Genomic DNA, 56736 nt, shown 5'->3' on the forward strand with positions numbered 1-56736 from the left:
CGGCCGCGACCTTTTCGGCGACGTTTGCCAAGTCGGCGAACACCGCCTCGCGCATGCCGTCGTCGAAGGTGCGGATGGTGCCCACCAGCTCCACCCGGTCGGGAATGATGTTGAAGCGCACGCCGCCGTGGATTGCGCCGAAGCTCAGCACCACCGGCTGCCGGGAGATGTCCTGGCGGCGGCTGACGACGGTCTGCGCGGTGCCGATGATGTCGGCCGCGGCCACGATCGGATCCACGCCGCCCCAGGGCCGCGAGCCGTGCGTCTGCCGGCCTTGGACCACGATGTTGAAGCGGTCGGAGGCGGCCATCGTCGGCCCGCTGCGCACGCCGAGCTGGCCGGCGTTGAGGGTCGAGAACACGTGCAGGCCGAATACCGCGTCGGGCCTGAAGTCCTTGAAGATGCCCTGCGCCAGCATCTCCTCCGCGCCGCCCTCCTCGCCGTCCGGCGGGCCTTCCTCGGCCGGCTGGAAAATGAAGAGGACCTCCCCCGGAAGCTCGTCGCGCATCGCCACCAGGGCCTCGGCCACGCCCATCAGCACGCTGGTGTGGGCGTCGTGGCCGCAGGCGTGCATCACGCCCACGTCCTGGCCGTTGAAGGTCGTCGTCGCCGTGGACGCGAACGGCAGGCCGCTGGCCTCGGTCACCGGCAGCGCGTCCATGTCGGCGCGCAGCGCGATTCGCGGGCCGGGCCTGCCGCCCTTGAGCACCGCGGTGACGCCGGTGGTGGCGATGCCGGTCCGCGGCTCGAGGCCGAGCTCGCGCAGGTGCTCGGCGACCAGCGCCGCGGTGCGCGTCTCGCGGTTGCCGAGCTCCGGGTGCTGGTGGATGTCGCGGCGCCAGGCCACGACCTTGTCGCCGAGCTCCGCGGCGGCCGCGGCCACTTCGGCCCGTTGGGCCTCCTGTGCCTGCAGCGGCGAGGCAAGGACGGCGAAAACGAACGACGACAGCAGGATGCAGGCGTTGCGTGACATGGCGATCTCCCCGGTGGTGCGCCGATGGTACCCGCCGCCCGGCGACACCGGCAGACCGCTCACGCCCGCCGCCCCTGCCACGAAAGCATTCAAGCGCCGGGCAAGGGCGCGACCTGCGCGGGCCGCCCGCGGCTGTCGAGAGCGATCATCACGAAGCGGCCGCGGGTACAGGTTTCGCGCTCGCCGCTGAGCAGGTCCTCGGCGATCAGCTCCACCTCGACCCGCATCGAGGTGCGACCGACGGCAACGACCCGCGCCACGGTTTCCACCAGCTGTCCCTGGCGAATCGGCAGCGTGAAGTCGACCTGCTCCGAGCGCGCCGTCACCACCGTCAGCCGCGCGTAGCGCGAGGCGGCGATGAACGCCGCCTTGTCCATCCACGCCAGCGCCTGGCCGCCGAACAGGGTACCGAGGTGGTTGGTGTGGTCAGGGAAGACCATCTCCAACAGGCGGGCCTCGGTGGGCGCGCAGCTGGCCGGGACGGTCATGCCGGCGACCCGGCGAAATGCCGCGCGACCGCCTGCGCGATCTGCGCCGGCGCATGGAAGCCGGGCAGGCGGGCGACCTCGCCGCCGTCGACGAACAGCGACAGGGTCGGCGTCCGGCGCAGGCCGAGTCCGCGGAAGAACGCTTCGCCCACGGTTTCCAGCTTGACCTGCAGCAGCACCAGGCCCTCGGCGCCGGACGTGGCGGCGAACGTCTGCAGCGCCATGTCCAGCATCCGACAGCCGGGGCAGTGGTCCTTGCCGTAGTCCACCAGCAGGCGCGGGTACGCGGCCAGGGCGTCGTGGTAATCGTCAGCCGATGCGGCGTGCAGCGTCTGCATGGGGTGTGTCCTCGTCGATGGTGGTGATGGCCAGGATGTCGTCGACCCAGCGCTCGATCTTCAGCGCGTCGCGCTCGCCGTGCGGCATCTGTTCGATCTCCAGCCGCGGGTAGCGGCTGTCGAAAAACGTCGCCATGCGTCGCACCGCCCCGCAGTAGTACTCCTCGCCCCACTGCGTCTCGCCGGTGCCGAACACGGCCAGCCGCCCGGGCTTGCCCACGGCCTCGACCAGATCGGCGATGAAGCGCTTCATCTCCGGCGGCGTACGCCCGGCGTTGTCGGTCCAGGCGCCGAGCAGGTAGAGGTCGTGGCGCGGGTCGGCTGCGGCCCCGGCCAGCGACTGGATGTCGGTTTCAATCCAGGTCACGGCGTGGTCCAGCGCTTTGCAGCGCGCGCCGACCGCGCGCGCGACGTCGCGCGTGTTGCCGCTCAGCGAGGCGAAGGCGATGAGGATGCGCATGGGAGGCGTCGGTTGGCATTGGCTCCGGACGTGGGAGCGGCCATGGCCGCTCCCACAGGAGCGCGCGTGCAGGTCACAGATCGTCGAAGCCGTTGTCGGAATTGGTCTTCTTGTAGCTGGCGTTGCGCATCTCGAAGAAGTCGGTCTTGGTCTCGGTGAAGTTGTCGGCGTAGGCCTTGATCCAGGGCATCACGTTGTCGGTGGCGTCGGAGTACAGCTTCTCGATGCCCAGCATCCCGGCCATCTTGTTGGCGCGGTACTTCACGTAGCGGACCATCTCGTCGACGTCGATGCCGTCGATGCCATCGAGCACCTCGCCGGTCCACTGCACTTCCAGCTCGATGGCGTGCTCGAAGGCACTGTGCACGTAAGCGGTCAGCTCGTCGTTCTGCAGCTCCGGGTTCTCGCCGACGATGGCGCGGATTAGCTCGCTGATGAACTTGGTATGCGCAAGTTCGTCGCGGTTGATGAAGCTGATGATCTTGCCGGTGCCGGTCATCCGGTTCTGGCGCACCAGGTTGTAGAAATAGGCGAAGCCGGAATAGAAGTTGATGCCCTCGAGGATCGAGGACTGGATCAGCGACCGCAGCAGGGTCTCGGCGGTCTTATCGCGCATGAAGTCGTCATACGAGTTCATGATCGGCGCGTTGCGCTTCTGGATCGTCGGGTGGGTGCGCGCGATCTCGAACACGCGGTTCTGATTGGCCAGGTCGGTGATCGAGGCCAGCACGTAGCTGTAGCTCTCGTTGTGGATCACTTCCTGTTGCCCGATGATCGCGGCGTTGGCGTGCGCGGCCGGATCGGTGATGTATTCGGCGACGTTGTAGATGAAGCGTGTCTGCGGCGAGTCCAGCGTCGCCAGCAGGCCGATGATCGAATCGTAGGCATTCTTCTCGCGCGCCGAGAGTTCGCCGTACTGCCTGGCATCCGCCTTCATGTCGACCTCATCCGGGATCCAGAAGTTGGTCGAGAGCTCCTTGTAGGCGCGGTAGAACGACGGATACGGGATGTCGTTCCAGTTGAGGATGCCCGAGGTGCGGCCGTTGATGATCCCGGTCGAACGGTTGGGGTGGCGCGGCTCGAGGATCCGGATGCGATCGAGCGGCGTCGAGGTGGTCGGTGCGGTGGTGGACATGGTGCTTCCCGTGTTGGGGTCTGGGTGCAGGTGATGCAGGGTCCACGGTTCGCAACGCGAACCGTGGAAGCGACAGCGCGAATGCGCTTAGCTACTGCACCACTCGCACTCGGCGATGTCGATGTCGTTGGAGCGCACGTAATAGGTGGTCTTCATGCCTTCGCGCCACGCGGTCATGTGCAGCTCCAGCAGGGTGCTGGCCCGTATGGTGCTCGGCACGTAGAAGTTGAAGCTGATCGACTGGTCGACGTGGCGCTGGCGGCGCGCGTTCTGGCGCACCGAGGCGAACTGGTCGACGTGCCAGGCGCCTTTCTCGTAGTAGGGCCAGGTTTCCAGCGACAGCCCGGGCGCGGCCACCGGGCGGCGGTAGTCCTTCTTCTCCTCGTAGTAGAACGCGGAGTAGACCGGGTCGATGGAGGCCGTGGAGCCGGCGATCTGCGCGGTCGACATGTTCGGGGCGACCGCCAGCAGCCAGCCGTTGCGCACGCCGTTCACCGCCACCTGCGCCGACAGGTCCAACCACTGCGGGCTGCTGTAGCCGCGGTCGCGGAAGTAGTTGCCGTTGTGCCAGTCGCTGCCGTGGAAGACGGCGTAGCTGCCCTTCTCCTTCGCCAGCGCCATCGACGCCTGCACGGTGAGGAAGTTGATGCGCTCGTACAGCGCATCGCTGTAATCCTCGGCTTCGGCCGTGTTCCAGTGGATGCCCTTCTGCGCCAGCAGGTGGTGCCAGCCGAAGGTGCCCAGCCCGATGGCGCGATACTTCCGGTTGGTGATCGTGGCCTGCGGCACCGGCAGCTGGTTGAGATCGATCACGTTGTCGAGCATGCGCACCTGGATCGGGATCAGCCGCTCCAGCACGTCGGTGATCAGGTCGCCCTGGCCCTGCTGCGGCACGATCGCGCGGCCCAGGTTCACCGAGGACAGGTTGCAGACCACGAAGTCGCCAGCCTGCTTCGTGGTCACGATCTGGTTGCCGCTGATGATCTCTTGCATCAGCCGCGTCGGGCTCATGTTCTGCAGGATCTCGGTGCACAGGTTCGACGAATACACCATGCCGGCGTGCTTGTTCGGGTTCTTCCGGTTGACCTCGTCGCGGTAGAACATGAAGGGGTTTCCGGTCTCCAGCTGGCTGACCATCAGCCGCTTGAAGATGTCGATGGCCTTGATCGTCTTGCGGGTGATGCGCTCGTCGGCCACCACTTCTTCGTACTTCGCCCGGAACGTGCCCTCGCCCTTCTTCTCGTCGAAGAAGTCCTGCAGGTACCAGCCCTTGACCCGGTGCACCTCGTGCGGGTCGAACAGGTACCAGTCGCCGCGGCGCTCCACCGCTTCCATGAAGATGTCGGGGATGCAGACCGAGGTGAACACGTCGTGCGCGCGCAGGCGCTGGTCGCCGTTGTTGAGGCGCAGGTCGAGGAAGGCCTCGATGTCGCGGTGCCAGACGTCCAGGTACACGGCGACGGCACCCTTGCGCTGGCCGAGCTGGTCGACCGAGACCGCGGTGTTGTTGAGCTGCTTGATCCACGGCACCACGCCGCCGGACGAGTTGGGCACGCCGCGGATCGACGAGCCCGACGCGCGCACGTAGCCCATGTAGGCGCCCACGCCGCCGCCGCCCTTGGACACGCGCGCGATGTCGGTATTGGAGTCGTAGATGCCCTGCAGCGAGTCGTCGACGGTGTCGATGAAGCACGAGGACAGCTGGCCGCCGGTCTTGCCGGCGTTCTGCAGCGTCGGCGTGGCCACGGTCATGTACAGGTTCGACAGCGCCCAGTAGGCCTCGCCGACCAGCTGCATGCGGCGCTCGCGGCTGTCCTTGCCCGCGCCGGCCTCGTCCTGCATCAGGTACAGCGCGATCGTCAGCCAGCGCTCCTGCGGCAGCTCGTACACCTCGCGCGAGGTGTCGGTGGCGAGATACCGCGTGGCCAGCAGGTACAGGCCGTTGTAGTTGAACAGCCGGTCACGGTCGGGCTCGATCATTTTCCCGGCCTCGACCAGTTCTTCCTTGGAATAGGCGCGCAGGATGTCGTTGGAGTAGACGTTGCGGTCGGCCAGCGATTCCTGCAGGCCAACATAGGAACCGTACTTCTGCCCGGTGTCGTAGAAGCGGTTGCGGCTGGCGCGCTTGTACAGGCGGTGCAGGTACAGGCGTGCGGCGAAGAGCTCCCACTCCGGCGCAGTCACGTCCACGCGCGCCTCGGCCTCGCGGATCAGGTGGTCGACCAGATCGTCGGCGTTGACCGCGTCCTTGCGCTCGACGAAGCCGGACACGCTGCGCTTGTAGTCGGCGATGTCGAGCTGCGGGAACTCGACGTGGACGCGGTCGATCGCGCGCTCCAGGCGCGCGCGGTCGTAGGGAATCCGGCGGTTGCCGGCTTCCTTGGTGATCCAGATGGCGACGTCGGCGGACGCGCAAGGCGTGGATACAGCGCTGGCCGTGGTCGCTGCGGGTGGTGCCGTGGTGGTGCTGTCGTAGCTGCTCATGCCTGCTCCCGGATGGCGTGCGCACGGCCGACTGTCCCGGGGCAGGCGGCGGGCCGGAGCGGTCATCGACAGGGTGGAAGCGCGGCGTCGCAGCGGCCGCGACCGCACTCCGGAGCGGAGCGCGGGCGAGCGCGTGCTTCACCAGCCATCTCCCCCCGGAGATTGCGCAGCCGGCACCGCGCGATGTGCATGCGCGCGGCTGTCGGCAGGTCTTCGGGCTCGTGGATCCGGGAGCCTGGGCTCCGCGCCTCGGCCGCCGCTTCCCGGAACCACCGTCCCAGTGCGTGTGCGACCTCGTTTCCACCTACCGCTGCGGGGCAGCGCCGGAATTGGCGGGCGGATCGATGGTCTCGACCGCTGCCGTACCGGCTTCCCTTTTCATCCCGTGCCCTGTGGCGCGGGAACCGACGGGGCACAACATAGTGTGGTTCCACGGCGTGGTCAACGCTAGGTTTCGTGTTTGTGCCCCTTGACGCCGGAAGCATTCCAGGGCCGGCGCAGGCGCGCAGGGCGTCGCCGGCTCTGTCATTCTTGGGGGTGCCACAGGTGCCCGGTCCACATCTTGCCTTCGCCTCCCGCCAACGAGCCGGCGCTGTCCGGCTACCGCTTCGGCGTCTTCGAGCTCGACCTCGCGCGCCGCGAACTGCGCCGCGGCGGGACGCGGGTCGAGATGCCGGCGCGCGTCTTCGAGTGCCTGGAGTGCCTGCTCCTGCACCGGGATCGCGCGGTTGCCCGGGACGAGCTGCTGCAGGCGGTGTTCAACCGCACCGACGTCAGCGACGGCCAGCTGGCGCAGGTGGTCCTGCGCGCGCGGCGCTGCGTCGACGACGACGGCCAGGCCCAGCACACCATCCGGACGGTGCCGCGCTTCGGCTTCCGCTGGGCCGCGGCAACCAGTGGGCTGGCCGGGAGGCGGGAGGCCCTGGACACCGGCTCGGCCGGCGGCGAGGCACCGCCGGAGCCGCCATCAACGCCAGCGGTGCCATTGCCAGCTGCACCTCAGGAACCCGCGCGTCGCGCTGGACCGATGCGCCGGGCGTGGGTGGTGGTGGGCGCGCTGCTGGCGTTGGCGGCCGTCGCCTGGTGGCAGTGGCCGCAGCCGCAGACGGGCCTGCCGATGGTGCCGGATGCTGCGTCCGCTGCCGCGGACGTCATTGCGGACCCTGCCGCAACCCTGGTGCTGCCGTTGGCGATCGACGCTGGCGACGACATCGCGTGGGCGCGGCTGGGCCTGATGGACTACGTCGCCGAGCGCATGCGCTCGGCCGGGCTCTCGGTGCCGCCCAGCGAAAGCACGCTGGCACTGCTCGGCGGCGCCGAGGGTGATGCCGGCCACGACCGGCTGCAGCGCGCGGTGCCCGGGGCGAGGGTGGTTGGCGGCGAGGTCGAGCGCCTGCGCGAAGGTTGGCGGCTGCGCCTGCAGGCGGTGTCCGCACATGGCCTGCGACACCAGGCCGAAGCCGAGGCCGGCGACCTGCTGTCCGCGGCAGCCGCCGCCTGCGACCGGCTGCTGGCGGCGCTGGGCCACGCTGCGCCGGCCGGCCGTGACGGCGCCGGCCTGGCGCTGGAAGAGCGGCTGCAGCGGGTGCGCGCGGCCTTGCTGGCCAATGAGCTCGCGACCGCGCGCCGGATACTCGAGGATGCGCCGCCGTCGCAGCTGTCGCAGCCGCAGCTGCGCTTCCGGCTGGCACAGGTCGACTATCGCGCCGGCGAGCTCGACGCCGCCGAGCGCGCCATCGCCGCGCTGCTGCGCACCCCGGAGGCCACGCGTGATCCGCTGTTACGCGCCCGCCTGCTGGCCTACAGCGGCGGCGCCAGGATCCGCCGCAACGCGTTGCACGAAGCAGTGGGCGACTACGACCGTGCGCTGGTGGCGCTGGCGGACGTGCCCCCCGGCGAGGGAGACCTCGAACGTGGCGCGGTGCTGATGGGGCGCGGGGTGGCCCTCGCCGCGCTTGGCCGCGGGGACGAGGCGATCGCCGACTTCGGCGCCGCGCGCACCCGGCTGCAGCGCGCCGGCGACCGGCTCGCGGTGGCACGCGTGGATGCCAACCTGGGCGCGCTCGAGCTCGGCCGCGGCCGCCCGGCGCAGGCCCTGGACTACCTTGGCAGCGCGCTGGCGGTGTTCGAGGGTTCGACCGCGATGAACGAACTGCAGGTCACCCGCTCGGCGCAGTCGGCCGCGCAGCTGCTGCGGCTTGATGCCGCCGCGGCGCTGGCGACCAGCGACGAGGTGCAGAAGCTGCTGCCGAAGACGCCGGACCCGGCGCTGCGCCTGGCAGCGGCGCTGGACCGCGGCAACGCGCTGATCGCGCTGGGTCGGCTGTCTGAGGCACGGCGGCTGCTGGAATCGCCCGATATCGCCGCGCGCAGCACGCCGCCGTACGAGCATCGCCGGGCGCAGACCCTGGTCGAACTCGCCTGGCGCAGCGGCGAGCCGGCGGCCGCGGTGGCGATCGCCGACGCCATCCTTGCCGACTGGACCCGCCTGCCCGGCGACTCGCTGCGCGACCATGTGCGGTTGCGCCGGGCGCAGGCCGCGGCCGTGATCGACGTGCCACCAGCCTCCGGCACGCGGGTCGACACCTCCGAGGGTCCGACCCCGGCCCTGCTGCTGGCCGCCGCGGTCGAACTGGGCGACAGCGTCGCCGCCGAGGTGGTCCTTGAGCAGGCCCTTGCCGCCGCCGAGGCCCGCGGCGCGCCGGCGGACATCGTCGAAGTGGTTGCCGTACACGCGCCCTGGCTGCTGCGCCGCGGCCGGGTGCGCGATGCCGAAGCCCTGGTCGGGCGGGTGGCGCCCTGGCTGGACCGCTGCTACGACTGCGCGGTGCTGCAGCTGCAGCTTGCCGAAGCGCTTGGCGAGGACGCCCTGGCCCGGGACGCCCGCGAGGCTGCCTCACGACTGGCAGGCGAGCGCCGCCTGCCAGAAGCGATGCCCGCCGTGCCCGCAGGCATCACGCGATAACGAAGCTGTCATCGATCGCGAATGCCTTCCCGCCCCCGCGGCGCCAAGGATCACATCGGGACCGGCGACTGCCGCCGGCCACGTCCCGGCGGGCCGCGCCCGCCCCTCGTGCAAGCAGGAGACACCCTTCATGCCCCGTCCATCACTCCTCGGCCTCGCCTGCGCGGCGGCCCTCGCCGCCAGCCCCGCCTTCGCCGCCATTCCCGTCGTCACCGACCTCGGCGACGGCAACTTCGTGCAGTCTGTTTCAGATGACGGCGCCGTCGCCGTCGGCGTGCGTGTGCTCTACGACGACGGCCCCGGGAAGCAGGGCGTCACCCGCTGGGCCGCCGCCACCGGCACCCGGGTTATCGGCGGCACCACGGAGGGCTTTCCGGACGTTTCCGCCGACGGCGGCGTGATCGCCGCGACGCTGCCCGGCGTCGACGACCCCGCGGTCAGCGAAGCCGCGTTCTGGACCCAAGCCGGTGGCTGGAAGCGCATCAGCGATTTCGAGATGATCCCGGCCATGCCCGGCTGGGCTACGCGGGCCAACGCGATTTCGGCCAACGGCGAGCGGCTGGCTGGTGTCACCGTCCCCCCGCCGATCGACTTCGGCAACATCCGCGCATTCAGCTTCAACCCCGATACCTGGGACGACCGCTGGGCCGACTACGGCTGGCAGGAGTTGCCGAAGATCCGCAAGGGCGGCTTCGGCGAGGCCACCGCGATCTCCGACGACGGCCTCATCCAGGCCGGCATCTCCACCACCGGCACCAGCAGCGCGTACCAGGCCGTGGTCTGGACCGACGGCCGCATCCGCCAGCTGTACGACAACACCGGCAAGGCCCTGGGTGGCGAGAGCGTGGCCTGCAACCGCGACTGCGGCGTGATCGTCGGCGGTGGCGGCGGCAACAGCATGCTGCAGCCGGTGCTGGCCTGGCGCTATATCGACAACGGCCGCGGCGGCGGCCTGGTCTGCCACTTCAATCCCGAGACGACCGCCGACACCACGGCGCTGCGCTACTACGCGCGCGCCACCAGCGGCACCGGTGGCATCGTCGCCGGCACCTACTACTACGACGAGGTGCCGCCGGGCGGCGGCTGGGCGCGCAATGTCGCCAAGGGCTTCCTGTGGATCGGCGACGCCAACGGCGGAACCATGCACGAGCTCACCGCCTACCTGGCCGGCCTGGGCGTGGCGCCGTTCCAGGACTGGCTGAACGTGAATGTCACCGGCATGTCCAGCGACGGCCGCTACCTTGTCGGCTGGGGCGACGACGCCAAGGGCGTGACCCGCGGCTGGCACATCGACTTCGGCGGCACGCCTGAGGCCACCGGCGGCAAGGAGGACTACACCGCGTGTCCGAAGCGTTCCCGACTCACGCCGCCGGGTTCGCCTGGGTTGGCATCGGCACCCGCGGCCGACGAGGCCGCTGGCGATGACCGCGAACTCCCGTTCGGGCAATTCGTCACCGGCAAGGGCGGCGCAGCCTACATCGTGGAACCCCGCGGCACCCGACTGTACGGCGGCGAGCACAGGAACCGCATGGTTGCCCTGATGTCGCTCGGCGGCGACCAGTACCTCGATCCCGCGACCGGCCTGCGCCTCGCCTTCGCCCGCGACGGTCGGGGGCTGGTCACCGGCCTGGCCGAGCGCCGTGAAGGCGCGGCCGCCGCGGTCTGGCGCGCGCGCACGAAGGACTGAGGGGGCGGGGCAGGCCACGCGTTGTTGTTCCGGGGCGGCCGTTCGTGCCGCCCCGGAACGATCTGCCCGCGCACGGGGTGGTCGAGGGTTGAAGCCGCTCTTACAGGTGGTGCCGGGCGAGGTAGTCCGTGGACTGCATCTCGATCAGCCGCGACGCGGTGCGCTCGAACGCACCGCCCAGGCGCTCGCCGGCATACAGCGCGTGCGGCTGCGCGGCGGCGGTGCAGACCAGCTTGACGCTGCGGTCGTAGGCCTCGTCGATGAAGGTGACGAAGCGGCGCGCGGCATCGTCGCGCGTGGCGTCCATCACCGGCACTTCGCCCAGCAGTACGGTGTGGAATTCGCTGGCGATCCCGATGTAGTCCGAGGCCGCGCGCGGGCCTTCGCACAGCGCGTTGAAATCGAACCAGGCCATGCCCGTGCAACGCGCGCGGGTGGCGATGCGCCGGCCCTCGAGTTCGATCGAGCCGTCGCGGTGCGCGTCGTCGCCGCCAAGCGCATGCCAGCGCGCCTCAAGCCAGGCGTCGGATTCACCGTCCAGCGGCGCGCGGTAGACCGGCGAGCGCGTCAGCTCGCGCAGCCGATAGTCGGTATCGCTGATGATCTCCAGCACTTGGCAGTGCCGCTCCAGCAGCCCGATCGCCGGCAGGAAACGCGCGCGCTGCAGGCCGTCGGCGTACAGGCCGGAGGGCGCGATGTTGGAGGTCGTGACCAGCACGATGCCCTCTTCGAACATCCGCTCCAGTACACGCGCCAGCAGCATGGCGTCGCCGATGTCGCTGACGAAGAACTCGTCCAGCACCAGCACGCGCAGCGAGCGCCGCCATTCGGCCACGATCGCCGCCAGCGGGTCGCGTTCGCCGGCATGCTCGCGCAGGCGCTCGTGGACCACGCGCATGAAGCGGTGGAAATGGGTGCGGCGCTTGCCGTTGCCGCCGCTACCGCCGGCATCGAGCTTGGCTACCGGCAGCGGCAGGCCGGCGTAGAACAGGTCGACCATGAAGGTCTTGCCGCGGCCGACGCCGCCCCACAGGTACAGGCCCTGCGGCGCAGGATCGCCGCCGCCGAACGCGCGCGCCAGCCAGCCGCGGCGCGACATGCCCACCACGGCCTCATGCACGCGGTCGAGCGCGGCCAGTGGCGCGTGCTGCGCGGGGTCGTCGTCCCAGTCGCCGCGCGCCACGCCCTCGCGGTAGGCCTGCGACGGACGCGCTGCGTCCGCTGCTTCAGCCATTGGCCGCCGGCAGGTGGCGTCGCGCGCCGCTCTTGATCGCACCGCGCAGGTCGATGAGCTTGCGGTGGAAGAAATGGCTGGTGTCGGGCATCCGCACCAGTTCCGGCTCGGCCTTGAGGCGGTCGAGCCAGTCGAAGACGGCCTGTGGGTCGACGATTTCATCGGCCTCGCCCTGGACCACCAGCCACGGCATCGTCGGCGTGGTGATGCTGTCGAAATCCCAGCGACCGGCCGGCGGCGCGATCGAGATCAGCATCGAGGGCTGCAGCTCGGCCGCCATCGCCAGGCTGACGTAGGCGCCGAAGCTGAAGCCGGCCAGCCACAGTTGGTCGTCGGGGCGCGCCGCGCGCACCCATTCGGCCACCGCGCGCAGGTCGCCGCGCTCGCCGTCGCCCTTGTCGAATTCGCCCTCCGAGGCACCGGTGCCCCGGAAGTTGAAGCGCACCGTGGCCACGCCCAGCTCGCGCAGCGCGCGCGCGGCCATGGTCACCACCTTGTTGTGCATGGTGCCGCCCTCGGTGGGCAGCGGGTGGCAGATCACCGCGGTCACCGGCAGGCGGCTGACATCGTCGTCCGGCAGGTCGACGGCGACCTCAAGCGCGCCGGCGGGGCCGTGCAGGGTCAGGCTGCCTGAGGCATCGGGAAATGGCGGGTGCTGGCTCATGCGGCCAATGATAGTCGTCCCGCTGTCGGGGGACGGTGGTCCGTCCTACCGCGTACGCAGCCGCAGCCCGACAACCAGCGGATCATGGTCGGAGGCGCGCCAGGGCGCAGTGCTTGTTTCGCCGTCGTTGGTCGCCGGATCGACGACGTTCGGAGCTTCATCGGCGTTGCTGTGCCAGATTCCGGCGTCCTGCAGGCGCCCGCCCAGGGCCGGGCTCAGCAGGGCGTGGTCCAGTCGGCCCGCCTGGGCGTCGTAGACATAGGTGTAGGGCTGCCCGCCGTCCGCCGCGGCCAGCGCGTCGTGCCAGCCGGCGTCGATGAAGCCGCGCACCGGGTCTTCCATGGCGTAGGCATTGAGGTCGCCCAGGACCGCGACCAGGTCGCTGCCGCTTGCGGTGGGATCGCCGGCGAGCCAGGCGCGCAGCGCCTCGCCCGATGCGCGGCGCGTGGCGTTGAAGCAGGCCTGGCCATCGCCCTGGTCGAGGTCGGCGCCCGTGGCGTCGCGGCAGCCCTTGGACTTGAAGTGGTTGGCGACCACCACGAAGGCCGGGCCGCTGCCGGCACGGAAGGCCTGGGCCAGGGGCGCACGGCTGAGCGGGCCGAAGGGGCCGGCCTCGAGCGTGGCCGCCTGGCCGAGCGCCTCGACCCGATCGGCGCGGTAGACGATGCCGACCCGGATCGGGTTGTCGCCGGGGCCGCTGGCGGCATCGACGAAGCGCCAGCGGAGGCCGTCCGGGTCCAGCGCGGCGACCAGCCGGGCCAGGCTGGAATCGGCGTCGTAGCCGTCGTTCTCGAGCTCCAGCAGGGCGACCACGTCGGCATCGAGCGAGCCGAGCGTTGCCACCAGGCGGGCGAGCTGCGCCTGGTAGTCCTCGGGCGTGCGCGCACCGCGCGCGGTCGGGAAGCCGCCGCCGCGGCCGTCGCCGTTGAACAGGTTCTCGAGGTTGAGGCTGGCCACGCGGACTTCGCCGGCCACCGTGGGCGCCGCCGGGCGCGACGCGGGCTGCAGGACTTCCGCGTCGCGCAGATGCAGGCGCGGGCCGTCCTCGCCAACCTGCAGGTCGCCTTCCGCAGCGTCCAGCGTGCCGCCGCTGCGCCAGATGCGCGGATGGCCGGCCGCCTGCGCGGGAAGCACCAGGACGAGGCTGCGCTCGTGGTTGGCATCGGCGATCGCCTTGGCCGCGGCGCCGGGCAGGGCGACCTCGGTGGGGGTCCGCAGGCGTTCGCCGAAGGCCGCCACCACGGTGCCGTCGCGGCCGATGCGGTGGTTACCGGAGACCACCAGGGGTGCGGTGATGCGCACCCGCTGGCCGTCGAGGACGCTCCAGTCGGCCGGCGGCGCCGCGAGTTCGACCGTGGCGATGGCGGCCGGCGCTTCGCGCGCGGGGGTGGCTGCGCAGGCGGACAGGGCCAGCGCCAGGACGCCGGCCAGGACCGGCAGCAGGATCGGGGCGGGCGGTGCGGGCGTGCTGCGGCTCATGGGGACCTCGGGACGGAAAGCGGGAGTGCGGAAACGAAAACGCCGCCCGGGGGGCGGCGTCGGCGACCGAGCGGACGGCCAGCTTACTTCAGGCTTTCAAGCATCCAGTCGACGGTCGCGATGACCTGCTCGTCGGTGAGCGCGGGGTTGCCGCCCTTGGCCGGCATCATGCCGGTCGCGCCGGTGAAGCCGTCGATGGCGTGCCGGTGCATGGTGTCGGTGCCCTGCGCGATGCGCGCGGTCCAGTCCCCGGCTTCAAGCTTCGGGGAGCCGGCGACGCCCGCGGTATGGCAGCCGGCGCACAGGTTGCCGTAGATGACCGAGCCGTCCAGCGTGCCGCCATAGGCGACTTGGGCCGTGGCGGCGGCAGCTGCGGCGACGGCCGCGGCTGCCTGGGCGGCGGCACCGGTATCGCCGGCATACACGGCGCCGATGGGCGCGAGCCGGTTGGCCGTGTGCCTGGCGGTCGAGGGATCGACCTCGGTCGGCAGCGACTTGTGCACGAAGTAGGAGAGGACGATCAGACCGAGGGTCACCACGGTCAGGAAGCCGATCACCAGGGAGAATCGCTTGAGGAAATCGAGGTCGTAGTTGCGCACGGAACACCATTGGCGTGCGTGGCCGGCGGCCACAGCTGCGCTGGATTATAGAGCACAGTCAGCTTGCAACGCAGCGTTCCGGTGCGGCGGACGCCGGCTGGTATGATGCGCGCTTCGCCGCGCTCCCGATGCCACCGCCAACATTGGCGATTCCGGGCGCGCCCCATGGCGCAGCTGATCCAGCTTTTCCTCCCCGACAGGGTTTCGCCCGGACGCTTGCCGTCCGGCAGGATGTATTGCGTGCTGCGTCCCGTTCCGGCCCATGTGGCTGACAACCAGGGAGCATCCGCCCGTCCGTGGCCGACCTCACGTTCTACCAACTGCAAACACCCACCGTCCTCCTGCTGATGCTGGCCTTCTATGGCGGCACCTTCCTGATGTCCACGCGCATTGCGCGCAGGGACGAGAACGTCGACGGATACATGACCTCCAACGGCGCCGTGGGCTTCGGCATCTCCGCCGCCAGCATGACCGCCACCTGGATCTGGGCGGCCTCCTTCTACGCCGCCGCCACCTCCGGCTACAAGTACGGCATCTCCGGGCCGATCCACTACGGCCTGTGGGGCGCGCTGATGATCCTCTTCATCTACCCCTTCGGCCGCCGCTTCCGCGAGGTCGCGCCCGAGGCGCACACGCTCGCCGAGATCATGCACGCCCGCCACGGGCGCTCCAGCCAGCTGATCCTGGCCGGCTCCAACATCGCCGGCAGCGTGATCAGCCTGATGGCCAACTTCACCGCCGCCGGCGCGCTGGTGGCGATGCTGTCGCCGCTGGACTTCGTGCACGGCGTGATGATCGCCGGCGTCGGCACCCTGTCGTACACGCTGTGGTCGGGCTTCCGCGCATCGATCATGACCGACGTCATCCAGGTGGCCGCGATGCTTGGCGCCGCGGCGCTGATCATCCCGCTGGTGTTCTTCAACGCCGGCGGCATGGAAGCGGTGTCGCAGGGCTGGGACCGCCTGAGCGCGGAGCAGGCGACGATGTTCTCGAAGACCGCGTTCCTCGAGCAGGGCGCGCCGTACTTCGTGGCGGTGCTCGCCTACGCGATCGGCAACCAGACCATCGCCCAGCGCCTGTTCGCGGTGCGCGAGGACCTGATCAAGCCGACCTTCATCACCGCCACCATCAGCTACGGCGCGACCGTGATCGGGCTGGGCATGCTGGGCGTGGTGGCGCTGATGGTCGGCATCGAGCCCGCCGCCGGCGACCACAACAACCTGATCCCGCAGATGGCCTCGAGCTATCTGGGGCCGGTGATGATCGGGGTGTTCTTCATCATGGTGATCGGCTCGCTGTCGTCGACCGCCGACTCGGATCTTGCCGCGCTGTCGTCGATCATGATGACCGACATCTACGGCAAGAACCTCGCGAAGGGCCGGGTCAATCCGGCCACCATGCTGTGGGTGGGGCGGATCACCATGATCGTCGCCACCACGGCCGGGCTCATCTTCGCCAGCTTCCGGGTCGACATCCTCTCGCTGCTTGTGTTCGTGGGCGCGCTGTGGGGCTCGATCGTGTTCCCGGTGATCGCCAGCTTCTACTGGAAGAAGGTCAACAACCGCGCATTCACCACCGCGGTGCTGGTGTCGCTGGTGGTGTTCACCGTGGCGCGCTTCGAGCTGGTCCCGATCGCGGGTGTGTTCGCGCTGCTGCTCGAGGTCTTCGCCACCGTGGGCGCGGGCGTGGTGCTGGGGCTGATGACCTTCGGCTTCTTCGGCAGGCGCGCGGGCCTGGCGGTGGGCACGCTGGCCGCGCTTGCGCTGGCACCGTTCACCATCGGCTTCCTGCGCGACTACGCGGTGCTGCTGAGTTCGCTCAACGCGTACGGCGTGAGCACGGTGGTGTGCGCCGCGCTGAGCGTGCGCAGCAGGGAGGACTTCGACTTTGCCCTGATCGCCAAGCGCGTGCGCAACTTCGACACCACTGATGATGTCGCCCGCCCAGGCGGCGATGCCGGCCCACGGCCGGCGCTGACCCCGGAGGTGATCCGATGAGGGACCTGTTGATGACCGCCTATGTGCTGGTGTGGCCGGTGCTGGTGGCGGTGATGATGTTCATCATGGGCCGCGGCGTGTGGCGCGACGTGCGGCGTGCGAAGCGGAGCGGGGACGACCTGGTCTGAGCGACAACCCGATCAGGCCGACCCGCGCGGCTAGAATGCGCTCTGCCCAGAGCCGGGGAATCCCGTGTCCCGATTCAGCCTGTTCCAGCGCGTCTCCAAGGTCCCCACCAAGCCCCGGACGGCCCAGGCGCCGAAGGCGTTCGACGTCGCCGACCTTTACCAGGGACCGGTGGCGACGGGAGGCGCGGCGGCGGCCACCGACCGGTCGCTGGACGAGAAGCTCCGCCAGGCCTACTTCTGGATCGTCAACAACGCGATCATCAGCCCGCACTACGACATCGAGTACCAGGACGGCCCCGGCGCCAGCTATGCCGTGGGCGATACACGGCGGGTGCTGAACCTGCCTTCGGCGCAGAGCTACTCCAGCTATGTGCTGCTGCCGCTGCTGACGTTCGCGACGCGGCGCAAGTGCCTGTTCGTCGGCGGCCCCGGGCGCGGCAAGACCGCGAGCGCGATCCTCATGGGCGTGCTGGCCGGCTATCCGGTGCGCGAGGTGCGGCGGGCGATGCAGCGCGGGCATCCGCAGATGACGATCGCCGACCTGCTCGGCAATCCGCTGCCGGCCGACCTCGTCGGCGCGCAGAGCATGGATGACATCCGCATCGCCTGGCGGCGCTGGCTGTCGATGCGGGTCAAGATCATCGACGAGTACAACCGCATCCCCACCCGCACCCAGAGTGCGCTGCTGACGCTCATGGGCGACAACTACGCCGAGCTGCTCGACCAGGTATACGAATGCCCGGATTCGGCCTGGTACCTGACCGCCAACGACGACCGCGGCGGCGGCACCTACCAGGTGATCGAGGCGCTGCGCGACCGCATCGACGTGATCGTGCAGGCGCTGGCGTTCAACCCGCGCTTCCTGGACGAGATGCTGCTGCGCATCGAAGAGGACATCCGGCCCGAGGACGTGGTGCCGCCGGAGATCGTGTTCACGCAGGAGGAGGGCGACCGCATGGTCGAGGCCATCCGCGCGGTGGAGGTGCCACAGGAGGTGCGGCGGCGGATCGAATTCTTCAGCAGCCAGTTCGAGCTGATGGAAACCGCCGGCGCGCAGTTCGAATACCTGACCAAGGACACCGTGCGCCTGGCCGGCGCCGACTGGGCGCAGGCCACCGCCGCCGACACCGGCCGCGACCGCAACAAAGACCCGGGCTGCCAGACCCGCAACGGCCTCTCGGTCCGCAACCTGATGACGCTGCTGGTCTATGCCAAGGCGATGGCCTACTTCCGCGGCAATGCCGTGGTCGAACTCGAGGACGTGCGCCAGGTGCTGCCCTTCGTCCTCAACGACAAGCTGCAGCCCGACCTCGACGCGCCGTTCTTCGCGCGGCCCGAGAACGCGCCCTACCGCACCGACCGCCTGAGCTGGCTGCGCCGCCTGTTTGACGACGGCTGCGCCGAATACGACCGCCTGGACCTGGACCGCGACGACCCGGTGGGGGTGCTGTCGGCGGAGTTCGCGCACGGCCTGGACGGCGTCGGCGAACGCGAGGCGCGGGCGCGCATCGGACGCATAGAGCGCGTGATCGCCGAGCGGGTGAAGGGACGCAAGCTCTACGGGCACCTCTACGACGACCTGCTGAAGCTGAAGTACCTGCACCAGCGCTACACCAACTACCTCGCCTGGCTGCAGGCGCGCTGAGATGCTGTCGCCGGTGCTGGCACGGACGCTCGCCGAGAGGCGGCCCTGGTTCAACCAGCGGGTGGTCGAAGCACGCCAGCGCCAGCCCGGCTTCGACCTCGATGCGCTGCGCGGATTCATCGGCCACGAACTCGACGTGCTGGCCGTGGCCGTGGCCGCCGCCGATCCGGACCGCGTGGGCGAGGCGGTGCAGGCCGGCTACGACATCGGCATCGAGCTGGTCGGGCAGGGGCTGCTGGGCCCGGGTACGCGCGAGCCCGGGCTGCGGCGCAGCTGGGAGCTGCTGGTGCCGGCCTTCGCCCGCCTGGCGGCCACCGCGCCGCGCGAGGTGCTCGCTGCGTTGGGCAATGCCGCGGTCCAGCTGGCTGCCGCACCCGGGGTGCGCATGGAACAGTGGATCGGCGACCTGGCCCGGGCGGCGCCCCGCTGCGCGGACGTCGAGCAGATGCGCCTGGCCGGGGCGGTCTGCGCCTGGCGCTCGGGCCTGGTCCAGCTGCGCGACGCGGCGCTGGATGCGGCCGGACGGCTGCCGGCGGACCTGGCCTCGGCCTGCCTCGGGCTTGCCGGGCACGCGCCGGTGGAAACCGAGCTGCAGCGCATGCGCGCCGATCGCTGGTACGTGCCCGGTGCGGTGCAGGCCCGTCCGCGCGTGCTGGGCGGCTTCGCCGGCTTCGGCGGCCCGTTCGCCGAGCCACCGCTGGTCCGTGCCGATGCGGCGGGCTTCGTCGTCCGTGCCGCTGATCGCACCCATGCGGTGGAGGCCGATGGCTTCGGCGCGGCGCTGGCGCCGGCGGCGGACGCGCGCTTCGACGCCGCGCAGCTCGTGCCGGAGCCGCTGCGGGGCCGCCCGGGCCGCGAATTCGTGACCGCGCTGGGCGTGCCGGAGGAAGACCTCCTGGGCCTGGTGCAGGGGCAGAGCATCGTGGTGGTCTCGCCGTGGTCGCACCGCGTCCTCGTGGGGCCGCGGCCGGCATGAGCGCGCCCGCCGACGACGCCCTGCTCGCGCGCTGGCAAGCCGCCTGGCCTCGGGCGCTCGAGGCCTGGAGCCGCTACACCCGCCTGCGCGATCCGCGCCTGTGCGCCTCCACCCTGGAAGCCGCGGAGGAAGGCCTCAGCGGCAGCTTCGCCATGATCCGGCTGGCCGACCAGCGCGTGGTCGTCGACCTCGAGCAGGTGCGCCGCCTGGGCCTGGGCGACTACGCCGTGGAGGTGCTGGCGCACGAGATCGGCCACCACGTGCTTGCGCCCGCCACCGTGACCGACCACGTGCGCCTGCTGGCCCGCCTGCGCGCCGCGCTGCCGACGCTGGAACGGCACGCGCCGATGGTGGCCAACCTCTACACCGACCTGCTGATCAACGACCGCCTCGCGCGGCAGGCCGGACTGCGCATCGCCGACATCTACCGGGCGATCGCGGCTGCGGCGCCGGCCAGCCCCGCGGACGGCGTGTGGGGGCTGTACATGGGCATCTACGAACAGCTCTGGAGCCTGCCGGCGGGCGCGCTGGGCGGAAACACCGACGATGCGGTGCTGCGTGGCAACGCCTGGCTGGGCGCGCGCCTGGTGCGCGCCTATGCCGGCGACTGGCTCGACGGCGCCGGAGCCTTTGCCGCACTGCTGCTGCCCTGGCTCGTCGACGGCGGGCAGGACCGGCGGCTGCAGGCGCTGATGGATACCCGGCATGCCGCGGCCGGCGGCGAGCCGGTGGGGGCCGGCGAGATCGAGGCCGGCGAGGCGGCGGGTGCGCTGCATCCCGCCTTCGACCCGCGGGTGACGGGTGATGAGGCCCGCGGTGCCGCGGGCGACGACGAAGCCGGAAGCACGGCCACCGACGCGACGCCGGCCGCGGTGGACGCGGTGGGCACGGTGCCGCAGCGGCAGCCTGGCCAGGCCCGGGAGCCGTTCGAATACGGGGAAATCCTCCGCGCCAGCGGCATCGAGCTCGACGACCACGCCATGGCCGTGCGCTACTACCGCGAGCAGGCGCTGCCGCACCTGGTGCCGTTCCCGGCACTGCGCCAGCCGGAGGCGGAGGAGCTGCATTTCGAGGGCGTCGAGCCCTGGCAGGTCGGCGACCCGCTCGACGAGCTGGACTGGATGCAGACGCTGATGCAGTCGCCCACCCCGGTGCCCGGACTGACGACGGTCCGGCGCAGCCTCGGCGCCGCCCCCGGTCACCAGCCCGAGACCCTGCCGGTGGACCTCGACCTGTACGTGGACAGCTCCGGCTCGATGCCCGATCCCCGGTGGCAGGTCTCCTACCTCGCCCTGGCCGGTGCCATCGTCAGCCTCTCGGCGTTGCGCAGCGGTTCGCGCGTGCAGGCCACGCTGTGGAGCGGAAAGCAGCAGGTGCTGCACACCGATGGCTTCGTGCGCTCGGAGGAGGCGATCCTGCGCGTGCTCACCGGCTTCTTCGGCGGCGCCACCGCCTTCCCCATCCATCGCCTGCGCGAGACCTACGCCTCGCGCGCGCCGACCGATCGCGCGGTGCACATCCTGCACCTGTCCGATGACGGCATCACCACCCTGTTCGACGACGACGAGCGCGGCAACAGCGGCTGGGACGTTTCCGCCCGCGCGCTGGCCGCCGCGCGCGGCGGCGGCACCATGGCCCTGAACCTGCCCGCGCCGCTGCCCGCAGGCCCCGATCCGGAGGCCGCCTGGCACTGGATGACCGACCTGCTGCGTGCGCGCCAGGCTGGCTGGGCGATCCATTCCATCCGCGACATGGAAGACCTGCTGGAATTCGCCCGCGCCTTCGCGCGGCGGCACTATGCGGCGTCCTCCACGCGTGTTTCCGCGAAGCCGTACGCATGAGCTTGAATCCCGGTCCTCCGCTCGAACGGCTGACGCGGCGCCTGATCGACACGCCGCGCGAATTCCTCGATCCGCCGCACATCGGCCGCAGCGGCCAGGTCGCTGTCGCCGCCCTGGTTACCGATCTCGTCGCGCTGCACGGCGACCGGGTGACGCTGGCCGGACTGGCGCCTTTCCGGGCCGATGCCGATGCCGACGCGGGCGCCCTCTCGCTGGTGGCGGTCGCCACGTGGTGGCTTGCCGACGAGGCCCTGGTGGCGCTGCGGATCCCCGCGGCCCGACTGCTGCCGGTGCTGGCCGATGCGGTCGCTGAACTGGCCGGCGAAGCCACGGCTGTCCGCTACGTGGAGCAGCCCGACCGCCGCGAGGAGTTCGTCCGCGTGCTGCTCGACCGCCTGGAGATGCGTCCGCAGGGCGAGACCCCGGCGCAGGCGCAGGACCGCCTTGCCAGCGTCAGCAGCGTCGAGCGCCGGCGCCTGCTGCAGGCCAGCCGCGCGGCCGAAAAGCGCGCGCGCGCGATCCGCGAGGCGCTGGCGCGCAAGGCCGCCGAAGAGTCGGCCGACAAGTGGTCGCGCGAATGAGCGCCGCCACCGACCAGGAGCGCTATCCGACGCTCACCGATGGCGGGCGCGCGATGCTGCGCAGGATGGTCGAGCATCCCAGCGCGCCGCGCTTCCGCAACCGCAGTGGCAACCGCCTGCTGGCGCACGAGGTCGAGGCGCTGCGCGAATTCGAGGCCGGGGTGCTGGCCGCCGGCCCGGAGGCGATCGGCGCCGCCGCGCCGGCGTGGCTGGACGCCTTCGTGGCCGGGGTGTTCGCCCGGGTCCCGCACTATCGGGCGCAGCCGCGGCGGCCGCGGTTCGAGGACATCCCGACCGTGGACCGCGGCGACCTCGCCGGCGATATCGCGCGCTTCGTGCCCGATGACGTGGCCCTGGACCGGCTGATCCAGTTCCGCACCAGCGGTACCACCGGCCATCCGCTGCTGATCGCCTCCCATCCCGTGGTCGCCGGGCGCTACCTGGCCTTCCACAAGCGCGCGCTGCGGCGCGCCGGGGTCGAGCTCCGGCATGGCGCGGGCCAGGTGGGTGTGGTGCTGCTGGGCCACCAGCGCCGCTGCTTCACCTATGTCTCGGTCACGCCGGCCATGGGCGAATCGGGGCTGGCTAAAATCAACCTGCATCCCGGCGACTGGCGCCACCCCGATGACCGCGGCCGCTACCTGGATGCGATGGCGCCGGAAGTCATCGCCGGTGATCCGATCTCCTTCGCCGAGCTGCTCGGCCTCGACTTCGGGCACCGGCCGCGCGCGCTGATGTCGGTGTCGATGGCGCTGTCGCCGGCGCTGCGCGAAAGGCTCGAAGCCCGCTTCGGCTGCCCGGTGCTCGACATCTATTCGATGAACGAGGCTGGCCCGGTCGCCTGCTTCGTGGCCGGGCTGGGCGGACACCTGCTGCTGCAGCCGCGGCTGTACGTGGAGGTGCTGGACGATGCGGGGCGGCCGGTCGCGGCGGGCGACCGCGGCGAGATCACGCTCAGCGGCGGCTTCAACTTCTGCCTGCCGCTGCTGCGCTACCGCACCGGCGACCACGGCGCGCTGCTGCGGACGCCCGAAGGCGTGGTGATCACCGGCCTGGAGGGACGGCGGCCGGTGCGTTTCCGCACCGCCGCCGGTGCCCGGGTCAACAACGTCGATGTCACCCACGCCCTGGCCGACGTGCCGCTGTCGCGCTTTACCTGCCACCAGGCCGCCGACTGCGCCATACACATCGGGCTGGCCGACGGCGAGCTGCACTGGGGCGACGCCGTGGCCGCGCGGCTGCAGGCGCTGCTGGGCGAACTGCCGGTGGCCGTGGCACCGCTTGCCGCCGGCGACAAGGTGCTGCAGTACTCCAGCGACGTCCCGGACACCCCGGCATGAGCGCGCTCGAGATCGCCGCCAATGCCGCCATCGCGGTGTCCATCCTGCTGGCGGCGCGCAACAGCCTGCATACCTGGTGGACCGGGATCATCGGCTGCGGATTGTTCGCCATGCTGTTCCGCGACGCGCGCCTGTATGCGGAAGTGGTGCTGCAGGTGTTCTTCATCGCCACCAGCCTCTACGGCTGGTGGCACTGGGCACGGGGCGCGGCCGGGCGGCAGCTGCCGGTCCGCCGGGCGCCGCTGGCCGGGATCGGCATCGCCGCCCTGGGCGCGGCGGCCGCGACCCTGGGCTATGGCCTGCTGCTGCATCGCTTCACCGATGGCCACGCGCCGTTCGCCGACTCGGCGGTGCTGATGTTCAGCGTCCTCGCCCAGCTGCTGCTGATGCAGCGGCGGGTGGAAACCTGGCCCTTCTGGCTGCTGGTGAACAGCATCGCGGTGCCGCTGTACGTCTCGCGTGGTCTGCAGCTGACGGCCCTGCTCTACGCCGGGTTCTGGATCAACGCCTGGTTCGGCTGGTGGCGTTGGCGGCGCCAGGCCGCGCAGGCATGAAGGCCTGGGGCACCGGCCTGGTGGTCGGCAAGTTCGCACCCCTGCATCGCGGCCACCAGCTGCTGCTGGACCAGGCGGCAGCGGCCTGCGAACGGCTGGTCATCCTGAGTTACACCCGCCCGGAGTTCCCCGGCTGCGGGCCGGCGCGGCGTGAGCGCTGGCTGCGGCAGCTGTATCCGCAGGCCAGCGTGCTGGTGCTCGACGACGCCCGCCTGGCGCGCTGGTGCGCGGACCGGGGCGCTGCGCGGCTGGCGCTGCCCGACAACGCCGCCGGCGACGAGACGCATCGCCGCTTCGTGGCCTCGGTGCTGCGCGAGATGCTTGGCCTGCGCGTGGATGCGGTGTTCACCAGCGAGGCCTACGGCCCGGGCTTCGCCCGTGCGCTGGGGGGGCTGCAGGGCGCGCCCGTGGCCCACGTCGAGGTCGACCGTGCCCGCGTGCGCGTTCCCGTCTCCGGCACCCGCGTGCGTGCGGATGTCCACGCCCACCGGCACCTGCTCGACCCGCGGGTCCATGCCGACTTCGTCGAGCGCATCGTCCTGCTCGGCGGCGAGTCCACCGGCAAGACCACGCTGGCGCGGGCGCTGGCGGCACGGCTCGGAACCACATGGGTGCCCGAGTACGGGCGCGAGCTGTGGGAGGCGCGGGGCGGGCGCCTGGAGTACGCCGACATGCTGCTGATCGCCCGGGCGCAGGTCGAACGCGAGGACGCGGCGGCCGCCGGCGTCGCCCGCTACCTGGTGTGCGACACCTCGCCGTTGACCACGCTGCTGTATTCGCAGGCGATGTTCGGGCGCGCCGATCCGGAGCTGGCCAGGCTGGCCGGCAGGCCCTATGCGCAGGTGTTGCTGTGCGAACCCGACTTCGGCTTCGTGCAGGACGGGACCCGCCGCGATCCGGAATTCCAGGCCGGGCAGCAGGCCTGGTACGGCCGTGAGCTCGCCAGCCGCGGCATCGCCTTCGAGCGCCTTCGCGGCCCGCCCGGGGATCGGTTGCGGCAGGTGGAGGAGGTGCTTGCGACCGGCGGCCTGCGAACGTCTGCGGTGGGCGGGCAGCGAACAAGGCCTGCCACCGCCGGTGGTCGATCAGGTGCTGGCGCTACGCCGTGAGCGGAAGACCTATCGCGAGATTGCACGGGTCCTGCCGGTCGGACTGAGCACGATCGCGCGCCTGATGCGTCGTGCGAAGCGGAGCGGGGACGACCTGGTCCGAGGTTCCGCAGCGCGCGGCGGCGGAGCTTACGGCGCCGCCTCCTCCGCGATGGCAACGGCCCGGTCGGGTGTGGCGACCGGCGGCAGCGGGCCAAGGTCGGCCAACTGCTTCCTGCCCTTCTGGGACAGCAGCCGCCGGGGCGTCGCGAGGTAGCCGGGGCCGGCGTCGAAGTCCATCGCCGAGAAGCGGTCGTCGACGCAGGGCTTGAGCCGGTCGCCCAGCTTGTACCGGTTGCCGCTCATCGCCATGTCCGCCGCGTTGGCCCGCAAAACGCGCTTGGCAGGGCAATGCGAATGGATGTTCGCGCCGGCGTGCATGTAGCCCTCCGGGCAGGTGGTCCACATCGCGCACATGATGTGGGCGTCGTTGGTCACCACCTGCACTGCGAACCGGCTGGAATCCCGGTTCTGGCAGACCAGGCCGCAGGCCTCGTGGCTGGTGCGTTCGGAGTGGTCGGCAAGCAACCGGCCCACGCGCCTGAGGAAGTCGAGCTGGTCCTCGCCGGGAGTGCTCTCCATGAGCACCAGCTCGCGCTCAGGGACGGTGCCGGCACCGACCGGGATCGGCGGGCCGCGGTAGATGATGCCCGGGCGCAGGAACAGCCACCAGGTGGCGACGGCGACCGTTGCCGCCACCAGCAGGACCAGCAGCCACGGCCACCAGCGCTTCATCCCGATGCGCGTTGCATGCGTCATGGCGTGTTGAACCCCTGGGTGCCCTGGCAGAAGGCCAGCATCAGCGCGCTGGCCATGTCCTGGTTGTTGTCCTGCAGGCCGGCCAGGTCCAGCGTGGCCCGGGCGAAGCCGGCCTGGCTGGCGCGTTCCAGCCATTTGCGCGCTTCGCGTGCGGCCCGGGCGTCGGTCGCATCCTCGTGCAGGGCCTCGCCCAGCAGGGTTTGTGCAATCACATAGCCGGCCTCCGCAGCCTGCTGCCAATGGCGCCGGGCCTGCGTGCGGTTGCGGGTCACGCCCGTCCCGCGGTCAAGCGCCAGGCCAAGGGTGGCCAATGCCCGCAGCTCCCCCGCATCGGCGTCGCGCCGCAGCAGGGCAAGGCCTTCGGTGGTCAGGCCCTGAAGGCCCGCCTCGACCGCACGCATCTCGGTGTTCCACAGACGCGAGGCCTCGGTGCGCTCAGGCGGACACATCGCATTCGGGCCCGCCCAGGCGCCTGCTGTACTGGCGAACGGAGAGTCCGCCGCAGCGGCCGGCTTCGGAGCGTGCAGGACCAGGGGGCCGTTGAGCTCACTGGCAAACCACGGACGCTGGCGTCCCTGGGTGAACGAATTCACCTGCGACTGCGTCGCCTGCATCAGCTCGAGCAGCGTCAGCCCGGGCTGCGCCAGGTTTTCGGCGAAGTACAGTGCGAACGGGCTGTTGCGCTTCTGGTGGCCCAGGCTCGCCGCGGAGTCGATCGCACGCTCGCCCGGGCGGGTGGAATAGGCCAGGAACGCTCCGTCGCCCAACTCTGGAACGCCCATGCCGCGTGATTGTCCTCCGCGCGCAGGCGCGTCGCGGCAGGCATCGATCACGGCCACCAGCGACCGGGGTCCGGCGGCGTTGATGTCCCGCAGTACCGTCGACAGGGGAAGCCCGCGCATGCGCACCGTGGCGCGATCAACCGTGGCCATCGACTGGCCGATGTCCACCGGCATCAGGAAGTTTTCGCCGCCCACCTCGAAGCCGTGGCCGGCGTAATAGAACAGCGCGATGTCCGCGCCCGCCGCATCCGCGGTGAAGTCGGCCAGGTCCTCGCCCAGGCTGCGGTAGCTGCCGTTGGTCGACTCCGTTACCTGGAAGCCGATCGCGCGCAGCTGGCCGCTGACCAGGCGGGCATCGGACACGGCCGCATCCAGCCGGTCCGCCCCCTGGTAGTCCGAAATTCCGATTACCAGCGCCACTCGTTTGCCGGCGGCATCGGTGGGAAATGCCAGCAGGCATCCCAGAAGCAGTACGGCCGCCTTGGGCAGCCACCATCGTCCTTGCATGCGTCCCCCTGTGACGCGAGCCCGGGTGCCCGGGTCGCCTGCGTCCAAGCGAAACCTTAGCGCAGGGGAGGAGGAATGGCGCGCCTGGAGGGATTCGAACCCCCGACCAATGGCTTCGGAAGCCACTACTCTATCCGGCTGAGCTACAGGCGCGCAGACCGTCATTTTCCACTATCTGGCGGATTGAAGCGAGGGGCGCGGGCACGGTCGTGGCGATGCGCTGCCGCGCTGCTGCGCCAGGCCGCCGCGGCAGCGCCCCGGCAGTACCATATCCGCCATGTCCTACGAACGTTTCGAGGCGCGCGCGCCCGCCGCGCCCACCTGGCGCGAGCGCCTGGGCCTGTACTGGACGCTGATGCGCGCGGACCGGCCGATCGGCTGGCTGCTGCTGCTCTGGCCGACCTGGTGGGGCCTGTGGATCGCGGCCGAAGGCGTGCCGCCGCCGTGGATCCTGTTCGTCTTCAGCGCCGGGGTGTGGCTGACGCGCGGCGCCGGCTGCGTCATCAACGATTACGCCGACCGCTGGCTGGATCCGCACGTCGAGCGCACCCGCGAGCGCCCGCTGGCCACCGGCGCCGTCCGCGGCCGCGAGGCGCTGGCGCTGTTCGCGGTGCTGATGCTGGCGGCATTTGCCCTGGTGCTCACGCTCAACCGGCTCACCATCCTGATGAGCGTCGTCGGCGTGTTCCTGGCCGCGACCTATCCCTACCTCAAGCGCTACACGCACCTGCCGCAGGTCTACCTGGGCATGGCCTTTGGCTGGGGCATCCCGATGGCCTTCGCCGCGGTGCAGGGCGAGGTGCCGGCGGTGGCCTGGGTGCTGTACGCGGCCAACATCCTGTGGTCGACGGCCTACGACACCTGGTACGCGATGGTCGATCGCGACGACGACATCAAGGTGGGCTCGAAGTCGACCGCGGTGCTGTTCGGCGACATGGACCTGGTGGCGCAGGGCGTGCTGTATGCGCTGACCTTCCTCGGGCTGGCGCTGGTCGGCCGCCAGGCGGGAATGGGCGCCTGGTACTGGGCCGGTCTCGGGGTGGCGCTGGTGCTGGTGGCGTGGCAGTTCCGGATCTGCCGCAACCGCGAGCGCGGGCCGTGCTTCCGGGCCTTCCTGCACAACCACTGGGTCGGGATGGTGGTGTTCGCCGGCATCGCAGCCGACTTCGCGCTGCGTGGGCCGCGGTGATCGTGGTGGCGTCACGGGTCCTGATCGGCGGGCGGACCGGACCGGCCATGACGTGGCGGAGGCATCGACTCTGGCCCAATGGCCGCTGCTCCCCCCGGCCCGGCTCCTGATGGCGCAGACACCCGACATCCCGCCGAATCCCGTGCAGCGCCCCTCGGCGCTGTCGGCGATGCGCTATCCGATCTTCCGCCAGGTCTGGTTCGCGAGCGCGTCCTCGAACTTCGGCGGCATGATCCAGTCGGTCGGTGCGTCATGGCTGATGATCTCGATCGCGAAGTCGGCCGACATGGTCGCCCTGGTGCAGGCCTCGGTCGCGCTGCCGGTGATGCTGTTCTCGCTGGTGGCCGGCGCGATGGCCGACAACTTCGACCGCCGCAGGATGATGCTGGGCGCGCAGCTGTTCATGCTGCTGGTGTCGGTGGCGCTGGCGCTGTGCACCTGGGCGGGGCTGGTCACGCCGTGGCTGCTGCTGCTCTTCACCTTCCTGATCGGCTGCGGCGCGGCCTTCAACGCGCCGGCCTGGCAGGCCTCGGTGGGCGACATGGTGCCGCGCGCGGAGCTGGCGGGCGCGGTGGCCATCAACAGCATGGGCTTCAACATCGCGCGCAGCGTCGGCCCGGCGGTCGGCGGCGCCATCGTCGCCGCCGCCGGGGCCGCCGCGGCGTTCGCGATCAACGCGGTGAGCTATGTCGCGCTGGTCGTGGTGCTGGCTCGCTGGCGGCCGGAGCCGAAGCCGCGGCTGCTGCCGCGTGAAGCGCTCGGCAGCGCGATGGCCGCGGGCGTGCGCTACGTGATGATGTCCCCGGTGATCCGCACGGTGCTGGGGCGCGCCTTCGTCTTCGGCCTGGGCGCGAGCGCGGTGATGGCGCTGATGCCGCTGGTTGCCAAGGACCTGGTCGTCGGCGGCCCGCTGACCTACGGCCTGCTGCTGGGCGCGTTCGGCCTGGGCGCGATCGGCGGCGCGATGGGCAGCACGCGCCTGCGCGGCGCGCTGTCGAACGAGGGCCTGGTGCGCTGGGCCTGCTTCGCATTCGCGATCGCGGCGGCGGGCGCGGCCATGAGCACCTGGCTGCCGCTGACGATGGCGGCGCTGCTGCTGGGCGGCGCGTCATGGGTGCTGGCGCTGTCGACGTTCAACGTGACGGTGCAGCTATCCACGCCGCGCTGGGTCGTGGCGCGCGCGCTGTCGCTGTACCAGATGGCGGCCTTCGGCGGCATGGCGCTGGGCAGCTGGCTGTGGGGCTTCCTCGCCGAGCATGGCGACGTGCGCATTGCCCTGGCCGGGGCGGCGCTGGTGATGGTCGCCTGCGCGCTGCTCGGCTTCTGGCGTCCGCTGGCCAGGCTGACCGAACTCAACCTCGACCCGCTCAGCCGCTGGAAGGAGCCCGCCACCGCGGTACCGGTGCAGCCGCGCACCGGGCCGGTGGTGATCACGATCGAATACCTGATCAACGAAGAGGACGTGCCGGAGTTCCTGCACGCGATGGCGGAGCGGCGTCGCATCCGCCGCCGCGACGGCGCCCGCAACTGGCGCGTGCTGCGCGACCTCGCCGATCCGCAGGTCTGGATCGAACGCTACGCGACCCCGACCTGGCTCGAGTACGTCCGCCACAACAGCCGCCTGACCCACGACGACGCGACCGTCCCGGCGCAGCTGCGCGCGCTGCACCGCGGGCCCGAGGGGCCGCGGGTGCGGCGGATGATCGAGCGCCAGCCCAGCGAGCTGCACACCGTGCCGACCTCCGGCCCGCAGGCCCTCACGGAGCCGGTGACGGTTCCGCGGAGTTCGTAGGAGCGCCCGTCGCGGAGGCTCCCGCTGCGCCGCGGCGCAGCGAACCTAAGGCGCGCGGGCGCAGATCCATGCATCCACGCGCTCCACGCCGGCATCGAACAGGGCGTCGGCGGCGGCGTGCAGGGTGGCGCCGGTGGTCATGACGTCATCGACCAGGGCGACGTGCGCTGGCGCGCCGTGCCCGGCCACGACGAAGGCGTCGCGCAGGTTGCCGATGCGGGCGTCGGCGTCCAGGCGCGACTGCGCCGAGGTGTTGCGGACGCGCAGCAGCAGCCCCGCGTGCACCGGCAGCGCCAGCGCCCGGCCCAGCGGGCGCGCGAGCTCAAGCGCCTGGTTGTAGCCGCGCTGGCGCAGGCGGGCACGGTGCAGCGGTACGGGCACCAGGACATCGGGCCGCGCGAGGCCGGCGAAAGAGGCGGCCATCGCCTGGGCCAGCAGGCGGCCGGCGGCAAGGTCGCGATGGAACTTCAGGCGCGGCAGCAGGCGGTCCAGCGGGAATCCGTAGAGGAAGGCGGCGTGGACTTCGGAGAGCGGCGGCGGGTCGTGCTGGCAGGCGCTGCAGAGGCGGGGTTGAGGGGTCCGGGCAGGCTGTGGCGGGATCGGGATCGGGATCGGGGTCGCAGCTGTAGCTGCTCCTGCGAGGGGGGCTGGCGTAGACAGCGGCATTGCGCAGGACAGGCAACAGGGCGGCATCCACGGCAGGCCGGCTTCGCAGTCGGGGCACAGGTCGAGGCGGCCGCGGGCCGGTTCCCCGCAGACCAGGCAGCGTGGCGCCCACAGGCAGCGGCCGAGTCGGCCGAACCAGCCGTCAACCGCGATGGCCTGCGCGAGGTTGACAGGTGCAGGCATGCTTTCCAGACTGCCCGGTCAGCTCCGCAAGCGCCTTCAGGAACACGCCATGCCCGCCGTCAGTGAATTCCGCGCCGGTGACGCCGCCGCCCCGCGCCACGACTGGACCCGCACCGAGGTGGAGGCGCTGCTTGACCTGCCGCTGCCCGAACTGCTGTTCCGCGCCGCCAGCGTCCACCGCCAGGCCTTCGACCCGGCCGAGGTCCAGGTCAGCACCCTGCTGTCGGTGAAGACCGGCGGCTGCCCCGAGGACTGCGCCTACTGCCCGCAGGCCCAGCGCTACGACACCGGCGTCGACGCGCAGAAGCTGATGGAGACCGACGCGGTGCTGGAGAAGGCCCGCCAGGCCAAGGCCGCCGGCGCCTCGCGTTTCTGCATGGGCGCCGCCTGGCGCTCGCCCAAGGACCGCGACATCCCGAAGGTCGCCGCCATGATCGCCGGCGTGAAGTCGCTGGGGCTCGAGACCTGCGCCACGCTCGGCATGCTCACCGGCAGCCAGGCGCAGGCGCTGAAGGACGCCGGCCTCGACTACTACAACCACAACATCGACACCGATCCCGAGAACTACGGCGCGATCATCCGCACCCGCGACCTGCAGGACCGGTTCGACACCCTGGAACACGTGCGCGACGCCGGGCTCAAGACCTGCTGCGGCGGCATCGTCGGCATGGGCGAGACCCGCCGCCAGCGCGCCGGTTTCCTGCAGACCCTGGCGACCATGCCGGCGCACCCGGACTCGGTGCCGATCAACCGCCTGGTGCAGGTGGAAGGCACGCCGCTGCACGGCACCGCCGAGCTCGATCCCTTCGAGTTCGTGCGCACGATCGCGGTCGCCCGCCTGCTGATGCCGAAGTCGATGGTGCGGCTGTCGGCCGGCCGCGAGCAGATGTCCGACGAGCTGCAGGCGCTGTGCTTCAGCGCCGGCGCCAACTCGATCTTCCACGGCGAGAAGCTGCTGACCACCGGCAACCCCGACGTCGCCCACGACCAGGCGCTGTTCGACCGCCTGGGCCTGCGCGCGATGGCGATCACCGTCGATGCCGAAGGCCACGACCACGGCGGCACCGTGCACGCCGACATCGTCGACCCGCAGCCGCGGACCTGCGTGGCCTAGGGGCGCGCCATGGCCGCCAAGCGCCCCGATCTCCGCCGCCGCGCCCAGGCACAGCGCGCCGAGGCGCTGGCCCACGACCTGGTGCGCAGCCGTCGCGTGGTCGGCCGCCGCGACGGCGTGCGCATGGAGATCGACGGCCGCTGGCTGCTGAATTTCTGCGGCAACGACTACCTCGGCCTGTCGCAGCAGTTCCAGGTGGTCGATGCGATGCAGAGCGGTGCCGCCCGCGACGGCGTCGGCGGCACCGGCTCGCACCTGGTCAGCGGCCACCATGTCGCCCACGACGCGCTTGAGCGCGAGGTCGCGGACTGGCTCGAAGTGCCACGCGCGCTGGTGTTCGGCAGTGGCTACATGGCCAACCTTGCCGTGCAGCAGGCGCTGCTTGGCGACGGCGACACCAGCGTCCAGGACCGCCTCAACCACGCCAGCCTGATCGACGGCGCGCGCCTGGCCGGCTGCCGCCTGCGCCGCTATCCGCACGCCGACGCCGAGGGCGCGCTGCGCCAGCTGCGCTCGGTGCCCGAAGGCGCCGCGATGCTGGCCACCGACGGCGTCTTCAGCATGGACGGCGACGTTGCCCCGCTGCGCCAGCTGGCCTTGGCCGCGCGCATGCAGTCGGCGCTGCTGTACGTCGACGATGCCCACGGCATTGGCGTGCTCGGTCCCGGCGGCCGCGGCAGCGTGGCCGACGCGCGCCTGGGCGTGGCCGACGTGCCCCTGCAGCTGGTCACCCTGGGCAAGGCCTTGGGCAGCTACGGTGCGGTGGTGGCCGGCGACGTTGATCTCATCGACCACCTTGCCGGCACTGCGCGTCCCTATCTCTATACGACCGCGCTGCCGCCGCCGCAGGCCGCCGCGGCACTGGCGGCGGTGAAGCTCGCGCGCCGCGAGCACTGGCGGCGCGAGAAGCTGGTCGCGCTGGTGCAGCGCTTCCGCGAGGGCATGCAGGCGCTGGGCTTCGAGCTGCCGCATTCGGAGACGCCGATCCAGCCGGTGCCTTGCGGCGACAACGCGCGCGCGCTGGACATGGCCGCAGGCCTGGAGGCCGAGGGCTTCCGGGTGGCCGCGATCCGTCCGCCGACCGTGCCCGAGGGCCGCGCACGCCTGCGCGTGACCCTGTGCGCCGCGCACGGCGAAGACCAGGTGGACGCGCTGGTGGCCGCGCTTGCCCGCGTCCGCGACCACGTCGACGCCCGCGCGGCCTGATCGCGCTGACGTCCGTCGAAAACCGTGTCCACTGACGCCCCTGTCCCTGCCCCGGGCCGCGCGCTGGCCGCCATCGGCATCGCGCTGTGCGCGTCGCTGTTCTTCACCCTGACCTATGTGATCAATCGCGCTGCCGCGGACCAGGCCATGCACTGGGCGTGGATCGCCTCGCTGCGCTACCTGATCACCCTGCCGCTGATGCTGCTGCTGATGCCCTTCCAGGGCGGCGCAAAGCCGGTGCTGCGCGCGATCACCGCGCATCCGTGGGCGTGGCTGCGCTGCTCGCTGATCGGCTTCGGCGTGTTCTATCTGGGGTTGAGTTACGCCGCGGCCAGCGGGCCGTCGTGGCTGGTCGCCGGCACGTTCCAGTTCACCGTGATCGCGGGGATGCTGTGCGCGCCCTTCCTGTACCGCGACGCGCGGCGGCGGATCCCGCGCGCCGGCCTGGGCGTGGCGGCGGTGATCTTCGCCGGTGTGCTGCTGATGCAGTTCGGCCATGCAAGCGGCGCGCTGGACCGCGCCGGCTGGATCGCACTCGCCTGCCTCCTGGGGGCCGCGTTCGCGTTCCCGCTCGGCAACCGCATGTTGCTGCTGCACTTGGAGACCACCGGTGAAACGCTCAACGCCACCCAGCGCGTGTTCGGCATGACGCTGGCCAGCCAGCCGCTGTGGTGGCTGCTGGCGGCGTATGCCTGGACCACGCAGGGCGCGCCGACGGTGGCGCAGCTGTGGCTGGGCGCGGCGGTGGCGCTGTTTGCAGGCGTGATCGCCATGGTGCTGTTCTTCCAGGCCACCGGCATGGTGCGCACCCAGCCGCTGGCGCTGGGAGGGGTGGAGGCGATGCAGGCCTCCGAGGTGCTGTTCGCGGTGCTGCTGGGCGTGCTGCTGCTGGGCGAGGACTGGCCGCAGGGCATGGCGCTGGTGGGTGCGGCGGTGGTGGTGCTGGGCATTGTCGGCTTCGCCTGGGTGGTGGCGCGGCCGGCCGCGGGCAGCGAGCGTGCGACCAAGGTGCTACGGACCGACCGGGGTGCATGAGGAAAGGTCCGGTCAGGATTGCTCAGAGACTCCTGGGCGCATCATCCCGCTTGCGAGTAGTTGCCGCAGATCGGTTCCAGCTTCGCTGCTTCCACCGCCGGCGCCGCGAAGTCGATCGAGGCCAGAAGGCCGTCGTCGGCGACGTTGTACCAGGCCACGCCGTTGGCAAACATTGCCACGGTGATGCCGCCGAAGCCGGACATGAAGGGCACCCACGTGGGCTGCGCGCAGCCAAGTTCGGGCTGCAGGTCGCGCGCCCAGAAGCCGTGCTGATAGCGGTAGCGCTCAAGCGTCGCTACCTGCAGTCCGCGCCGTTCGGGATCGCGCTGCATCGCGGCGACGAACATCGCGCGATCCAGCACGTCGCGGCCGTCGATGTGGCCCTGCTGCTCGCCGAGGAAGCGCGCCAGCTTGGCAAAGTCGTCCGACAGCAGGGTCAGGCCAAAGCCGGACAGCGGCTGGCGCGCGTCGTCCTGGCTGCGGCGCGTGACACGTGCGGTCGGGCTGAGTGCCAGCGGTGCGAACACGTCGGCCCAGAGCACGTCGTTGAAGAAGTCGTCGTCTGAGCGGCCCGGCAGGCGACGCAGTGCCTCCTGCAGCACCGTGCCCAGCAGGTAGGTGTCGGAGGTGTGGTAGACCCAGCGCGCGCCGGGCGCGTCGTGGCGCGGATAGGCCTCGCAGGCGAAGGCCAGACGCTGCGCATGGGTGTCGGGGGCGAAGAAGCCGCGCACCTTGGCATCGTCTTCGTCGGCCATGTAGGCGGGCGAGTCGTACTGGCCGGTGGTCATGTCGAGCAGGTGGCGGAAGTTCACGCCGTCCCACTTCTCCGTCATGCAGCCGCTGGCGCGCGCGAAGCCGCTGACCGGCAGCTCGGCGACGCCTGGATGCAGGCGCTCCATCCGCATCAGCGCGATGCCGGCGACCACCGACTTCGCGACCGAGTACGAAGGGATGTCCATCACGTCGCAGTACGGATACGCGCCGTGGCGGGTGTCGCAGCCGGAGCGGTAGTGGATGCCGTTGGCGACCACGCCGTGCACGCTGCGCCCGCGCGGCGCGCCTATGGCGAAGCGCGCGGGGTCGACGCCTGGGTGGTCGATGGCCAGCGCCGACATCGGCCGCACCGGCAGCCGCGCGGCGGTTTCGCGCGCGTAGGCGGCGATCACTTCGTCGCGCGTCGCTACCGGTCCGGGGACGTAGCTGGCATCGAGCAGCCCCCACATGTCGAACTGCAGGTAGTGGCAGGTCTCGCTGCTGATCTGTATCGCCGCCCGCGAGACCGCGCGGCCATCCTTGAACAGCAGCATCAGCACGCCGTTGTGGGTGCAGTTGGCGTTCTTCTGCACCAGCGCGAAGGGGATCGCGGCGCGGGTCCAGCCGCCATCGCCGGGCTCGTCCCAGGCGCGGCCGGCTTCGATTACGAACTCCCACCAGGGATGGCTGCCCGGAATCGGGCCGCGTTGTGCCGGGATCAGGACATCGCCGTCCTGCACCAAGGCAATGTCCAGGTCCTGCGGCAGCGTGCGCGCGGCGTCGACATCGCCCGGGCCGAGGAAACCGTCCAGTGCGACGAGGGTGCGCGTGGCCGGCCGGCCCGACAGTCTCAAGCGGCCTTCGAAGCGATGCGTCGGCGGCAAGGCATCTACCGGCGGCGCATAGGCGGACAGGTCGACGCTGTGGCGGTAGCGGCCCGACATCAGGGTGTCGCGGTCGAGTTCCGTGCGTGCGCTGGCCTGGGTGCCTGCATCCGCGGTAGCCGGGTCCGTGACGCTGGCCGCCACCGTACCCGTGACCAGCAGCATCAGCACGGCAGCCGCCAGCGCGCCGGCGCGCGCGTACCGCGTCGTCATCAGATCCCGCCCATGCACACGTACTTGAGTTCGGTGTAGTCGGCGAGACCGTACTTCGAGCCCTCGCGGCCGGTGCCGGATTCCTTGATGCCGCCAAACGGCGCAACTTCCGTCGACACCAGTCCGGTATTGACGCCGACGATGCCGCACTCGAGCGCTTCGGCCACGCGGAAGGCGCGGGCCAGCTCGCGGGTGTAGAAGTAGCCGGCCAGGCCGACCTCGGTGTCGTTGGCCAGCGCGAGCACTTCGTCCTCGCTGCTGAAGCGGAACAGCGGTGCCACCGGGCCGAAGGTTTCGTCGCGGGCGAGCAGCATGTCGGTGTTGGCGTCGAGCAGCATGGTCGGCTCGTAGAAGGTGCCGCCCAGCGCGTGGCGCTTGCCGCCCATGGCCACGCGCGCGCCCTTGGCCAGCGCATCCGCGACGTGTTCCTCGACCTTCTCCAGCGCCTTGGCGTCGATCAGCGGACCCTGGTCGGTGGCGCCGGCGAGGCCGTCGCCGACGCGCAGCTTCGCGATGGCATCGCCCAGCTTGTCGGCGAACGCGTCATACACCGCCTCGTGCACGAACAGGCGATTGGCGCAGACGCAGGTCTGCCCGGTGTTGCGGAACTTGCTGGCCATCGCGCCTTCGACGGCGTCATCGAGATCGGCGTCCTCGAACACGATGAAGGGCGCGTTGCCGCCGAGCTCCATCGAGATCCGCTTCATGGTGTCCGCACACTGCGCCATGAGCTTTTTGCCGACGCCGGTGGAGCCGGTGAAGCTGAGTTTGCGCACCTTGGGGTTGCCGGTCATCTCGCCGCCGATCGCCGCGGCGTCGCGACCGGTGACGATGTTCAGCACGCCCGGCGGCAAGCCGGCGCGTTCGGCCAGCACGCCCAGCGCCAGCGCCGAGTACGGCGTCTGCGTGGCCGGCTTGCAGACCACGGTGCAGCCGGCGGCCAGCGCCGGCGCGATCTTGCGGCCGAGCATCGCCGAGGGGAAATTCCAGGGCGTGATCGCGGCGACCACGCCCACCGGCTGGCGCAGGGTCATGATGCGTTTGTCGGCAGCGTGGCCGGGGATGGTGTCGCCGTACATGCGCCGGGCTTCCTCGGCGAACCACTCCAGGTAGCCGGCCGCATACGCGATCTCGCCCTTGGCTTCGGCCAGCGGCTTGCCCTGCTCGGCGGTCATCAGCCGCGCCAGGTCGTCCTGGTGCTCGAGCATCAGCCGGTGCATGCGCTTGAGGACGTCGGCGCGCTCCTTCGCGGTGGTGCGCGACCAAGGCTTGAAGGCGGCGTGCGCGGCGTCGATGGCGCGGCGGGTTTCGCCGGCGCCCATGTCCGGGATGGTGCCGAGCACCGCGCCGGTCGCGGGGTTGGTGACCTCGCAGCTGCCGTCGGCGTCGGCGTCGATCCACTCGCCGCCAACCAGGGCGCGCGTGCGCAGCAGGTCGGGATCGGACAATGAAAGCGCGAGGGAGGTGTGCGATTGGTTCATAGTCTTGCTCATGCTCATGCGTGTGTCCGTGGGTCCAGTCGGTCGATGCGCCTTGCGGCGGCCAGCATCGCCACGCCTGACAGCGCCAGCGCCGCGATCGCCGCCGCGATCAGCAGGGGGTAGTCGTCATCGTGCAGCAGCAGGCCGGCCGCCATCGGGCCGGAGGCGAGGCCGAGCTTGGACATGAAGCCGCCCAGCGTTGCCAGCCTGCCGGACAGGTCCAGCCGCGACAGCATCCCGAACAGGTACGGCACCACGAACGACCAGGTGACCGCGGTGCCGACGTTGGCGATGAAGAACACCGGCTGGCTGCCGCTCCAGAAGAATCCGGCGGTGCCGGCCAGGGTGAGCAGCATCGCCACCAGCATCGGGCGCAGGCGGCCGAAGCGCGTGCCCATGAAGATCACCAGCCCGGCACCGGCGGCGCCGACCCAGGTCGCCCAGCCCAGGGCCTGGCCGATGAAGCCGCGGCCGAGCTCGTAGTGCTCGCCGAGGCGGATGATGAACGCCGACAGCGCCATGTTGCCGGCCTGGAACAGGAACAGCGCGAGCAGTGCCAGCACGGCCGTGGTGCGCGCGGCCGTCGACATCCGCTGCGCGACGGCGCCGTCGGCGGCTGGACGCGAGTCGGCGAGATGCGGAATCGCGAAGATCGCCACCAGCGCGCAGGCGGTCAGCGCCGCCAGCGACAGGAACAGGATGCGCGCGCCGAACTCGGGCACCAGCGTCGGCAGGAACATCACCCCCAGCCCGCCGAGGCCGAACTGCACCAGCAGCAGCATGCCGAACGCGCGGTCCGGCGAATGCGTCCGCGCCATCACCGAATAGACCACGCCGACCGCCATGCCGCCGACCAGCCCGTGCAGCGCGCGCATCGCGGTGAGCGGGCCGGCGGCGTGGATCGCCAGCGAACCGAGGTCGAGCAGCAGCAACAGCGACAGCAGCGCGAACAGTGTCGGCCGCCAGCGCACGCGGCGCACCAGCAGCACGGCGATGAAGCTGCCGACGCTGGCGCCGTAGATGTTGGCCGCGCCGACGGTGCCGGCCTGTGCGTTGCTGAAGCCGAGGCCGGTGATCAGGCCATCGACGATCGCCGACATGATGTTGACGTAGAAGAAGCCGGCGGTGGCCACCAGCGCCAGCAGGGCGTAGAGCCAGAGCCGGTCCGGGGCCTTCGCGATGGGAGCGGCGGAGGCGGCAGGAGCGGCAGAAGCGTCGGCGTTGACGGCGTTGGTGGTGGCGGTCATGCGCTGGGGATCCTGTGGGTGTCGAGCCTGCGGCCGCTGATCGTGTCGTCGCCGGTCATGACGCCGGCTTCTTCCAGCCGCCGCCGCAGCGGTGCCAGTTCGCGTTCGTGATGGCGCCACAGCCCGACCGAGCTGCGATACACCGGCTGCCGCACCTGCGCCGCGCTCGCGGTCAGCGTCGGCTCCGGGTTTCGGTCGAAGGCCAGGCAGGCGCTGTCCCAATCCAGTCCGGCATGGGCGACCAGGCGACGGCTCACGCCCTCGTGGTCGGCCACGAGGTCTTCGTAATCGACTTCGATGAAACGGTCCGCCGGCAGCACGCGCCGCCAGTGGGCCATCAGTTCGCTGTAGCCCAGCCAGTAGCGGCCAAGGTCGTCGAGGTCGTAGGAGAACGGATAGGCCATGCGAAACAGCGTCTTGTACATGGCGTAGCAGGCGTCCATCGGGTTGCGCCGCAGATGGATGATGCGTGCCTGTGGCAGCGCCGCCGCCACCAGGCCGAGATACAGAAGATTGCCGGGCGTCTTGTCGACCATGCGGACATGTCCGCTGGCGGACCGGCCGTCGTGGGGTGCCGCATCTTGGGGAGCCGCGTCATTGAGTCCCGCGCCGCTCGGTGCTTCGTCGTTGGGCACTGCGCACTGCGGCAGCGTGCCGCAATACGCGCGCCCCAGTGCGGCGAAATCCATCCCTGCAGAGCGCCGCACCAGCTCCGCCTTTCCGCTCGCCGGACTCGCCAGCCGCACCACCGCCTGCGCGAGGTCGGCGCTTTCGCCGCGGCTGGTCACCGCCGGGTGCGAGGCCAGCGTGCGTTCGACCAGGGTGGTGCCGCTGCGCGGCAGGCCGACCACGAACAGCGGCCTGGCGTCGTCGTGTCCGGCGTGCTGCTGCGCAAAGAAGCCGGCGTCGAAGGTGTCGGCGATCAGCCGCATGGTGTCGAGGTCGTCTTCGACGCGGTACTGCAGCCGCCGCCTGCGCGCGTCGGCGCCGCGCCTGAGCGCCGCAAATGAAGCCGCATGCTCTCCCAGGTCCTCGCGTTCCCTGGCCAGCGCGTAGTTCAGCGGCACGACCTCTGCACTGGCCTCGGGCACGCGCGCAAGCCGAGCTTCGATCGCCGCGACATGGTTGCGCTCCGGCGTCTGCCGCCGCAGCGTCGAGCGGTTGTACCAGGCGTCGCCGTCCTCCGGCGTCTGTTCGATCACCCGGTCCAGCGCCGCTTCCGCCTCGTCCATCCGGCCCAGCGCCAGCAGGGTGGTGGCGTGGTTGTAGAGGCAGGCGGGATCGCCGGGGCGCAGCGCCAGCGCGGTGGCGTAGCAGCGCTCGGCCTCATGGAACAGGCCGAGCAGGGTGTAGCGCAACCCCAATTCCTGCAGCAGGTCGGGCTGATCGTCGGCCTCGGCCGACAGCGCGTGCATCGCTTCGGTGCAGGCCGCGCTGAAGCCGGAACGGTGGTGCCCGTCGATCCGCCGCAGCGCTTCGGCCGCGGCGGCAGTCATCGCTTTGATCGGCGGGTCTGCCTGCATGTCAGAAACGGTAGCCGATGGTCACGCCCACGGTGCGCGGCAGCGCGACCAGCGCCTTGGAGCCGTTGCCGAAGTAGCCCTCCGTCGGCGCGGTGCCCATGTACTGCTCGGTGTAGATGCCGCTGACGCCTTCTTCGTTGGCAAGGTTCTTCGCCCACAGCGTCACGTCCCAGCTGTCGATGCTGTAGGTCGCCGATGCGTTGAAGATCGCGAAGCCGTCTAGCGTGCGCTGGAACTTCGGATTCAGGCTGAGCGCGTTCTCGGACTCGGACTGGTAATACGCGTCGCCGCGCAGCGTCAGCAGGCCGCGACCCACGGCGAGGCCGTAGCTGCCGCCGGCGTTGAAGCGGTGCTCGGACACGCCGGGCAGCGAGTCGCCCTTGAGTCCGTAGAGATAGGCGCCGTCCGCGGCCACCGCGTCGGCCTCCAGTTCGGCCTGGGTGTAGGTGTAGCCGAGGTTGTAGTTGAAGCCCTCGCCGATGCCGCCGGCCAGCTCCAGCTCGACGCCGCGGGTGCTGGCCTTCTCGGCGTTCTGCACCGCGAAGAAGCCCCAGAGCGTGGTCGAGCTGTTGACCTGCGGGTCCTTCCAGTCGACGTAGAACACGTTGGCGTTGTAGGTCATCCGCCCGGCGCGCCCCTTGAAGCCCAGCTCGTGGTTGCGCACGGTGTCGGACTTGTAGGTGGTCCAGGCCGGGTCTTCGGCGAAGTTGCCGGTGGTCGGGGTGCCGTTGGTGCCGCCGCGGCGATAGCCCTCCGAAACGGTGGCGTAGAGCTGGTGGCCGGGGGCGAAGAACCACGAAGCGTTGCCTTTGAACAGCGTGCGGGTGTCGCTTTCTTCACCGTGCGAGGTCGAGCTGTCGACCAGCGACGCCCAGTTGCTCGTGGTCTGCGCGACGTCGGTCTCCGCCTCGTGGCGGAAATGACGGAAGCCGCCGGTGAACTGCAGGGTGTCGGTGGCGTGCCAGGTCAGTTCGCCATAGACCGCGGTCTCCTGGAATTTCTCGTCCTGGCGGTAGTCGAAGTCGACGTCGCCGGTCACCGCGGCCTCGGCGCCCGGGTACGCCGCGTCCCACCAGCGCTTGAAGCCGTGCAGGTAGCTCACCTGCGTCGCGAAGCGGTCCTGGTCCTGGTAGTACGCGCCGAGCACGTAGTCGAACCGGCCTTCGGTCTTCGAGACCAGGCGCAGCTCCTGGGTGAAGGCCTTCTCGCCGTAGCCGCGCTTCGCCGAGGCCAGCGGCCGCGGGTAGTTGTAATAGAAGCCGAGCCAGCCGTTCTGGGCGTAGAAGCCGGTGTTCTCACTGGCGATGTCGCCTTCGTGGTTGTACGCCGAGGTGCTGGAGGTCAGTGTGGCGAAGCCGAGGTCGACGTTGGCTTCCAGGCTCGACAGATTGACGTGGCGCGCCGCCGGCTCACGCTGCACCGAGCCGATCTCGAGGTCGTCATAGGGCACGCCCCAGCCGTCGTTGCCCAGGCTGGTGCCGCGGCGGCCGCCGAAGCGGTCGGCCTGCGCCATGTAGCTGAGCGTCAGGTCGAAGGTGTCGCTTGGCTTCCACAACAGCGACGCGCGGCCGTAGTGCTGGCGCACGGTGTCGGCGTCGCGGATCCGCTCATATTCCGCCGTCTCGGCGAAGATGCCGTCCGGCGCGGTCGGGATGCCCTCGGCATCCAGGCGATAGACGTTGCGGTAGTCGGTGACGCCGGCGAAGTCGTTGCTGGTGACGTTCAGGCGCAAGGCCACCGTCTCGGCCACCGGAATGTTCAGGGTGCCGGATCCCGACGTGCCGATGCCGCTGGAGCCTTCCACGCTGGACGCACTGAAACTCGCCCGTGCGTCCCATGCACCCAGCTCGGGCTGGCGCAGCAGGAAGCGCACCGCGCCGCCGAGCGCACCGGAGCCATACAGCGTGCCCTGCGGGCCGCGCAGCACTTCCACCCGGTCGATGTCGGAGAGCAGGAAGTTGGCGAACAGCGGCGTGTTGTCGACGTAGGTCGCCACCGTCGACATCGCCGAGACCGCGTAATCGCCCAGCGCCGAGCTGTCGACGTTGAGGCCGCGGATGCGGATGCCGCTGACCACGCTGGAGTTGCGCGCGCCGCGGTCGACCACGCCGACGCCGGCGACGCCGCGCATCAGCTCGGCGGTGTCGAGGATGTTCTGCTGCTCGATCGCTTCGCCGGAGACCACGCTGATGTTGTAAGGCACCGCGAGGATGTCCTGCTCGCGGCCCTGCGCGGTCACGACGATGGTGTCGAGCTCGGTCGGCTGGCTGGCCGGCGCGTCTGCGGGCGGTGCGTTGGCGGGCGACGCGTCCTGCGCGAACGCCGGTGCCTGCGCAAGCAGTCCGGCCATGATTGCGATCGCGAGCGGCGAACAGCGCGGGCGAAGGTGCTGCGGGGTCTTGCGAGTGTTCGGTGCGTTCATGGTGTTCTCTCGGCCTCCCCAGGCAAGAAATCGAAACGTGGCGGATGTGGTGCGGCGTTACCCGGCGTCGGGCAGCCGCAGCGGGCCGAGCGCATCCAGTGCGGTCGACGGCGCGGCGGCGGCGCCGTAGGCCGGAAAGGCCACGGTGCTGTCACGGAAACTCTTCAGAGGCTGGCCCAAGCCCTGCCAGCCGCGTTCGCGGCAACGGCGCACATGGGCGAAGTCGACCTCGAACGCGATCACTTCCCGCCCGCTGCCGGCCTGGTGGATGACTTCGCCGCCCGGCCCGCAGACCACCGAACGGCCGACGCCCAGCGTGCCGGCGACGTTGATGTCGACGAAATAGACCTGGTTGGTGGCGGCGCTGGCGCGGGCGATCGCGAGCTCGGCGTCGCGGTCGATGGTGTTGGTCAGCGTGGGGTGCAGGATCACCTCCGCGCCCATGGCCGCCAGCGAGCGCGTGGTCTCCGGGAACCACATGTCGTAGCAGATCGACACCCCGAAGCGGCCGGCGCCGGGCACGTCGAACACCACGAACTCGCTGCCGGGCGCGACGTCGCGCTCATAGGGCGCAAACGGGAACATCTTGCGGTAGCGCGCGATGACCTTGCCCTCGGGATCGATCACCGGCGTGGTGTTGTAGACCGTGTCGCCGTCGCGCTCGTACAGCGAGCCGGGGATCAGCCAGATGCCGCTGTCGCGGGCAACGCCGCGCAGGATGTCTTCGGCGTCGCCGGGCAGGCACTGCGCGTGGGCGGTGTTGCCGCCAAAGCCGCACAGCTCGCCCAGCATCACCATCCGCACCCACGGGAAGCGCTTGGCGACCTGGGTCACCTCCCGGGCGATCCGTTCGATGTTGTCGCCGGGCGCGAGGTCGAGCTGCAGCCCGGCGATCCCGAAAGTGGATGAAGCGTCCCTGTTGGCCAAGGCGTGGTCCTGTTCGATGTGCACGAGGCCGACGGTGGCCTGCCTTCGCGTCCGCGCTTAGATCCAGTTGGGGTCAAGCGGTAGGGCCAGTGCGTCTACTTGCGCCGGCGCGTGCCCGGTTTGCGCGTCAGCAGGGCGGTGTCCACCAGCAGGCGGTCTTCGCCGTAGAAGCGCACCTGGTCGCCATCCAGCAGCACGGTGAAACCCGAGGCTTCGCCATAGGCCCAGGAGCGCCACTGGCGGTACCAGCGGCCGTCCTCGATCCACCAGTGGCCCTGGTCGCGGTCTTCGTCGGTGTAGCCGGCGGTGCCCGACAGCCCGCCTTCGGCGTGGATCTCCAGCGTGCACGGCTCGCCGTAGACGGTGCTGTAAAGCAGGCTGCTGCCGGCCATCAGCCGTCGCAGGGCCTTGTCGTCAAGCGGCGCGCCGGGTTCGTCGTCGAGGCGGCGCGAGGCCGGTGCCAGATCACCGCGTACCAGGCGCGCGAGGCTGCGCACGCCCTCGCGGATGCGGTCGGCCGGCACTCCGGTCACGCCCATGCACAGCGCTTCGCGGCCGTCGGCATAGCGCAGCGGCTCGACCAGCACGCCGACCAGGGCCGCCTGCCGCGCCAGTTCGTGCGCATCCATGTCCACGCCCAGGCTGACGCGGTAGGCGCTTGCGCCGGGCGAGGTCTCGATGACCACCAGTTCGTGCAGGTAGTGGTTGAGCGCGTCGCGCAGAGCGGTGCGGCGCTCGGCGAGAATGCGGCCGGCGCGCACCAGCGACGCCGAGTAGTGCCCCAGGCCGATGAAATAGGCCCAGGCCCGCTGCAGCACGCGCGGCGGAACGGCGCCCTGGTGGCGGCGGATGCGGCGCGCACGCTCGATGAAGACCGCCGGCGCCACCAGCACCCCGGGGGGTTCGCCGCAGGACGCCGAGGGCGCCAGGCTGCCGACGTAGACCACGCGCCCCTCCTGGTCGAGCGCGCGCAGCGCCGGTGCCACGCGGCCGCCGTCCTGCACGCCCGCCGGCACATCCTGTTCGATCAGGAGGCCATCGGCCTCGGCCACCCGCTTGAGCAGCCTTTGCGGCCAGTCGGAGCCGGCGGCGATGCCGTGGCGCGCGCTGGTGACCACCACCGCGCCCTGCGGCAGCGGCGTGCGCAGGGCCGGGTCCAGGATCGAGACCTCGACGTTGCGCCGGCGCAGGCGGCGCTCGAGTTCAGGGTCGGTCGGCCGCTCCAGCACCACCGGCGTGCCGCGCCGGACCAGGATCTCGCCGGCGATCTGCAGCGCCTGGCGGCCGGACAACGTCACCAGCACCTCGTCGGTGCCGGCTTCGATGCCGCGCATCGGCAGCACCTTGCCGCGCATCTCCTCGACGAGCATCGAATCGTCGCGGCTGCCGGCCTCCAGCGGCCACTGCACTACTTCATGGCGCGAGCCGGCCAGGCGGATCGCCTCGCTCCACTCGGCCACCGGCGCCAGTTCCGCATCCACGCGCCCGTCGATGAAAGGATAGGGATAGCGGTGCCAGTGCTGCGGGCAGCGGAAGCCGGCTTCGTCCGACGCCGGGCGCATGCGCAGCGACAGCGGCGACACCGGCGCGATCCCGCGCGCCGCGCGTCCCACCGCCGAGCCCGGCGCGCCGGCCGATACGAACAGCCCGCTGCGCGGCCGGCTGGCGAGGTGGCCTTCGGCGATCAGCGCGTCATAGGCCAGGCTGACGGTGTTGCGCGAAACGCCGATGCGCTCGGCCAGCAGGCGCGACGACGGCAGCCGCCGCCCCGGGCGCAGCGCACCGCGGTGGATGGCGTCGATCACCTGTTGCCGCAGCTGCTGCTGCAGGCTCAGGGGGCTGCCCGGGTCCAGGGTGATCGACAGCAGCTCGGTGGTGCCGGGTTCGTTGCTCATCGCGCTCCTAGTCGGCCTTCAGGGCCTCTTCCAGCAGCGCCATGCCCTCGTCGAATACCGCGTCGGGAATGGTCAGCGGGTACAGCAGGCGGATCGATTCGCCGAGGTTGCCGCAGCCCAGCAGCACCAGGCCCAGCGCATGCGCGCGCTGCAGCACGGCGCGCGTGGCCGCGGGGTCGGGCTCGGCTGCGCCACGCCTGGCCAGCAGGTCGAAGGCGAGCATCGAGCCGAGGCCGCGGACGTTGCCGATCGGCCTCAGGTCGTCGCGTGCCGCGAAGGCCGCGAGGCGTTCTTCCACGCGTGCACCCAACGCGCGCGCGCGCTCCAGCAGCGCCTCGTCCTCGATCACGTCCAGCACCGCCAGCGCGGCGGCGCAGGCGATTGGCGAGCCGGCATAGGTGCCGCCCAGCCCGCCGGGCTCGGCCGCATCCATCAGTTCGGCGCGACCGGTCACGCCCGACAGCGGGAAGCCGCCGGCCAGCGACTTGGCGACCACGATCAGGTCCGGGCGCACGCCGCTGTGCTCGATGCCGAACATGCGGCCGGTGCGCGCGAACCCGGTCTGCACCTCGTCGGCGACCAGGACGATGCCGTGCTCGTCGGCGATCGCCCGAAGCGCGACCAGCAGCTCGGTGGGCGCGGGCAGGAAGCCGCCCTCGCCCTGCACCGGCTCGATGACGATCGCCGCCACTTCGTCCGGCGACACGTCGGTGCGGAACAGCGCGTCCAGCGCTTCGAGGCTCTGCGCCACCGTGCTGCCCTTGTGCGCGGACGGGAACGGCAGGTGGAACACGCCGCCCGGCATCGGCCCGAAGCCGCGCTTGTAAGGCACGGTCTTGCCGGTCATCGCCATGGCCATGAAGCTGCGGCCATGGAAGCCGCCGGAGAAGGCGATCACCGCATGCCGGCGGGTCGCGGCGCGGGCGATCTTGACCGCGTTCTCCACCGCCTCGGCGCCGGTCGAGAACAGGATGGTCTTGGCCGGGCCGTCGATCGGGGCCAGCGCGTTCAGGCGTTCGGCCAGCGCCACGTAGGGCTCGTAGGCCATCACCTGGAAGGCGGTGTGGGTGTAGAGGCCCAGCTGCTCCTGCACCGCGGCCATCACTTTCGGATGGCGGTGGCCGACGTTGAGCACGGCGATGCCGCCGGCGAAATCGACCAGGCGCCGGCCCTCGGTGTCCCACAGCTCGGCGTTCTCGGCGCGGGCGGCGAAGTTGGGCATCGCGGTGGCCACGCCGCGCGGGATCGCGGTGGCGCGCCGCTGCAGCAGGTCTTGGTTGTCGGTCACGGTCTGGGCTCCTTGGTGATGGGGCCAGACTGCGAGGGCCGCGGGGGTGGTCATAGGGCCAGTGAATGACAGTTGATGGGGCCAGAGTCGCGGCGTGCGGGGTTGTCGTCAACCGCCGCGGGGTGGCTTTGGTTGACAGTGGGGAGCGCGGTTTCCAGACTTCCCGGTCCACCGCGTCGATTCCAGCCGGAAAAGCCCCCATGCCCGCCCCCCGCGATGCCCGCAAATCGCGCCGCCAGTTGCTCCACCAGACGCCGGCGGCCACGTGACCGCCAGCCTGCACATCGACGTCCGCGGCCGCGGCGCGCCGCTGGTGCTGCTACACGGCTGGGCGATGCACGGCGGCGTGTTCGCGCCTCTGGTCGAACGCCTGGCCGATCGCTTCGAGCTGCACCTGGTCGACCTGCCGGGCCACGGCCGCAGCCGCGACAGCGCGGTGCCGCTGGAGCCGGAGGCCGTGGTCGAGGCCGTGGCCGCGCGCGTGCCGGTGGCGCCGTGGCTGGGCTGGTCGCTGGGCGGCATGTTCGCCCTGCGCGCAGCGGCAACGCGGCCCGAACTGGTTCCAGGACTGGTGATGGTGTGTTCGGCGCCGCGCTTCGTGCGCGATGCTGCGGGAATCGCGGCTACATCCGCGATCGACGACACAGGCCGCTACGGCATGTCACCCGAAATCTTTGCCGGCTTCGCCGAAGGCCTGCGCAGCGACTACCACGGCACGCTCGAACGCTTCATCGCGCTGGAAGCCTTCGGCTCCGACGACCCCCGTGGCGAACTGCGTGCGCTGCGCAGCGAGGTGTTCGCGCGCGGCGAGCCGCCAGCTGCAGCACTCGCGCGGGGACTCGACCTGCTGCATGAAATCGACCAGCGGCCGCTGCTGCCGATGCTCGAGGTGCCCAGCCTCTGGATCGCCGGCCGCCGCGACCGCGTGGTTGATCCGCGCGCCATGCGCGCCGCAGCCGAACGCGCCCCCGGTGCCGGGTTCGTCCAGATCGAACACGGCGGCCACGCGCCGTTCCTGACCCATGCCGACGAGGTCGCCGACGCGATCGCCGGTTTCCTCGCACGGGCGCGACTCGACGCGGCGGCCGTGCCCGTCGACACACAGGCGGGGACCGCATGAACCACATCTTCGACCGCCAGCAGGTCCGCCGCGCCTTCTCGCGCGCGGCCGGCAGCTACTCCGCCGCCGCCGACCTGCAGCGCGAGGTCGAGTCGCGCCTGCTGGAATCGCTGGAATACCTCGGCGAGCAGGCGCCGGCGGACATCGTCGACCTCGGCAGCGGCCCCGGTACCGCCGCGGTCGCGCTGCGCCAGCGCTGGCCGAAGGCGCGCGTGGTCGCGATCGACCTCGCCCTGCCGATGCTGCGCCAGGTCGCGCCCAAGCGCGGCTGGAACCCGCTGCAGCGCCCGATCGACCGCATCTGCGCCGACGCGCGCGCGCTGCCGCTGGCCGACGACAGCGTCGACCTGATCTTCAGCAACCTGTGCCTGCAGTGGGTCGAGGACCTGGACGCGCTGTTCGCCGGCTTCCGCCGCGTGTTGCGCCCCGGCGGGATGCTGCTGTGCTCGACCTTCGGCCCCGGCACCCTGCACGAGCTGCGCGCGGCCTTCGCCGAGGCCGACCAGGAAGCCGCGCACGTGTCGCCGTTCGCCGGCATCGCCGAGTTCGGCGATGCGCTGATGCGCGCCGGCTTCCGCGATCCCGTGCTCGATCGCGACCTCGATGTGCACGGCCACGCCGAGATGGCCGGGCTGATGCGCGGACTGCGCGAACTCGGCGCCACCAATGCCCTGGCCACCAGGCGCCGCGCGCTGACCGGCCGCGGACGCTTCGTTGCCGCACGGGCCGCCTACGAGCAGTGGCGCGGCGACGACGGCCTGCTGCCCGCCACCTGGGAAACCATCACCGCGATGGCCTGGGCGCCAGCGCACGGCCAGCCGATCCGCGAAGGCGGCGAGGACGTGGCGCGCTTCCCCGCATCGGGCATCCCGGTGCGCCGACGCCGGGGTTGAGGCGCGCGCGCGCGGCGGCCACGGTTCATCCAGCGCTGCATGCCGCTGCTTACACTCGCGCCATGCCGACTGTCGTCCCTCAGCCTCTCCCTGCCGGTCCCGCTCTCCGCAGCCCGGCCATCCCGGCACGCCCGCCGCTGTCCCCGCGCCGGCATCCGCGCCGGCGCTCGCTGCGTGCGGTGCCTGCCATGTGCGCCATCCTTCTTGGGACCTGCGTCGCGCTGCCGGTGTCCGCGCAGCGCTATTCGATCGACCTGTCGCAGCTCGATCCCGCCGCGGTGCTGTCGCTGGGCGACGAAGTCCTGCTGCGCGCACCCGATCCGGCCATCGACCGCCTGTTCAAGGCCGTCCACGCCAGTTCGCGCTCCGACACCGAGTCCGGCGCCCTGTGCGCGCTGTTCGATCCCGGCGCCGCGCGTGACGTGGCCGCCTTCCAGCGCGCCGTCGACCGCCTCGATGACGCCAGCCGTGAACGCTTCGCCCTGGCCTTCACCGACATCGCGATGACCGGCCTGCAGGGCCAGGTGCAGCCCTATGACCCGGAGCACGCTCGCCAGGTGCTGAAGTCGGCCGCGGTCAGCGCCACCTTCCTGCATGAGGGCTTCATGTTCGGCATGGCCAGCGAGGGCACTGACGAGGCCAGCCGCGAGGCGCGCTGCCGCTCGTTCCGCTGGCTCGTGGGCGTGCTTGACGGCCTGCCGCAGGCCGATCGTGCCGCGGCCACGCGCTGGCTGCTGCGCGAAGGCCTGACCCTGGTCGGCGATCCGCGCTGAGGCCGGTCAGTCGGGCGAGACCACCAGGTCGCGATGGAAGAAGTAGACCTCGCGCGCCAGGAAGCGCCACTGCGTGCGGAAGCTGCGGAAGCGGGTGCTCGGCGTCGGCGAACCGACGGCGTCGATGCCCAGCTGGCGGGTCAGGCGCAGCGCGCGCGCCATGTGCAGCGGGTCGCTGACCACGATCACGCGCTGCAGGCCGTGGTCGGACAGCAGGTCGCGACTGCGTGCCAGGTTCTGCCAGGTGGTCCGCGACAGGGTCTCGATCAGGATCGCCTGCTCGGGCACGCCGGCGCGGAGCGCGAAGGTGCGCGCGACCTGTGATTCGGAAAAACGTGCTCCGTCGCCGTAGCCGCCGGTGAACACCAGTACCGGCGCATGCCCCTGTTCGTACAGATCGATGCCGTGGCGGATGCGTTCGGTGAATACCGGTGAAGGCCGGGTGTCGTAGGCCGCCGCACCCAGGACCACGATGGCATCGGCGGGGCCGGCCTGGTCGCGGCTGCCGACGTGGACGATCCACGCCGCCACCCCGAGCAGCCAGAGCGTGGCCACCAGCGCGAGCCGGAACAGCCAGCGCAGTCCCCGGCGCGGCCGCCGCCCCTGGTCGTGGCGCCTGCGGCGCCTCATGCGACCCACCGCGCTGCGTCGAGGCCCGCGCGCAAGCCGTCGCGGGCGGCGGAGCCCGGTGCCGGGATGGCGCGCATGGGTGGAGCGGCCCGGGCCGCGGCGGCCAGGATGTCGTCGGGAATGGCCACGGCGGGAGACATGGGTCCAGACTAGCGGAGTTGAACGCATGGTTCAGCACCGACGCCCGTCAACCCGGGGTCAGGCCCTGTTCAATGGCCGGGGCCGACCCTGTGGTGGCACTCACCCTTGGGGGGGAAGCGACATGCGCAAGATCCTCATCGTCCTCGCCGTGGCCCTGTTGACCGGCTGCGCCACGGGCTATGGCTACAGCGATTACGCCGGCTACGGCTACGGTGACTACTACTACGGCGATTCGTCGTACTACGACGACGGCTATTACGCGCCCTACGGCGGGTATGGCTACGGTTCCGGTTACTACGGCGGCCCCGCCTACGGTGCGCCCGGGTACTACCGGGCCCGCGGATACTACGGCGGGCTGTACGGATCCTGGAGCTATCCCTGGTACAGCGGGTATTCCCGTTACGGCTACGGTTGGCCCGGGTATTACCGCCCGCACCGTCCGCACCGCCCGCCGAACCACAACCGTCCCCCGCGTGACGACGGCGCTCCGCCGATGAGCCGGCCCCTGCCTCCACAGCAGGTGCCGGGTGCGGACACCGCGGCGCGTCCGCGCGACCGTCTGCGCGAGCTGCGTGAGAACCGGCGGCCGGTGGCACCGCCGCGCGGTGGCAATGGCCCCGTGCGGATGTCCACCCCTTCGCGCGCGATGCCGGGTCGGGCCGCACCGGCAAGAACCACGCCGTCCCGCGTATCGGCTCCGTTGCCGGCGACGCCACGGACATCGGCACCTCGTTCCGCCACGCCGCGGGTGTCGTCACCGGCACATGCGCGGCCCGCGCCCGCGCGCCCGATGCCGCAGGTTGCACCGTCACGCCCGGCAACGCCGCGCTCGGCCCCTTCAAGGCGGTCGCCTGAAGCCGCGCGGACCCGGGTACGGGAGGAGTAGCGCGACGGGATGCCGCAATCGGCGCTTTTGCGCTTGCGCACGGACGCCAGTCGTCGCAAGCTAGGGCCGACTGACCGGTTGCGTCGCTTCCTGACGTAATACGGGGTGACCAATGTCGACACCCGGCGGGGGATCCCGGATCCCCCCTGTTCCGCTCCCGCCGGGGGTCGGCTCCAGACAAGGCGCAATGCGCCGCCCGGAGCCCGGGAAAAAAACGGGGCCGAACGTCCCCCGACGTTCGGCCCCTTCGCTTCCCCTGGATGCGCTTGGCCAGCCCTGTTCCAATCTCCGGCCACGCCCCCTGGGCGATTGCCATCCCGGGTGCGCCTGTATCGGACGCAGGTAGCGTGCCAACTTTCCCGGCGGTCGATGCCCGTCCGCCTCCAAGCGCCATAATTGCGATATGGATCACAACTTCCACCGCCACGACGTCATCGTCATCGGCGGCGGCCACGCCGGCACCGAAGCCGCGCTGGCCGCCGCGCGTGCGGGTGCGCGCACGCTGCTGCTGACCCACAGCATCGAGACCATCGGTGCCATGAGCTGCAATCCCGCGATTGGCGGCATCGGCAAGGGCCACCTCGTGCGCGAGATCGATGCGCTGGGCGGCGTCATGGCGCGCGCCGCCGATGCCGCCGGCATCCAGTGGCGGCGACTCAATGCGTCCAAGGGCCCCGCGGTGCGCGCCACGCGCTGCCAGGCCGATCGCGCGCTGTACCGGGCCTTCATCCGCAGCGCGGTGGAAGCACAGCCGAACCTGAGCGTGTTCCAGGCCGCGGTCGACGACCTGGTGATCGAGGGCGGCGCGGTGCGTGGCGCCATCACCAACACCGGCCTGCGCTTCGAGGCGCCGGCGGTGGTCCTGACCGCGGGGACGTTCCTGGCTGGCCGCATCCACGTCGGTGAAGCGCAGCACGCCGGCGGTCGCATGGGTGATCCGCCCTCGGTGCGCCTGGCCGAACGCCTGCGCGAAGGCCCCTTCGTGGTCGACCGGCTGAAGACCGGCACGCCGCCGCGCATCGACGGCCGCAGCCTCGACTACTCGGTGATGGTCGAGCAGCCCGGCGACGATCCGCGCCCGGTGTTCTCGTTCATGGGTTCGCACGCCGACCATCCGCGTCAGGTCTCGTGCTGGATCACCCAGACCACGCAGCGCACGCACGACATCATCCGCGGCGCGCTGCACCGCTCGCCGCTGTACTCGGGGCAGATCGAGGGCACCGGGCCGCGCTACTGCCCGTCGATCGAGGACAAGGTGGTGCGCTTCGCCGAAAAGGCGAGCCACCAGGTGTTCGTCGAGCCGGAAGGCCTGGGCGTGGCCGAGATCTATCCCAACGGCATCTCGACCTCGCTGCCCTTCGACGTGCAGCTGGAGCTGGTGCGCTCGGTGCAGGGCTTCGAGCGCGCGCACATCACCCGGCCGGGCTATGCGATCGAATACGACTTCTTCGACCCGCGCGGCCTGAAGGCCACGCTGGAGACCAAGGCCGTGGCCGGGCTGTACTTCGCCGGCCAGATCAACGGCACCACCGGATACGAAGAGGCCGCGGCGCAGGGCCTGCTGGCGGGCGCCAATGCCGCGCGCGCGGTGCAGGGCCACGAAGGTTTCGCGCCGCGCCGCGACCAGGCCTACATCGGCGTTCTGGTGGACGACCTCATCACCCACGGCACCGTCGAGCCCTACCGCATGTTCACCTCGCGCGCCGAGTACCGCCTGCAGCTGCGCGAGGACAACGCCGACCTGCGGCTGACGCCGGTGGGCCGCGAGCTGGGCCTGGTCGACGACGCGCGCTGGGACGGGTTCGCGCGCAAGCGCGATGCGGTGGCCGCGGAGACGCAGCGGCTTGGCGCCTTGTGGGCCTCGCCGAACAACGCCGCGGGGCGCGACGCGTCCGCAGTGCTGGGCATCGACATCAGCCGCGAGTGCAGCGGCCTGGACCTGCTGCGCCGGCCGGAGCTTGGCTACGCGAAGCTCGCCGCGGTGCCGTCGTTCGGTCCCGCGGTGGACGATCCCGCGGTCGCCGAACAGGTCGAGATCGAAGCCAAGTACTCCGGCTACCTCGAGCGCCAGCGCGAGGAGATCGCACGCCAGCAGCGCAGCGAAGGCGCGGTGATCGGCGACGGCTTCGACTATGCCGCCGTGCGCGGGCTGTCGGCCGAGCTGCGCCAGAAGCTGGAGCAGGTGCGGCCGCAGACCATCGGCCAGGCGCAGCGCATCCCGGGCATGACCCCGGCGGCGATCTCGCTGCTGCTGGTGCATCTGGAGCGCGCGCGGCGCATCGCCGCGGCCTGAGGGGTCTTCAGTCCGTCCCGGCCGTTGCCGCCGCGACGAATGCATCGTCCAGCCCGAGCGTGCCGAACAGTCCCGAACGCGTCCCCGTCAGCACCCGCAGCATCTGCGTACGGCCGCCGGGCATGCGCCCCATCGGCAGGAACGCCGCGTCCCGCAGCCGGGCCACGGTGTCGTGCCCGGACTGGAACAGCGGGGTCAGCCAGCGGCTCCACATCTGGTAGATCCAGACGTGCCGGCTGCGTTCGCGCTGGTACGCGTCCAGGGCGGCGGCTAGCGAGGCCTCGCGGCCCAGCGCAGCAGCCAGCGCGCGCGCGTCCATCAGCGCCATGTTCACGCCTTGGCCGAGCTGCGGGCTCATGGCGTGGGCGGCGTCGCCCACCAGCACCACGCGGCCCTGGTGCAGGCGGCGCATGGTGGTGTCGCGGTAGCGCGCCGGGGCCAGCTGCGCGGCACCGGTGATCCCGCCCAGGACATCGGACGCCTCCGGCCACAGCTGCTGCAGTTCGTCGTGCCAGGCGTCCAGGCCGGCGCGCTCCCAGTCCCCGAACGCATCCGTGCGCAGGCTCCAGAAGAAGCTCAGCTTGCGCGTCGGGTCCACCGTGCAGTGGCCGACGGGCAGCAGCCCGATCATCTTGCGCGCGGCCACGTAGCGCTGGCGCAGCTCGGCCACGTGCGGCCAGGCGCCGGCCGGCAGCAGGCACCACAGCGCGCCCCATGGATACGGCCGGTCGACCCGCGGCCGGTCGACGGTGCCGCGCAGCTGCGAGGCGGCGCCATCGGCGACCACCACCAGGTCGAACGGGCCGTGTTCGCAGCCGCCGGCGTCGCGCAGCAGGCCGCGGTCCGGATCCACCGAAACGATGTCGCAGCCGGCCTGCAGCCGCGCGGCGCGCTCGGGCCAGGCGCGCGCGAGGATCGAGAACAGCGCGCCGCGCTGCAGGCCGACGCCGTACAGGCGGTCGTCGAGTCCGGCGTAGCGCATGTCCATCACCGCACGTCCGCAGGGCGTGTCGCCGAAGAGGCGGTCGACGCGGGCGCCATGGGCCAGCACCTCGTCCAGCAGGCCCATCCGCCACAGCTCCTGCAGGCCGCTGGGCTGCAGCAGGAAGCCCGCGCCCACCGGCCCCGGACGCGGTACGCGTTCGAAGACGGTGACGTCGTGGCCGTCGCGGGTGAGCTGCACGGCGCTGGCCTGGCCGGCGGTGCCGTAGCCGATGATGGCGATGCGCATGGGTGTGCAGTCTAGGGCCTGGAGCGCCGCCCTTGGGCTACTTCGCGCCGGGGTGGCGTTCCAGCCACTTGGCCAGCTGCTCGCGGTAGTACTGCAATTCTTCGGCGTAGGAATCGTTGACGCAGGGATCGCAGCCGCTGTCGCAGCAGTCGCTGGGCAAGGGCGCCTCGGGGGGCGTCGGGCGCGGATCGTTGTCGATGGTGTGCAGGATCTGGCTCATCACGCGCCATTGTCCCATCCGCGCCGCCCGCGTTGCACGCGTCGACCGGAACCACGTTCAGCTTGTCAGCCGCGCCTGGCCCGGGGAGGATCGGACCAGGGCTGGCCATGTACTGCGCCGGCCCGACGCGCCCGCACATCACGACAAGGGAGCAACACCAGGGTGGTCGACGTGGAACCTCGCGGACGCCTGCGCGTCGACACCGAGCAGGGGGTGCTGCGCCTCTCGGTCATGGTGATCCTGCTGTTCGCCGGCCTGGGCATCGCCATGGGCCTGCTGTCGGGCTCGTTCGCGATCGTCTTCGACGGCGTGTACTCGCTGATCGATGCCTGCATGACCATGGTCGGCCTGCTGGTGGCGCGCCTGATCGCCGGTTCGACCGCGGGCGGCCTGCGCAACCAGCGGCTGGTCGAGCGCTTCACCATGGGCTTCTGGCACCTGGAGCCGATCGTGCTCGGGGTCGATGCGCTGCTGCTGACCGGCGCCGCGATCTACGCGCTGATCCACGCCGTGGACGCGTTCATGACCGGCGGCCGCGAGCTGCAGTTCGGCATGGCCATGGCCTACGCGGCGGCGACCACCGCGGTGAGCTTCGCCATGTGGCTGTTCCAGCTGCGCGCCAACCGGCGCATCCGCTCCGGCTTCGTCGCGCTCGACGCCAAGGGCTGGCTGATGTCGGCGCTGCTGGCGGGCGCGCTGCTGGTGGCGTTCGCGGTCGGGTGGCTGGTGGAAGGCACGACCCTGCACTGGATCACGCCCTACATCGATCCGGCGGTGCTGGCGCTGGTGTGCCTGGCGATCCTGCCGATGCCGCTGGGCACCATTCGCCAGGCGCTGGCCGACATCCTGCTGGTGACGCCGCCGGACCTGAAGCAGCATGTGGACGAGGTGGCCCGGGACGTGGTCCTGCGCCACGGCTTCGTCGATTTCCGCGCCTACGTGGCGCGGGTCGGGCGCGGCCGCCAGATCGAGCTGGTGTTCATCGTCCCCCCGGGCTCGCCCGCGCGCACGGTGGAGGCGTGGGACCGGCTGCGCGAGGAGATCAGCGACGCCATCGGCGGCGACATGCCCAACCGCTGGCTGACGGTCGAGTTCACCGCCGACCCGGAGTGGGCGGAGTAGGCCAGCGCGGGCGTCGTCGTCGGGGGCAGTTGTTACACTGGCGGGAAGACGTGGGACAGGGGCACGTTGAACGGCATGCCAAGCATGGATGCATCCAGGCGCTGCACTTCAGCGCGAGCTTTGCGAGTCCTGGCAGCGGCGGGGCTGGCATGCGCGTGGCTGGCGGCCATGCTTGCCCCGGGACCGGCCCGGGCCCTGGACCCGGCGCAGCCGACCGAGCGCTACGCCGTCACGCGCTGGAATGCGGACGACGGCCTGCCCCACGGCCAGGTCCATGCGATCGGCCAGGACGGCGACGGCTTCCTGTGGGTCGCGACCTGGGAAGGCACGGTGCGCTTCGACGGGCGCGATTTCCGCGAGGTCGAGGACCTCAACCACCCCGATGGCCGGCGCCTGGCGTCGCGCCAGATCATGCGCCACGGGGACGGCATGCTGGTGCTGGTCGACGATCTCGGCCTGATGCGCGTGCCCGATGGCGGGCAGGCCCGGCCGGCCTGCCCGGACGTCCCCGGACTGGAGGCTGTGCGCGTCGCGCCCGGCATCGACGGTGACTACTGGATCGTGGCCCGCGAAGGCCTGTACCGGGGCGACGCGGCCGGCGCCTGCGCCCGCGTCGACGATGGGAACGCGCTGGCGGCACTCGATGTGCTGGTGTTGCTGGCCCGTGCCGACGGCAGCCTGCTGGCCGGTAACCGCCACGGCCTGTACCGCTGGCACGAAGGGCGCATGGAGGCGCTGGGCGAACGCCTGGGCCTGCCCGCGGGCGAGATCCGGGGCCTGGGACAGGCGCAGGACGGCGCTCTGTGGATCGCCGGCGAACTCGGCGTCTGGCGGCTCCGCGGCGA

Annotated in this window: 47 protein-coding genes, 1 tRNA gene and 1 riboswitch (2 of these 49 only partly in view); of the genes, 23 read left to right on the top strand and 25 right to left on the bottom strand. The window is 71.2% G+C overall.

Going from position 1 to position 56736, the window contains the following annotated elements; all coding sequences use genetic code 11:
• The 6 genes from ACW7GZ_RS07905 to ACW7GZ_RS07930 form a co-directional block, all read right to left on the bottom strand.
• A protein-coding gene (locus tag ACW7GZ_RS07905; RefSeq protein WP_457004090.1) for an amidohydrolase crosses the window boundary here: on the bottom strand, positions 1 to 973 show its 5' portion. Its footprint begins 344 nt before the window's first position; the window shows 973 of its 1317 coding nt (coding positions 1-973); it begins with the start codon at positions 971 to 973; its stop codon lies off the left edge, out of view.
• 89 nt (positions 974 to 1062) lie between these two features.
• Positions 1063 to 1461, bottom strand: a complete 399-nt coding sequence (locus tag ACW7GZ_RS07910) for an acyl-CoA thioesterase (RefSeq protein WP_457004092.1) — start codon at positions 1459 to 1461, stop codon at positions 1063 to 1065.
• A complete protein-coding gene (locus ACW7GZ_RS07915) occupies positions 1458 to 1799 on the bottom strand; it encodes a thioredoxin family protein (protein WP_457004094.1) in 342 nt (113 codons plus the stop codon). The genes ACW7GZ_RS07910 and ACW7GZ_RS07915 overlap by 4 nt, the downstream gene beginning before the upstream one ends.
• On the bottom strand, positions 1771 to 2259 hold the full coding sequence (locus tag ACW7GZ_RS07920) for a flavodoxin (protein WP_457004096.1): 489 nt from the start codon (positions 2257 to 2259) through the stop codon (positions 1771 to 1773). Before ACW7GZ_RS07920 ends, ACW7GZ_RS07915 begins: the two co-directional genes overlap by 29 nt.
• Positions 2260 to 2332: 73 nt before the next feature.
• Positions 2333 to 3394, bottom strand: a complete 1062-nt coding sequence (locus ACW7GZ_RS07925) for a ribonucleotide-diphosphate reductase subunit beta (RefSeq protein ID WP_457004098.1) — start codon at positions 3392 to 3394, stop codon at positions 2333 to 2335.
• An 87-nt stretch (positions 3395 to 3481) separates the two neighbouring features.
• Positions 3482 to 5878: a ribonucleoside-diphosphate reductase subunit alpha gene (locus tag ACW7GZ_RS07930; RefSeq protein ID WP_457004099.1), complete on the bottom strand. Its 2397-nt coding sequence runs from the start codon at positions 5876 to 5878 to the stop codon at positions 3482 to 3484.
• A 186-nt stretch (positions 5879 to 6064) separates the two neighbouring features.
• Positions 6065 to 6302, bottom strand: a riboswitch (cobalamin riboswitch).
• Positions 6303 to 6440: 138 nt separating this feature from the next.
• Here ACW7GZ_RS07930 and ACW7GZ_RS07935 point away from each other — a divergent pair.
• On the top strand, positions 6441 to 8843 hold the full coding sequence (locus tag ACW7GZ_RS07935; protein ID WP_457004101.1) for a winged helix-turn-helix domain-containing protein: 2403 nt from the start codon (positions 6441 to 6443) through the stop codon (positions 8841 to 8843).
• 130 nt (positions 8844 to 8973) lie between these two features.
• A complete protein-coding gene (locus ACW7GZ_RS07940; protein WP_457004102.1) occupies positions 8974 to 10530 on the top strand; it encodes a hypothetical protein in 1557 nt (518 codons plus the stop codon).
• A 100-nt stretch (positions 10531 to 10630) separates the two neighbouring features.
• On the opposite strand, the gene zapE is transcribed toward ACW7GZ_RS07940, so the two are convergent.
• The 4 genes from zapE to ACW7GZ_RS07960 all read right to left on the bottom strand — a co-directional run bounded on the left by zapE (position 10631) and on the right by ACW7GZ_RS07960 (position 14506).
• Complete coding sequence (gene zapE, locus ACW7GZ_RS07945) at positions 10631 to 11764, bottom strand: cell division protein ZapE (protein ID WP_457004104.1); 1134 nt, start codon at positions 11762 to 11764, stop codon at positions 10631 to 10633.
• Complete coding sequence (locus ACW7GZ_RS07950) at positions 11757 to 12428, bottom strand: alpha/beta hydrolase (protein WP_457004107.1); 672 nt, start codon at positions 12426 to 12428, stop codon at positions 11757 to 11759. Before ACW7GZ_RS07950 ends, zapE begins: the two co-directional genes overlap by 8 nt.
• 45 nt (positions 12429 to 12473) lie before the next feature.
• Positions 12474 to 13907 carry an ExeM/NucH family extracellular endonuclease gene (locus ACW7GZ_RS07955; protein ID WP_457004109.1) on the bottom strand — a complete coding sequence of 478 codons (1434 nt, stop codon included), beginning with the start codon at positions 13905 to 13907 and terminating at the stop codon, positions 12474 to 12476.
• An 83-nt stretch (positions 13908 to 13990) separates the two neighbouring features.
• A complete protein-coding gene (locus ACW7GZ_RS07960) occupies positions 13991 to 14506 on the bottom strand; it encodes a c-type cytochrome (RefSeq protein WP_457004111.1) in 516 nt (171 codons plus the stop codon).
• 296 nt (positions 14507 to 14802) lie between these two features.
• Between ACW7GZ_RS07960 and ACW7GZ_RS07965 the strand changes: the two genes are divergently transcribed.
• The 9 genes from ACW7GZ_RS07965 (at position 14803) to ACW7GZ_RS08005 (ending at position 24677) form a co-directional block, all read left to right on the top strand.
• A complete protein-coding gene (locus tag ACW7GZ_RS07965; protein WP_457008673.1) occupies positions 14803 to 16503 on the top strand; it encodes a sodium:solute symporter family protein in 1701 nt (566 codons plus the stop codon).
• Entirely contained in the window at positions 16500 to 16631 is a 132-nt protein-coding gene (locus ACW7GZ_RS07970; protein WP_343276293.1) for a putative transporter small subunit, read from the top strand. The genes ACW7GZ_RS07965 and ACW7GZ_RS07970 overlap by 4 nt, the downstream gene beginning before the upstream one ends.
• A gap of 64 nt (positions 16632 to 16695) precedes the next feature.
• Positions 16696 to 18276, top strand: coding sequence for an AAA family ATPase (locus tag ACW7GZ_RS07975; protein ID WP_457004115.1), 1581 nt, complete (start codon positions 16696 to 16698; stop codon positions 18274 to 18276).
• Position 18277: 1 nt separating this feature from the next.
• On the top strand, positions 18278 to 19252 hold the full coding sequence (locus ACW7GZ_RS07980; RefSeq protein ID WP_457008675.1) for a hypothetical protein: 975 nt from the start codon (positions 18278 to 18280) through the stop codon (positions 19250 to 19252).
• Positions 19249 to 21093, top strand: coding sequence for a hypothetical protein (locus ACW7GZ_RS07985; RefSeq protein WP_457008677.1), 1845 nt, complete (start codon positions 19249 to 19251; stop codon positions 21091 to 21093). The genes ACW7GZ_RS07980 and ACW7GZ_RS07985 overlap by 4 nt, the downstream gene beginning before the upstream one ends.
• Positions 21090 to 21674 carry a hypothetical protein gene (locus tag ACW7GZ_RS07990; RefSeq protein WP_457008679.1) on the top strand — a complete coding sequence of 195 codons (585 nt, stop codon included), beginning with the start codon at positions 21090 to 21092 and terminating at the stop codon, positions 21672 to 21674. Before ACW7GZ_RS07985 ends, ACW7GZ_RS07990 begins: the two co-directional genes overlap by 4 nt.
• Complete coding sequence (locus ACW7GZ_RS07995; RefSeq protein WP_457008681.1) at positions 21671 to 23014, top strand: AMP-binding protein; 1344 nt, start codon at positions 21671 to 21673, stop codon at positions 23012 to 23014. Before ACW7GZ_RS07990 ends, ACW7GZ_RS07995 begins: the two co-directional genes overlap by 4 nt.
• Positions 23011 to 23568, top strand: coding sequence for a nicotinamide riboside transporter PnuC (gene pnuC / locus ACW7GZ_RS08000; protein ID WP_457004125.1), 558 nt, complete (start codon positions 23011 to 23013; stop codon positions 23566 to 23568). Before ACW7GZ_RS07995 ends, pnuC begins: the two co-directional genes overlap by 4 nt.
• Positions 23565 to 24677 carry an AAA family ATPase gene (locus ACW7GZ_RS08005; RefSeq protein ID WP_457008683.1) on the top strand — a complete coding sequence of 371 codons (1113 nt, stop codon included), beginning with the start codon at positions 23565 to 23567 and terminating at the stop codon, positions 24675 to 24677. Before pnuC ends, ACW7GZ_RS08005 begins: the two co-directional genes overlap by 4 nt.
• A gap of 129 nt (positions 24678 to 24806) precedes the next feature.
• On the opposite strand, the gene ACW7GZ_RS08010 is transcribed toward ACW7GZ_RS08005, so the two are convergent.
• From ACW7GZ_RS08010 to ACW7GZ_RS08020, 3 genes are all read right to left on the bottom strand, one after another.
• Complete coding sequence (locus tag ACW7GZ_RS08010; RefSeq protein WP_457008685.1) at positions 24807 to 25475, bottom strand: hypothetical protein; 669 nt, start codon at positions 25473 to 25475, stop codon at positions 24807 to 24809.
• Complete coding sequence (locus tag ACW7GZ_RS08015) at positions 25472 to 26764, bottom strand: caspase family protein (protein WP_457008686.1); 1293 nt, start codon at positions 26762 to 26764, stop codon at positions 25472 to 25474. Before ACW7GZ_RS08015 ends, ACW7GZ_RS08010 begins: the two co-directional genes overlap by 4 nt.
• 76 nt (positions 26765 to 26840) lie before the next feature.
• Positions 26841 to 26917, bottom strand: a tRNA-Arg gene (locus ACW7GZ_RS08020).
• 124 nt (positions 26918 to 27041) lie between these two features.
• Between ACW7GZ_RS08020 and ubiA the strand changes: the two genes are divergently transcribed.
• On the top strand, positions 27042 to 27953 hold the full coding sequence (gene ubiA, locus ACW7GZ_RS08025) for a 4-hydroxybenzoate octaprenyltransferase (protein ID WP_457004130.1): 912 nt from the start codon (positions 27042 to 27044) through the stop codon (positions 27951 to 27953).
• 109 nt (positions 27954 to 28062) lie between these two features.
• Complete coding sequence (locus tag ACW7GZ_RS08030) at positions 28063 to 29745, top strand: MFS transporter (protein ID WP_457008688.1); 1683 nt, start codon at positions 28063 to 28065, stop codon at positions 29743 to 29745.
• Between the two features lie 45 nt (positions 29746 to 29790).
• Here the strand turns inward: ACW7GZ_RS08030 and ACW7GZ_RS08035 are convergent, their stop codons facing one another.
• Positions 29791 to 30594, bottom strand: a complete 804-nt coding sequence (locus ACW7GZ_RS08035) for a double zinc ribbon domain-containing protein (RefSeq protein ID WP_457008690.1) — start codon at positions 30592 to 30594, stop codon at positions 29791 to 29793.
• 49 nt (positions 30595 to 30643) lie between these two features.
• Between ACW7GZ_RS08035 and bioB the strand changes: the two genes are divergently transcribed.
• Genes bioB through ACW7GZ_RS08050 form a run of 3 tightly spaced genes read left to right on the top strand, consistent with a single transcriptional unit; the run spans position 30644 to position 33949 of the window.
• Positions 30644 to 31708, top strand: coding sequence for a biotin synthase BioB (bioB, locus tag ACW7GZ_RS08040; protein WP_457004136.1), 1065 nt, complete (start codon positions 30644 to 30646; stop codon positions 31706 to 31708).
• A 9-nt stretch (positions 31709 to 31717) separates the two neighbouring features.
• Positions 31718 to 32914 (top strand): 8-amino-7-oxononanoate synthase, encoded by a 1197-nt coding sequence (bioF, locus tag ACW7GZ_RS08045; protein WP_457008692.1) that lies wholly within the window; start codon positions 31718 to 31720, stop codon positions 32912 to 32914.
• A 24-nt stretch (positions 32915 to 32938) separates the two neighbouring features.
• Complete coding sequence (locus ACW7GZ_RS08050; RefSeq protein ID WP_457004140.1) at positions 32939 to 33949, top strand: multidrug resistance efflux transporter family protein; 1011 nt, start codon at positions 32939 to 32941, stop codon at positions 33947 to 33949.
• A gap of 41 nt (positions 33950 to 33990) precedes the next feature.
• Here ACW7GZ_RS08050 and ACW7GZ_RS08055 read toward each other — a convergent pair whose 3' ends face one another.
• The 8 genes from ACW7GZ_RS08055 to gabT all read right to left on the bottom strand — a co-directional run bounded on the left by ACW7GZ_RS08055 (position 33991) and on the right by gabT (position 46582).
• Positions 33991 to 35799 (bottom strand): serine hydrolase, encoded by a 1809-nt coding sequence (locus tag ACW7GZ_RS08055; RefSeq protein WP_457008694.1) that lies wholly within the window; start codon positions 35797 to 35799, stop codon positions 33991 to 33993.
• Positions 35799 to 37280 carry an NAD-dependent succinate-semialdehyde dehydrogenase gene (locus tag ACW7GZ_RS08060; RefSeq protein ID WP_457008696.1) on the bottom strand — a complete coding sequence of 494 codons (1482 nt, stop codon included), beginning with the start codon at positions 37278 to 37280 and terminating at the stop codon, positions 35799 to 35801. The genes ACW7GZ_RS08055 and ACW7GZ_RS08060 overlap by 1 nt, the downstream gene beginning before the upstream one ends.
• Before the next feature lie 14 nt (positions 37281 to 37294).
• Complete coding sequence (locus tag ACW7GZ_RS08065) at positions 37295 to 38527, bottom strand: MFS transporter (protein ID WP_457008698.1); 1233 nt, start codon at positions 38525 to 38527, stop codon at positions 37295 to 37297.
• Positions 38524 to 40023, bottom strand: a complete 1500-nt coding sequence (locus tag ACW7GZ_RS08070) for a sulfotransferase (RefSeq protein WP_457008700.1) — start codon at positions 40021 to 40023, stop codon at positions 38524 to 38526. Before ACW7GZ_RS08070 ends, ACW7GZ_RS08065 begins: the two co-directional genes overlap by 4 nt.
• Before the next feature lie 28 nt (positions 40024 to 40051).
• The gene (locus ACW7GZ_RS08075; protein ID WP_457008702.1) at positions 40052 to 42472 is read right to left on the bottom strand and encodes a TonB-dependent receptor; all 2421 of its coding nucleotides are present in this window, start codon (positions 42470 to 42472) and stop codon (positions 40052 to 40054) included.
• Between the two features lie 57 nt (positions 42473 to 42529).
• Positions 42530 to 43399, bottom strand: coding sequence for a carbon-nitrogen hydrolase family protein (locus ACW7GZ_RS08080; RefSeq protein ID WP_457004151.1), 870 nt, complete (start codon positions 43397 to 43399; stop codon positions 42530 to 42532).
• A gap of 95 nt (positions 43400 to 43494) precedes the next feature.
• Positions 43495 to 45294, bottom strand: coding sequence for an aminotransferase-like domain-containing protein (locus ACW7GZ_RS08085; protein ID WP_457008704.1), 1800 nt, complete (start codon positions 45292 to 45294; stop codon positions 43495 to 43497).
• 7 nt (positions 45295 to 45301) lie between these two features.
• Positions 45302 to 46582 (bottom strand): 4-aminobutyrate--2-oxoglutarate transaminase, encoded by a 1281-nt coding sequence (gene gabT, locus ACW7GZ_RS08090; protein ID WP_457008706.1) that lies wholly within the window; start codon positions 46580 to 46582, stop codon positions 45302 to 45304.
• A 277-nt stretch (positions 46583 to 46859) separates the two neighbouring features.
• On the opposite strand from gabT, the gene bioH reads away from it, so the two are divergent.
• The 3 genes from bioH to ACW7GZ_RS08105 all read left to right on the top strand — a co-directional run bounded on the left by bioH (position 46860) and on the right by ACW7GZ_RS08105 (position 49368).
• Positions 46860 to 47702: a pimeloyl-ACP methyl ester esterase BioH gene (bioH, locus tag ACW7GZ_RS08095; protein WP_457004734.1), complete on the top strand. Its 843-nt coding sequence runs from the start codon at positions 46860 to 46862 to the stop codon at positions 47700 to 47702.
• Positions 47699 to 48595, top strand: coding sequence for a malonyl-ACP O-methyltransferase BioC (bioC, locus tag ACW7GZ_RS08100; protein ID WP_457008708.1), 897 nt, complete (start codon positions 47699 to 47701; stop codon positions 48593 to 48595). Before bioH ends, bioC begins: the two co-directional genes overlap by 4 nt.
• A 188-nt stretch (positions 48596 to 48783) precedes the next feature.
• The gene (locus tag ACW7GZ_RS08105; RefSeq protein ID WP_457008710.1) at positions 48784 to 49368 is read left to right on the top strand and encodes a hypothetical protein; all 585 of its coding nucleotides are present in this window, start codon (positions 48784 to 48786) and stop codon (positions 49366 to 49368) included.
• Between the two features lie 6 nt (positions 49369 to 49374).
• Here the strand turns inward: ACW7GZ_RS08105 and ACW7GZ_RS08110 are convergent, their stop codons facing one another.
• A complete protein-coding gene (locus tag ACW7GZ_RS08110; RefSeq protein ID WP_457008712.1) occupies positions 49375 to 49998 on the bottom strand; it encodes a YdcF family protein in 624 nt (207 codons plus the stop codon).
• Between the two features lie 262 nt (positions 49999 to 50260).
• Between ACW7GZ_RS08110 and ACW7GZ_RS08115 the strand changes: the two genes are divergently transcribed.
• Together ACW7GZ_RS08115 and mnmG are read left to right on the top strand one after the other, a co-directional pair.
• On the top strand, positions 50261 to 51025 hold the full coding sequence (locus ACW7GZ_RS08115; RefSeq protein ID WP_457008714.1) for a hypothetical protein: 765 nt from the start codon (positions 50261 to 50263) through the stop codon (positions 51023 to 51025).
• Positions 51026 to 51428: 403 nt separating this feature from the next.
• Entirely contained in the window at positions 51429 to 53318 is a 1890-nt protein-coding gene (mnmG, locus tag ACW7GZ_RS08120) for a tRNA uridine-5-carboxymethylaminomethyl(34) synthesis enzyme MnmG (RefSeq protein ID WP_457008716.1), read from the top strand.
• Between the two features lie 7 nt (positions 53319 to 53325).
• Here mnmG and ACW7GZ_RS08125 read toward each other — a convergent pair whose 3' ends face one another.
• Both ACW7GZ_RS08125 and ACW7GZ_RS08130 read right to left on the bottom strand, forming a co-directional pair.
• Entirely contained in the window at positions 53326 to 54549 is a 1224-nt protein-coding gene (locus ACW7GZ_RS08125) for an FAD-dependent oxidoreductase (protein ID WP_457004166.1), read from the bottom strand.
• A 37-nt stretch (positions 54550 to 54586) separates the two neighbouring features.
• Complete coding sequence (locus tag ACW7GZ_RS08130; RefSeq protein ID WP_457004168.1) at positions 54587 to 54769, bottom strand: oxidoreductase-like domain-containing protein; 183 nt, start codon at positions 54767 to 54769, stop codon at positions 54587 to 54589.
• Between the two features lie 171 nt (positions 54770 to 54940).
• On the opposite strand from ACW7GZ_RS08130, the gene ACW7GZ_RS08135 reads away from it, so the two are divergent.
• Together ACW7GZ_RS08135 and ACW7GZ_RS08140 are read left to right on the top strand one after the other, a co-directional pair.
• Positions 54941 to 55891, top strand: coding sequence for a cation diffusion facilitator family transporter (locus tag ACW7GZ_RS08135; RefSeq protein WP_457004170.1), 951 nt, complete (start codon positions 54941 to 54943; stop codon positions 55889 to 55891).
• Positions 55892 to 56059: 168 nt separating this feature from the next.
• Positions 56060 to 56736, top strand: the start of a protein-coding gene (locus tag ACW7GZ_RS08140) for a diguanylate cyclase (RefSeq protein ID WP_457008718.1). The gene runs 2194 nt beyond the window's last position; the window shows 677 of its 2871 coding nt (coding positions 1-677); the start codon lies at positions 56060 to 56062; its stop codon lies off the right edge, out of view.

This window comes from Luteimonas sp. A537 (assembly GCF_054052065.1).

Excerpts from the sequence above, each read along its gene's own strand:
- ACW7GZ_RS08030 (WP_457008688.1), top strand. The coding sequence starts at position 28,063 with ATGGCGCAGACACCCGACATCCCGCCGAATCCCGTGCAGCGCCCCTCG.
- ACW7GZ_RS07930 (WP_457004099.1), bottom strand. The coding sequence starts at position 5,878 with ATGAGCAGCTACGACAGCACCACCACGGCACCACCCGCAGCGACCACG.
- bioF (WP_457008692.1), top strand. The coding sequence starts at position 31,718 with ATGGCCGCCAAGCGCCCCGATCTCCGCCGCCGCGCCCAGGCACAGCGC.
- pnuC (WP_457004125.1), top strand. The coding sequence starts at position 23,011 with ATGAGCGCGCTCGAGATCGCCGCCAATGCCGCCATCGCGGTGTCCATC.
- ACW7GZ_RS07950 (WP_457004107.1), bottom strand. The coding sequence starts at position 12,428 with ATGAGCCAGCACCCGCCATTTCCCGATGCCTCAGGCAGCCTGACCCTG.
- ACW7GZ_RS08075 (WP_457008702.1), bottom strand. The coding sequence starts at position 42,472 with ATGAACGCACCGAACACTCGCAAGACCCCGCAGCACCTTCGCCCGCGC.
- ACW7GZ_RS08085 (WP_457008704.1), bottom strand. The coding sequence starts at position 45,294 with ATGAGCAACGAACCCGGCACCACCGAGCTGCTGTCGATCACCCTGGAC.
- ACW7GZ_RS07995 (WP_457008681.1), top strand. The coding sequence starts at position 21,671 with ATGAGCGCCGCCACCGACCAGGAGCGCTATCCGACGCTCACCGATGGC.
- ACW7GZ_RS08005 (WP_457008683.1), top strand. The coding sequence starts at position 23,565 with ATGAAGGCCTGGGGCACCGGCCTGGTGGTCGGCAAGTTCGCACCCCTG.
- ACW7GZ_RS07920 (WP_457004096.1), bottom strand. The coding sequence starts at position 2,259 with ATGCGCATCCTCATCGCCTTCGCCTCGCTGAGCGGCAACACGCGCGAC.
- ACW7GZ_RS07940 (WP_457004102.1), top strand. The coding sequence starts at position 8,974 with ATGCCCCGTCCATCACTCCTCGGCCTCGCCTGCGCGGCGGCCCTCGCC.
- ACW7GZ_RS08060 (WP_457008696.1), bottom strand. The coding sequence starts at position 37,280 with ATGAACCAATCGCACACCTCCCTCGCGCTTTCATTGTCCGATCCCGAC.
- ACW7GZ_RS07970 (WP_343276293.1), top strand. The coding sequence starts at position 16,500 with ATGAGGGACCTGTTGATGACCGCCTATGTGCTGGTGTGGCCGGTGCTG.
- ACW7GZ_RS08115 (WP_457008714.1), top strand. The coding sequence starts at position 50,261 with ATGCGCAAGATCCTCATCGTCCTCGCCGTGGCCCTGTTGACCGGCTGC.
- bioB (WP_457004136.1), top strand. The coding sequence starts at position 30,644 with ATGCCCGCCGTCAGTGAATTCCGCGCCGGTGACGCCGCCGCCCCGCGC.
- ACW7GZ_RS08065 (WP_457008698.1), bottom strand. The coding sequence starts at position 38,527 with ATGACCGCCACCACCAACGCCGTCAACGCCGACGCTTCTGCCGCTCCT.
- ACW7GZ_RS08055 (WP_457008694.1), bottom strand. The coding sequence starts at position 35,799 with ATGACGACGCGGTACGCGCGCGCCGGCGCGCTGGCGGCTGCCGTGCTG.
- ACW7GZ_RS08070 (WP_457008700.1), bottom strand. The coding sequence starts at position 40,023 with ATGACTGCCGCCGCGGCCGAAGCGCTGCGGCGGATCGACGGGCACCAC.
- ACW7GZ_RS08035 (WP_457008690.1), bottom strand. The coding sequence starts at position 30,594 with ATGCCTGCACCTGTCAACCTCGCGCAGGCCATCGCGGTTGACGGCTGG.
- ubiA (WP_457004130.1), top strand. The coding sequence starts at position 27,042 with ATGTCCTACGAACGTTTCGAGGCGCGCGCGCCCGCCGCGCCCACCTGG.
- ACW7GZ_RS07915 (WP_457004094.1), bottom strand. The coding sequence starts at position 1,799 with ATGCAGACGCTGCACGCCGCATCGGCTGACGATTACCACGACGCCCTG.
- ACW7GZ_RS07955 (WP_457004109.1), bottom strand. The coding sequence starts at position 13,907 with ATGAGCCGCAGCACGCCCGCACCGCCCGCCCCGATCCTGCTGCCGGTC.
- zapE (WP_457004104.1), bottom strand. The coding sequence starts at position 11,764 with ATGGCTGAAGCAGCGGACGCAGCGCGTCCGTCGCAGGCCTACCGCGAG.
- bioC (WP_457008708.1), top strand. The coding sequence starts at position 47,699 with ATGAACCACATCTTCGACCGCCAGCAGGTCCGCCGCGCCTTCTCGCGC.
- ACW7GZ_RS07980 (WP_457008675.1), top strand. The coding sequence starts at position 18,278 with ATGCTGTCGCCGGTGCTGGCACGGACGCTCGCCGAGAGGCGGCCCTGG.
- ACW7GZ_RS07990 (WP_457008679.1), top strand. The coding sequence starts at position 21,090 with ATGAGCTTGAATCCCGGTCCTCCGCTCGAACGGCTGACGCGGCGCCTG.
- ACW7GZ_RS07910 (WP_457004092.1), bottom strand. The coding sequence starts at position 1,461 with ATGACCGTCCCGGCCAGCTGCGCGCCCACCGAGGCCCGCCTGTTGGAG.
- ACW7GZ_RS08015 (WP_457008686.1), bottom strand. The coding sequence starts at position 26,764 with ATGCAAGGACGATGGTGGCTGCCCAAGGCGGCCGTACTGCTTCTGGGA.
- ACW7GZ_RS08130 (WP_457004168.1), bottom strand. The coding sequence starts at position 54,769 with ATGAGCCAGATCCTGCACACCATCGACAACGATCCGCGCCCGACGCCC.
- ACW7GZ_RS07985 (WP_457008677.1), top strand. The coding sequence starts at position 19,249 with ATGAGCGCGCCCGCCGACGACGCCCTGCTCGCGCGCTGGCAAGCCGCC.
- ACW7GZ_RS07925 (WP_457004098.1), bottom strand. The coding sequence starts at position 3,394 with ATGTCCACCACCGCACCGACCACCTCGACGCCGCTCGATCGCATCCGG.
- ACW7GZ_RS08110 (WP_457008712.1), bottom strand. The coding sequence starts at position 49,998 with ATGAGGCGCCGCAGGCGCCACGACCAGGGGCGGCGGCCGCGCCGGGGA.
- ACW7GZ_RS08105 (WP_457008710.1), top strand. The coding sequence starts at position 48,784 with ATGTGCGCCATCCTTCTTGGGACCTGCGTCGCGCTGCCGGTGTCCGCG.
- ACW7GZ_RS08010 (WP_457008685.1), bottom strand. The coding sequence starts at position 25,475 with ATGACGCATGCAACGCGCATCGGGATGAAGCGCTGGTGGCCGTGGCTG.
- mnmG (WP_457008716.1), top strand. The coding sequence starts at position 51,429 with ATGGATCACAACTTCCACCGCCACGACGTCATCGTCATCGGCGGCGGC.
- ACW7GZ_RS08125 (WP_457004166.1), bottom strand. The coding sequence starts at position 54,549 with ATGCGCATCGCCATCATCGGCTACGGCACCGCCGGCCAGGCCAGCGCC.